At 72.2% G+C, this 57,153-nt stretch carries 52 protein-coding genes and 1 riboswitch (1 of these 53 only partly in view); of the genes, 18 read left to right on the forward strand and 34 right to left on the reverse strand.

The window, feature by feature from the left end:
• Positions 1-6: 6 nt before the first annotated feature.
• Together ACZ3KP_RS26975 and ACZ3KP_RS26980 are read left to right on the forward strand one after the other, a co-directional pair.
• Entirely contained in the window at positions 7-342 is a 336-nt protein-coding gene (locus tag ACZ3KP_RS26975; RefSeq protein ID WP_358975724.1) for a hypothetical protein, read from the forward strand.
• Positions 343-453: 111 nt separating this feature from the next.
• Positions 454-2,136, forward strand: a complete 1,683-nt coding sequence (locus ACZ3KP_RS26980) for an alkaline phosphatase D family protein (protein ID WP_467502311.1) — start codon at positions 454-456, stop codon at positions 2,134-2,136.
• Positions 2,137-2,143: 7 nt separating this feature from the next.
• Here ACZ3KP_RS26980 and ACZ3KP_RS26985 read toward each other — a convergent pair whose 3' ends face one another.
• Positions 2,144-2,713, reverse strand: a complete 570-nt coding sequence (locus tag ACZ3KP_RS26985; protein WP_467502313.1) for a dienelactone hydrolase family protein — start codon at positions 2,711-2,713, stop codon at positions 2,144-2,146.
• 132 nt (positions 2,714-2,845) lie between these two features.
• Between ACZ3KP_RS26985 and ACZ3KP_RS26990 the strand changes: the two genes are divergently transcribed.
• Complete coding sequence (locus tag ACZ3KP_RS26990; RefSeq protein WP_467502427.1) at positions 2,846-3,955, forward strand: mechanosensitive ion channel family protein; 1,110 nt, start codon at positions 2,846-2,848, stop codon at positions 3,953-3,955.
• A 23-nt stretch (positions 3,956-3,978) separates the two neighbouring features.
• On the opposite strand, the gene ACZ3KP_RS26995 is transcribed toward ACZ3KP_RS26990, so the two are convergent.
• From ACZ3KP_RS26995 to ACZ3KP_RS27020, 6 genes are all read right to left on the reverse strand, one after another.
• Positions 3,979-4,719: an SDR family NAD(P)-dependent oxidoreductase gene (locus tag ACZ3KP_RS26995; protein ID WP_467502315.1), complete on the reverse strand. Its 741-nt coding sequence runs from the start codon at positions 4,717-4,719 to the stop codon at positions 3,979-3,981.
• A gap of 127 nt (positions 4,720-4,846) precedes the next feature.
• Positions 4,847-6,433 (reverse strand): Na+/H+ antiporter, encoded by a 1,587-nt coding sequence (locus tag ACZ3KP_RS27000; protein WP_467502316.1) that lies wholly within the window; start codon positions 6,431-6,433, stop codon positions 4,847-4,849.
• Positions 6,434-6,503: 70 nt separating this feature from the next.
• A complete protein-coding gene (locus tag ACZ3KP_RS27005; protein WP_467502317.1) occupies positions 6,504-6,974 on the reverse strand; it encodes a GNAT family N-acetyltransferase in 471 nt (156 codons plus the stop codon).
• A complete protein-coding gene (locus tag ACZ3KP_RS27010) occupies positions 6,971-7,915 on the reverse strand; it encodes an RluA family pseudouridine synthase (protein WP_132886256.1) in 945 nt (314 codons plus the stop codon). The genes ACZ3KP_RS27005 and ACZ3KP_RS27010 overlap by 4 nt, the downstream gene beginning before the upstream one ends.
• Positions 7,916-7,982: 67 nt before the next feature.
• Complete coding sequence (gene lspA, locus ACZ3KP_RS27015; protein ID WP_467502318.1) at positions 7,983-8,591, reverse strand: signal peptidase II; 609 nt, start codon at positions 8,589-8,591, stop codon at positions 7,983-7,985.
• Between the two features lie 67 nt (positions 8,592-8,658).
• Complete coding sequence (locus ACZ3KP_RS27020) at positions 8,659-9,498, reverse strand: TraR/DksA family transcriptional regulator (RefSeq protein ID WP_467502320.1); 840 nt, start codon at positions 9,496-9,498, stop codon at positions 8,659-8,661.
• 614 nt (positions 9,499-10,112) lie between these two features.
• Here ACZ3KP_RS27020 and ileS point away from each other — a divergent pair.
• Complete coding sequence (gene ileS, locus ACZ3KP_RS27025) at positions 10,113-13,250, forward strand: isoleucine--tRNA ligase (RefSeq protein ID WP_358975746.1); 3,138 nt, start codon at positions 10,113-10,115, stop codon at positions 13,248-13,250.
• A 273-nt stretch (positions 13,251-13,523) separates the two neighbouring features.
• On the opposite strand, the gene ACZ3KP_RS27030 is transcribed toward ileS, so the two are convergent.
• From ACZ3KP_RS27030 to rsmH, 16 genes are all read right to left on the reverse strand, one after another.
• On the reverse strand, positions 13,524-14,804 hold the full coding sequence (locus tag ACZ3KP_RS27030) for a DivIVA domain-containing protein (protein WP_467502323.1): 1,281 nt from the start codon (positions 14,802-14,804) through the stop codon (positions 13,524-13,526).
• A gap of 56 nt (positions 14,805-14,860) precedes the next feature.
• Positions 14,861-15,145, reverse strand: coding sequence for a YggT family protein (locus ACZ3KP_RS27035; protein ID WP_467502325.1), 285 nt, complete (start codon positions 15,143-15,145; stop codon positions 14,861-14,863).
• Positions 15,146-15,195: 50 nt separating this feature from the next.
• Positions 15,196-15,837 (reverse strand): cell division protein SepF, encoded by a 642-nt coding sequence (locus ACZ3KP_RS27040; protein WP_467502327.1) that lies wholly within the window; start codon positions 15,835-15,837, stop codon positions 15,196-15,198.
• A 126-nt stretch (positions 15,838-15,963) separates the two neighbouring features.
• On the reverse strand, positions 15,964-16,683 hold the full coding sequence (locus ACZ3KP_RS27045) for a YggS family pyridoxal phosphate-dependent enzyme (protein ID WP_467502329.1): 720 nt from the start codon (positions 16,681-16,683) through the stop codon (positions 15,964-15,966).
• A gap of 6 nt (positions 16,684-16,689) precedes the next feature.
• Positions 16,690-17,418 carry a peptidoglycan editing factor PgeF gene (gene pgeF, locus ACZ3KP_RS27050; protein ID WP_358975753.1) on the reverse strand — a complete coding sequence of 243 codons (729 nt, stop codon included), beginning with the start codon at positions 17,416-17,418 and terminating at the stop codon, positions 16,690-16,692.
• Between the two features lie 10 nt (positions 17,419-17,428).
• Entirely contained in the window at positions 17,429-18,625 is a 1,197-nt protein-coding gene (ftsZ, locus tag ACZ3KP_RS27055; RefSeq protein ID WP_467502331.1) for a cell division protein FtsZ, read from the reverse strand.
• 279 nt (positions 18,626-18,904) lie between these two features.
• Positions 18,905-19,699: a cell division protein FtsQ/DivIB gene (locus ACZ3KP_RS27060; RefSeq protein WP_467502333.1), complete on the reverse strand. Its 795-nt coding sequence runs from the start codon at positions 19,697-19,699 to the stop codon at positions 18,905-18,907.
• Between the two features lie 29 nt (positions 19,700-19,728).
• A complete protein-coding gene (gene murG / locus ACZ3KP_RS27065; protein WP_132886266.1) occupies positions 19,729-20,817 on the reverse strand; it encodes an undecaprenyldiphospho-muramoylpentapeptide beta-N-acetylglucosaminyltransferase in 1,089 nt (362 codons plus the stop codon).
• A 6-nt stretch (positions 20,818-20,823) separates the two neighbouring features.
• Positions 20,824-22,179 (reverse strand): putative lipid II flippase FtsW, encoded by a 1,356-nt coding sequence (gene ftsW / locus ACZ3KP_RS27070; protein WP_467502335.1) that lies wholly within the window; start codon positions 22,177-22,179, stop codon positions 20,824-20,826.
• Between the two features lie 66 nt (positions 22,180-22,245).
• Complete coding sequence (gene murD, locus ACZ3KP_RS27075) at positions 22,246-23,679, reverse strand: UDP-N-acetylmuramoyl-L-alanine--D-glutamate ligase (protein WP_467502337.1); 1,434 nt, start codon at positions 23,677-23,679, stop codon at positions 22,246-22,248.
• On the reverse strand, positions 23,661-24,731 hold the full coding sequence (mraY, locus tag ACZ3KP_RS27080; protein ID WP_132886995.1) for a phospho-N-acetylmuramoyl-pentapeptide-transferase: 1,071 nt from the start codon (positions 24,729-24,731) through the stop codon (positions 23,661-23,663). The genes murD and mraY overlap by 19 nt, the downstream gene beginning before the upstream one ends.
• Positions 24,731-26,158: a UDP-N-acetylmuramoyl-tripeptide--D-alanyl-D-alanine ligase gene (locus tag ACZ3KP_RS27085; protein WP_358975765.1), complete on the reverse strand. Its 1,428-nt coding sequence runs from the start codon at positions 26,156-26,158 to the stop codon at positions 24,731-24,733. The genes mraY and ACZ3KP_RS27085 overlap by 1 nt, the downstream gene beginning before the upstream one ends.
• 28 nt (positions 26,159-26,186) lie before the next feature.
• Complete coding sequence (locus tag ACZ3KP_RS27090; RefSeq protein WP_358975767.1) at positions 26,187-27,716, reverse strand: UDP-N-acetylmuramoyl-L-alanyl-D-glutamate--2,6-diaminopimelate ligase; 1,530 nt, start codon at positions 27,714-27,716, stop codon at positions 26,187-26,189.
• A gap of 178 nt (positions 27,717-27,894) precedes the next feature.
• On the reverse strand, positions 27,895-29,874 hold the full coding sequence (locus ACZ3KP_RS27095; protein WP_467502340.1) for a peptidoglycan D,D-transpeptidase FtsI family protein: 1,980 nt from the start codon (positions 29,872-29,874) through the stop codon (positions 27,895-27,897).
• Positions 29,875-29,879: 5 nt separating this feature from the next.
• Positions 29,880-30,461: a cell division protein FtsL gene (gene ftsL / locus ACZ3KP_RS27100; protein ID WP_467502341.1), complete on the reverse strand. Its 582-nt coding sequence runs from the start codon at positions 30,459-30,461 to the stop codon at positions 29,880-29,882.
• Between the two features lie 42 nt (positions 30,462-30,503).
• A complete protein-coding gene (gene rsmH, locus ACZ3KP_RS27105) occupies positions 30,504-31,460 on the reverse strand; it encodes a 16S rRNA (cytosine(1402)-N(4))-methyltransferase RsmH (RefSeq protein ID WP_467502342.1) in 957 nt (318 codons plus the stop codon).
• A gap of 352 nt (positions 31,461-31,812) precedes the next feature.
• On the opposite strand from rsmH, the gene ACZ3KP_RS27110 reads away from it, so the two are divergent.
• From ACZ3KP_RS27110 to ACZ3KP_RS27125, 4 genes are all read left to right on the forward strand, one after another.
• Complete coding sequence (locus ACZ3KP_RS27110) at positions 31,813-32,361, forward strand: beta-class carbonic anhydrase (protein ID WP_467502344.1); 549 nt, start codon at positions 31,813-31,815, stop codon at positions 32,359-32,361.
• 319 nt (positions 32,362-32,680) lie between these two features.
• Entirely contained in the window at positions 32,681-33,721 is a 1,041-nt protein-coding gene (locus ACZ3KP_RS27115) for an AAA family ATPase (protein ID WP_467502346.1), read from the forward strand.
• Complete coding sequence (locus ACZ3KP_RS27120; RefSeq protein WP_358975781.1) at positions 33,721-35,064, forward strand: DUF58 domain-containing protein; 1,344 nt, start codon at positions 33,721-33,723, stop codon at positions 35,062-35,064. Before ACZ3KP_RS27115 ends, ACZ3KP_RS27120 begins: the two co-directional genes overlap by 1 nt.
• Positions 35,064-37,448: a transglutaminase TgpA family protein gene (locus ACZ3KP_RS27125; RefSeq protein WP_467502348.1), complete on the forward strand. Its 2,385-nt coding sequence runs from the start codon at positions 35,064-35,066 to the stop codon at positions 37,446-37,448. Before ACZ3KP_RS27120 ends, ACZ3KP_RS27125 begins: the two co-directional genes overlap by 1 nt.
• 83 nt (positions 37,449-37,531) lie before the next feature.
• Here ACZ3KP_RS27125 and ACZ3KP_RS27130 read toward each other — a convergent pair whose 3' ends face one another.
• The 3 genes from ACZ3KP_RS27130 to ACZ3KP_RS27140 form a co-directional block, all read right to left on the reverse strand.
• A complete protein-coding gene (locus tag ACZ3KP_RS27130) occupies positions 37,532-37,921 on the reverse strand; it encodes a DUF3040 domain-containing protein (protein WP_467502350.1) in 390 nt (129 codons plus the stop codon).
• 277 nt (positions 37,922-38,198) lie between these two features.
• Positions 38,199-38,969 carry a methyltransferase gene (locus ACZ3KP_RS27135; protein WP_467502352.1) on the reverse strand — a complete coding sequence of 257 codons (771 nt, stop codon included), beginning with the start codon at positions 38,967-38,969 and terminating at the stop codon, positions 38,199-38,201.
• Between the two features lie 130 nt (positions 38,970-39,099).
• Positions 39,100-39,669: an SAV_6107 family HEPN domain-containing protein gene (locus ACZ3KP_RS27140; protein WP_467502353.1), complete on the reverse strand. Its 570-nt coding sequence runs from the start codon at positions 39,667-39,669 to the stop codon at positions 39,100-39,102.
• Positions 39,670-39,858: 189 nt separating this feature from the next.
• On the opposite strand from ACZ3KP_RS27140, the gene ACZ3KP_RS27145 reads away from it, so the two are divergent.
• From ACZ3KP_RS27145 to ACZ3KP_RS27165, 5 genes are all read left to right on the forward strand, one after another.
• A complete protein-coding gene (locus ACZ3KP_RS27145) occupies positions 39,859-40,638 on the forward strand; it encodes an ATP-binding cassette domain-containing protein (protein WP_467502355.1) in 780 nt (259 codons plus the stop codon).
• A complete protein-coding gene (locus ACZ3KP_RS27150) occupies positions 40,610-42,694 on the forward strand; it encodes a YhgE/Pip family protein (protein ID WP_467502357.1) in 2,085 nt (694 codons plus the stop codon). Before ACZ3KP_RS27145 ends, ACZ3KP_RS27150 begins: the two co-directional genes overlap by 29 nt.
• A gap of 62 nt (positions 42,695-42,756) precedes the next feature.
• Entirely contained in the window at positions 42,757-43,383 is a 627-nt protein-coding gene (locus tag ACZ3KP_RS27155; RefSeq protein ID WP_132886282.1) for a TetR/AcrR family transcriptional regulator, read from the forward strand.
• A 287-nt stretch (positions 43,384-43,670) separates the two neighbouring features.
• Positions 43,671-44,285, forward strand: a complete 615-nt coding sequence (locus tag ACZ3KP_RS27160; RefSeq protein WP_467502359.1) for a DUF4126 domain-containing protein — start codon at positions 43,671-43,673, stop codon at positions 44,283-44,285.
• A gap of 47 nt (positions 44,286-44,332) precedes the next feature.
• Positions 44,333-45,841, forward strand: coding sequence for a phytoene desaturase family protein (locus ACZ3KP_RS27165; RefSeq protein ID WP_467502361.1), 1,509 nt, complete (start codon positions 44,333-44,335; stop codon positions 45,839-45,841).
• Positions 45,842-45,865: 24 nt separating this feature from the next.
• Here ACZ3KP_RS27165 and ACZ3KP_RS27170 read toward each other — a convergent pair whose 3' ends face one another.
• The 5 genes from ACZ3KP_RS27170 to ACZ3KP_RS27190 form a co-directional block, all read right to left on the reverse strand.
• Complete coding sequence (locus tag ACZ3KP_RS27170) at positions 45,866-46,861, reverse strand: SCO2102 family sporulation regulator (protein WP_467502362.1); 996 nt, start codon at positions 46,859-46,861, stop codon at positions 45,866-45,868.
• Positions 46,862-46,917: 56 nt separating this feature from the next.
• A complete protein-coding gene (metF, locus tag ACZ3KP_RS27175; RefSeq protein ID WP_467502364.1) occupies positions 46,918-47,841 on the reverse strand; it encodes a methylenetetrahydrofolate reductase [NAD(P)H] in 924 nt (307 codons plus the stop codon).
• 129 nt (positions 47,842-47,970) lie between these two features.
• Positions 47,971-48,618, reverse strand: a complete 648-nt coding sequence (thiE, locus tag ACZ3KP_RS27180; RefSeq protein ID WP_132886286.1) for a thiamine phosphate synthase — start codon at positions 48,616-48,618, stop codon at positions 47,971-47,973.
• Between the two features lie 40 nt (positions 48,619-48,658).
• Positions 48,659-49,024 carry an Rv2175c family DNA-binding protein gene (locus ACZ3KP_RS27185; RefSeq protein WP_467502366.1) on the reverse strand — a complete coding sequence of 122 codons (366 nt, stop codon included), beginning with the start codon at positions 49,022-49,024 and terminating at the stop codon, positions 48,659-48,661.
• 131 nt (positions 49,025-49,155) lie between these two features.
• Positions 49,156-50,394 (reverse strand): NAD(P)/FAD-dependent oxidoreductase, encoded by a 1,239-nt coding sequence (locus ACZ3KP_RS27190; protein WP_467502368.1) that lies wholly within the window; start codon positions 50,392-50,394, stop codon positions 49,156-49,158.
• Positions 50,395-50,526: 132 nt separating this feature from the next.
• A riboswitch (TPP riboswitch) is annotated at positions 50,527-50,639 on the forward strand.
• On the opposite strand from ACZ3KP_RS27190, the gene thiO reads away from it, so the two are divergent.
• The 3 genes from thiO to ACZ3KP_RS27205 all read left to right on the forward strand — a co-directional run bounded on the left by thiO (position 50,637) and on the right by ACZ3KP_RS27205 (position 52,803).
• Complete coding sequence (gene thiO, locus ACZ3KP_RS27195; protein ID WP_358975810.1) at positions 50,637-51,806, forward strand: glycine oxidase ThiO; 1,170 nt, start codon at positions 50,637-50,639, stop codon at positions 51,804-51,806. Its footprint overlaps the riboswitch before it by 3 nt.
• The gene (gene thiS / locus ACZ3KP_RS27200) at positions 51,803-52,003 is read left to right on the forward strand and encodes a sulfur carrier protein ThiS (protein WP_467502370.1); all 201 of its coding nucleotides are present in this window, start codon (positions 51,803-51,805) and stop codon (positions 52,001-52,003) included. Before thiO ends, thiS begins: the two co-directional genes overlap by 4 nt.
• 5 nt (positions 52,004-52,008) lie before the next feature.
• On the forward strand, positions 52,009-52,803 hold the full coding sequence (locus ACZ3KP_RS27205; protein WP_467502372.1) for a thiazole synthase: 795 nt from the start codon (positions 52,009-52,011) through the stop codon (positions 52,801-52,803).
• A gap of 187 nt (positions 52,804-52,990) precedes the next feature.
• Here ACZ3KP_RS27205 and ACZ3KP_RS27210 read toward each other — a convergent pair whose 3' ends face one another.
• Positions 52,991-53,428 carry a MarR family winged helix-turn-helix transcriptional regulator gene (locus ACZ3KP_RS27210; protein WP_467502374.1) on the reverse strand — a complete coding sequence of 146 codons (438 nt, stop codon included), beginning with the start codon at positions 53,426-53,428 and terminating at the stop codon, positions 52,991-52,993.
• Positions 53,425-53,907 carry a MarR family winged helix-turn-helix transcriptional regulator gene (locus ACZ3KP_RS27215; protein WP_358975817.1) on the reverse strand — a complete coding sequence of 161 codons (483 nt, stop codon included), beginning with the start codon at positions 53,905-53,907 and terminating at the stop codon, positions 53,425-53,427. Before ACZ3KP_RS27215 ends, ACZ3KP_RS27210 begins: the two co-directional genes overlap by 4 nt.
• A gap of 132 nt (positions 53,908-54,039) precedes the next feature.
• On the opposite strand from ACZ3KP_RS27215, the gene pknB reads away from it, so the two are divergent.
• Positions 54,040-55,959, forward strand: coding sequence for a Stk1 family PASTA domain-containing Ser/Thr kinase (pknB, locus tag ACZ3KP_RS27220; protein ID WP_467502376.1), 1,920 nt, complete (start codon positions 54,040-54,042; stop codon positions 55,957-55,959).
• A 35-nt stretch (positions 55,960-55,994) separates the two neighbouring features.
• Entirely contained in the window at positions 55,995-56,897 is a 903-nt protein-coding gene (locus ACZ3KP_RS27225) for a deoxyribonuclease IV (RefSeq protein ID WP_467502377.1), read from the forward strand.
• A gap of 18 nt (positions 56,898-56,915) precedes the next feature.
• Here ACZ3KP_RS27225 and ACZ3KP_RS27230 read toward each other — a convergent pair whose 3' ends face one another.
• Positions 56,916-57,153 carry the end of a Pycsar system effector family protein gene (locus ACZ3KP_RS27230; RefSeq protein ID WP_467502379.1) on the reverse strand. Its footprint extends 266 nt past the window's final position, so 238 of the gene's 504 nt are visible here — the last part of the coding sequence; its start codon lies off the right edge, out of view — the gene reads right to left on this strand; the stop codon is at positions 56,916-56,918.

A 57,153-nucleotide genomic window follows, 5' to 3' on the forward strand; every position in this document is an offset into this window, starting at 1 on the left:
GCCCTCGTGACCGCTGCCGCCACCACTGCCGTACTGGGCGGCATCACCGTGGGCGGGGCGGCCCCGGCCAGCGCGGACACGACGTACGGATGCGGGAGCACCGGCCCCAACAATTCCAATGGCGAGCTCAAAGTAGTGGTGGGGCACCTTCGGAACGGACCGTTCGAGTCGTGTACGCAGACCCAGTCGGTGGCCCCGGGTACGGCTTTTCACGCCTGGTGCGGGGTCTACAACACGTCCGGGAATTTCTGGGTGTACGGGCGCGTGGGCAGCGGCCAGACCAAGGGCTGGATCTACTCCGGGAACCTTTCCTTGTCCTCCGGGTCGGTGAACATCTGCTGACCCCGTTCGCCGTGACGGGCGAGGTCGGCGCCTGACGTGCAGCCGAACATCGGGCGAACCTCTTTCCGGTTCGCCTGATCCCGGCGCTACTCGTCAGTAATCTGATCGCCCGTGACCAGTAGACACAGAGCATCCACGAGCGCCGGCACCCCGTCCGAGCGCCCCGGCGTCCTCGCCCCCCGCCGCCGTACGGTCGTCAAGGCCGCGGCGGCGACCGCTGTTCTGGCCGCCCCGTTCGCCGCCGCGCTGCCGGCCCGGGCCGCCTCGGACGCCCCCGCCTTCCTGCACGGCACCGCCTCCGGCGACCCGCTGCCCGACGGCATCCTGCTGTGGACCCGGGTGACCCCGACCGCCGACGCCCTGCCCGGCTCCGGGGTCGGCCCGGACACCGAGGTCAGCTGGGTCGTCGCCACCGACAGGGCGCTGACGAACGTCGTCTCCCGGGGCTCCGTCACCGCGACCGCGGCCTCCGACCACACGGTCAAGGCCGACATCCGCGGACTGACGCCGGCCACCGACTACTTCTTCCGCTTCTCGGCCGGTGGCACGGACTCGCCGGTCGCCCGCACCCGCACCGCGCCGGCGGCCGACGCCGCCGTCCCCGGCCTGCGGTTCGGCGTGGTCTCGTGCGCCAACTGGGAGGCCGGCTACTTCGCCGCCTACCGCCACCTGGCCGCCCGGGGCGACCTGGACGCCTGGCTGCACCTGGGCGACTACATCTACGAGTACGGCACCGGCGAATACGGCACCCGCGGCACCGTGGTGCGGCAGCACGCGCCCACCCACGAGATCATCACGCTCGCCGACTACCGCATACGGCACGGCATGTACAAGACCGACCCCGACCTGCAGGCCCTGCACGCCAAGGCGCCGGTGATCGCGATCTGGGACGACCACGAGTTCGCCAACGACTCCTGGTCCGGCGGTGCCCAGAACCACACCGAGGGCGCAGAGGGCACCTGGACGGCCCGGCAGGCCGCCGCCAAGCAGGCCTACTTCGAGTGGATGCCGGTCCGCCCGGCCATCGCAGGCACCACCTACCGCCGGCTGCGCTTCGGCAAGCTCGCCGACCTCTCCCTGCTCGACCTGCGCTCCTTCCGCTCCCAGCAGGTGTCCACGGGCAGCGGCTCGGTCGACGACCCGGACCGCACGATCACCGGCCGTGCCCAGCTCGACTGGCTGAAGGCCGGGCTGCAGGCCTCCGACACCACCTGGCGGCTGGTCGGCAACTCGGTGATGATCTCGCCGTTCGCCATCGGCTCGCTCTCCGCCGACCTGCTGAAGCCGCTCGCCAAGCTGCTGGGCCTGCCCCAGGACGGCCTCGCCCTCAACACCGACCAGTGGGACGGCTACACCGACGACCGCCGCGAGCTGCTGGCCCACCTGCGTTCCCACGCGATCGGCAACACGGTGTTCCTCACCGGCGACATCCACATGGCGTGGGCCAACGACGTGCCCGTCGACGCCGGGACCTACCCGCTGTCCGCCTCGGCCGCCACCGAGTTCGTGGTCACCTCGGTGACCTCCGACAACCTGGACGACATCCTCAAGGTCTCCCCCGGCGTCGTCTCCACCGTCGCCGCCCCGGTCATCCAGCTGGCCAACCGCCACGTGCACTGGGTCGACACCGACCGGCACGGCTACGGCGTCCTGGACATCACCGCCGACCGGGCGCAGATGGACTACTACGTCCTCTCCGACAAGACGAAGGCCGACGCCACCGCGTCCTGGGAGCGGTCGTACCGCACCCGCAGCGGCACCCAGAAGGTCGAGCGCACCTACGACCCGGTGTAACCGTCGGCTACAGCGTGTCGAGGAAGCCGAGGGCCACCCGCCAGGTGGCCTCGGCGGCCTCCTCGTCGTAGTCCGGCAGGCCGGGGTCGGTGTAGAGGTGCCCGGCGCCCGGGTACCGGTAGACCTCCACGTCGGCGCCCGCCCGGCCCATCTGCAGGTACCAGGCGCTCAGCCAGTCGTCGGTCTCGAAGGCGTCCGGCTCGGCCACGTGCAGCTGCACCGGCAGCTCGTCCACCGCGGCGTTCGGCGCGATGTCCGAGGTGCCGTGCAGGAGCAGCAGCCCCCGCGCCCGCTCGTCGCCCAGCCCCAGCGTCTGCGCGATCGACGCACCCAGCGAGAACCCCGCGTACACCAGCCCGCGCTCCGAGTACGGCGCCGCCGCCAGCACGGCCCGCTTCAGCAGCTCGTCCTTGCCGATCGACTCGTTGAACTCCATGCCGTCCTCGACCGTGTCGAAGGTGCGCCCCTCGAAGAGGTCGGGCGTCCACACCTCGTGCCCGGCGGCACGCAGCCGGTCCGCCGCCTCGCGCACGGCGGGCCTGAGGCCATAGGTCGAGTGAAAGAGCATGATGTTCATGCGCCCATGGTGCCAGCCGACGCGGGCAGCCCCGACCCGGTCCCACCGCGGCACCGGCCGGGCAGTGACGTCCTTCTCACCGTCCCGCATGTTCAGGACCCCGAGGATCCGGTTACGTTCGAAGCCATGGAGATGGAGAACGTACTCCGCCCGCTGATCGTGGTCGGCGGCGCCGTCGTCCTCACCCTGCTGATCGGCTGGGCGACCGACCTACTGCTGCGCAAGGCCGATGCACGGCACAGCGAGACGCCCCTGTGGGGGCTGCTGCGCCGCGGCCGTGTCCCCTACCAGCTGGTGCTGTGCTCGGCCATGCTCAGAGGCTCCTACGACCAGGCCGAGGTCCTCCTGGGTCACCGGGTGGCCGTGGGCCAGATGCTGTCGCTGGTGCTGATCGGGTCGACCGCCTGGCTGGTGGTGCGCATCGCGTCGGCGATCGTGCAGACCTCGTACTCGCGGTACGCCCGCGTCCACCACGACGCCGCCCGGGTCCGCCGGGTGCGCACCCAGGTCTCGCTGATCATGCGCGTGGTCACGGCGATCGTCGGTGTGGTGGCCGTGGCGGCGATGCTGCTGACCTTCCCCGCGATGCGTGCGGCCGGCGCCTCGCTGCTGGCCTCCGCGGGCATCGTCGGCATCGTCGCCGGTGTGGCCGCGCAGTCCACGCTGAGCAACATGTTCGCGGGGCTGCAGATCGCCTTCGGCGACATGGTGCGCCTGGGCGACACGGTCGTGGTCGACGGCGAGTGGGGCACGGTCGAGGAGATCACCCTGACCTTCCTGACGGTACGGACCTGGGACGAGCGCCGGATCACGATGCCGGTGTCGTACTTCACCTCCAAACCCTTCGAGAACTGGTCGCGGGGCACCCCGGAGATGACCGGGATCGTCTACTGGCACCTGGACCACTCGGCGCCGATCGAGGCGATGCGGGAGCGGCTGCGCGACATCCTGCGCGAGTGCCCGGCCTGGGACGGGCGGGCCTACGGCCTGGTGGTCACCGACTCCACGCCGAACACCATCCAGGTGCGAGCCCTCGTGACCGCCAAGGACTCGGACGACGTCTGGACGGCCCGGGTCACGGTCCGCGAGCAGATGATCACCTGGCTGGCCGCCGAGCACCCGTACGCGCTGCCCCGGGTGAACACGGCCGACGCGGTCCTTCCGCAGGGCGGGATCATCCCCTCCCAGGACGGCGTGGGCCAGGGCCACCGGCTGCACGGACCGCCGCGCACCGGCCACTGACCGCGCCCGCTCACGTGCCCCGGTCAGTGGCCGCGTTCGGCGCCTCCGTTGACCTGGACGATCTGGGAGGTGATGTGCCCGGCGGCCGGCGACGCCAGCCAGTGCAGGGTGGCGGCGACGTCACCCGGCGTCCCGGCCCGCCCCGTGGAGGTCTCGGCGACGAGCGTCGCCCGCCGGGCCTCCTCGATCGGGCCGCCGAAGAAGTCGGTGTCGTCGATGTATCCGGGCGCGACCACGTTCACGGTGACGCCGCGCGGTCCCAGCTCTCTGGCCAGGTCGTGGGCGTAGGGGTGCAGGGCTGCCTTGGCGGCGGCGTAGGAGCCGGTGCCCGAGCCCCGGAACGCCGCGATGGAGCTGAGGAACAGCACCCGCCCGCCGGGGTCGGCCAGCCGGTCCTTCAGGGCCTCGGTGAGCAGTACCGCGGTCAGCGTGTTCTGCCGGAAGTTGCCGCTCCACACGCGGGCGGCGACGTCGAGCGGATCACCGGACCCGGCGTCGGGTGCGAACGCCGCGTTCCCCCCGGCGCTGTGGACGAGCACGTCCACGGTCCCGAACTCCTCCGCGACGAATCTCGCCACGTCCCGCACGTCGGCCGTCTCGGTCAGGTCGGCGGCCCGCACGACGGCGCCCGGCACCCCCGCCTTCTCCAGCACCTCTCGGCGCCGCCCGAGCAGCAGCACCCGGTCCCCGTCGGCCGCGAACGCCCAGGCGGTCGCCAGTCCGATCCCTGTTCCTCCACCACTGATCACAATGTTCCGAGCCATGATCCGAGACTACGAGCGGGACGCCGCCGCTGCCTTCGGATGTCCACAACCGCCGTAAGTTCGTATGACTGCCGCCACACGCACCCCCCACCCGCAGACCTGCGGGACCGGGGGCGTGGGCGGGAACTCACCGAAGGCTGCGGACGTCCAGATGGCGCAGCACCCGGTCCACGATCTCCGGGTCCGCCCCCGGCTCGCTGCGGGCCGCCAGCACCTCGTGCCGCGCCGCGCTGAGCATCTCCGACTGGATCCGCCGGACCCTCTTCAGCCGCCGGACCCGTTTGTCGTGGCCCTCGCGCCGTTCGTCCTCCGCCACGTCGGGACTGATCCGGAACCCGATCTCGAAGGCGCGCCGCAGCATCTGCTCGGACAGTTCCTCGGGCAGCTCCTCGACCTGCTCGATCTCCCGCAGCCGGCGCCGGGCCGCCTTCGCCGCGCGCAGCGCCAGGTCCTTCTCGATCTCCTTCTCGTGCTCGGTGTCGGCCCGTACCCCCAGCCGCCGCACCAGCCACGGCAGCGTCAGCCCCTGGAGCACCAGCGTGGCCATGATCACGCCGAAGGCGATGAAGACGATCACGTCACGGTCCGGAAAGGGCGACCCGTCGTCGGTCTTCAGCGGAATGGCCAGCGCCAGCGCCACCGACGCCACCCCGCGCATTCCGGACCACCACATCACGACCGTCTCCCGCCAGCTGGTCGGGATCTCCTCGTCGTAGTCCCGGCGGGCGTGCAGCCGCTTGGTCAGCCAGGTCGCAGGCAGCAGCCACAGCAGCCGTACGACGACGACCACGCCCACCACCGCGGCCGCCCAGCCGAGCAGCTCGCCCCAGCGGCCGGACGCCGTGCGGATCGCGTTGTGCAGCTCCAGGCCGATCAGGCCGAACGCGACACCGGTGACGAGCGTGTCGACGATGTCCCAGAAGGTGTAGCCGGCGAGCCGGGTCATCACGTCGTCGGCGTCGGTTGCGTACTCGGCGATGAACAGCGCGGTGGTGAGCACCGCGAGCACCCCGGAGCCGTGCAGTTCCTCGGCGGCGACGTAGGAGACGTACGGGACGAGCAGGGTGAGGCCGATCTGGAGCGTCGGGTCGCCGAGCACGTCCATCAGCTTGTTCGCGCCCCAACCGAGCGCCAGCCCCACGGCGACCGCGACCACCGCGGAGAGCAGGAAGTCCAGCCCGGCCCGCCACGGCGAGAAGGTACCGCTGATCACCGCGGCGATCGCCACGTGGTACAGCACGATGGCCGTGACGTCGTTGAAGAGGCCTTCGCCCTCCAGGATCGACACCAGCCGCCGCGGCAGCCCGAGCTGTCCGGCCACGGCGGTCGCGGCGACCGGGTCGGGCGGGGCGACCAGGGCGCCCAGCGCGACCGCGGCGGCGATCGGCAGGCCGGGCACGATGGCGCTCGCGACGGCCGCCACGCACAGCGTGGTGACGAACACCAGGGCCACGGCGAGCAGGAAGATCGGCCGTTTGTTGGCCGTGAACTGCCGCCACGAGGTGCGCCGTACCGCCGCGTAGAGCAGCGGTGGCAGCAGGCCGGGCAGGATCAGCTCGGGCGGGATGTTCACGTTCGGCACGAAGTCGGCGACCGCGAGGACGATCCCGAACAGCGTCATCAGCACGGGCGCCGGCAGGCCGAGCCGGTCCCCGACCGGGACGCTCACCAGGGCCCCGAGCAACAGCACGAACAACAGGGCCAGCTGATCCACGGCTTGCGCTCCGGGAGTCGACGATCACACAGCAGGTCTCAAGCGTGCCACGTCACCCCGGGAACCCCGTCTACAGCACGCGGCGCATCCCCTGGTGCGGGATGCCCGCCTCCGCGTACCGCGGGCCGTACGGCTCGTATCCCAGCCGTTCGTAGAAGCCCAGCGCGTGCGTCTGCGCGTGCAGGTCGACCACGGTCAGGCCACGCGCGCGTGCGGCCTCTTCGATGGCCCGGACCAGGGCCACCCCGATGCCGAGGCCGCGGGCCTCCTCGGCCACCGCGAGCCGGCCCAGGGAGCCCAGGGACGGGTCGCCGCCGGTCTTCGCCGCGGCCGCCGCGCCGTACAGCAGCCGGCCGGTGCCGAGCGCGACGCCGTCCGCGCGGACGGCCAGCACGTGCAGGGCCGTGGCGTCGTACTCGTCGTACTCCAGGTCCTCGGGGACGCCCTGTTCGACGACGAAGACCTGCTTGCGCAGGCGGAAACAGGCCTCCAGGTCGGCGGGGTCCTCCGCGACGCGCACCTCGTACGCGCGCGTGCTCATCCGTACGTCTCCTCGCGGACCTGGTCCAGCGCCTTCTGCAGGTCGGCCGGGTAGTCGCTCTCGAACTCGACCCACTCGCCGTCCCCGGGGTGCTCGAAGCCGAGCCGGACCGCGTGCAGCCACTGGCGGGTCAGGTGCAGCCGCTTGGCGAGGGTCGGGTCGGCGCCGTAGGTGAGGTCACCGACGCAGGGGTGGCGGTGGGCCGACATGTGGACGCGGATCTGGTGGGTGCGGCCGGTCTCCAGCTTCACGTCCAGCAGGGAGGCCGCGCGGAACGCCTCGATGAGGTCGTAGTGGGTCACGGAGGGCTTGCCGTCGGCCGTGACCGCCCACTTGTAGTCGTGCTGGGGGTGGCGGCCGATGGGGGCGTCGATGGTGCCGCTGGTCGGGTCCGGGTGACCCTGGACGAGCGTGTGGTAGCGCTTGTCGACCGTGCGCTCCTTGAACTGGCGCTTCAGCGACGTGTACGCGCGCTCCGACTTGGCGACCGCCATCAGGCCGGAGGTGCCCACGTCGAGGCGGTGCACGATGCCCTGGCGCTCGGCGGCGCCGGAGGTGGAGATGCGGTAGCCGGCCGCCGCGAGGCCGCCGATCACGGTGGGGCCCGTCCAGCCCGGCGAGGGGTGTGCGGCCACTCCGACCGGCTTGACGATCACGACCACGTCCTCGTCGTCGTGCACGATCTCCATGCCCTCGACGGGCTCCGCGACGATCTGCACGGGCGCGGGCGCCCCCGGCATCTCGACCTCCAGCCAGGCCCCGCCGCGCACCCGCTCGGACTTGCCGACCACCGAGCCGTCGACCTGGACCTTGCCCGCCGCGGCCAGCTCGGCCGCCTTGGTGCGGGAGAAGCCGAACATGCGGGAGATGGCGGCGTCGACGCGCTCGCCCTCCAGGCCGTCGGGCACGGGCAGGGTACGGATCTCGGGAAGGGTGCTCACCCGTCGAGTATGCCGGACCGCACGGACAGCCCCGTACGCACGTCCGTACGCCCCGCTCCGGCCCCGGTCAGTCCTTGTGGACGGTGCCGTCCGGGTCGAGGCCCCGGAAGGAGAGCAGCACGATCAGGACGCCGCCGCAGACGATCGCCGAGTCGGCCAGGTTGAACACCGCGAAGCCCTTCGGCGCGATGAAGTCCACGACCTGCCCCTCGAAGACCCCCGGCGAGCGGAAGACCCGGTCGGTGAGGTTGCCGAGCGCGCCGCCCAGCAGCAGGCCCAGGGCGATCGCCCAGGGGAAGCTGTAGAGCTTGCGCGCCAGGCGGAAGATGACGACGATCACGGCCGCCGCGATCAGCGTGAAGATGATCGTGAAGGCGCCGCCGAACCCGAAGGCCGCTCCCGGGTTGCGGATCGCGTGGAACTCCAGCCAGTCGCCGATCACCTCGATCGGCGCGTGGTGCTCCAGCTTGGCGACCACGATCATCTTGCTGACCAGGTCGAGGGTGTACGCGAAGGCGGCCACCGCGAACAGCACGGCGATGCGGCGCCCGCGCCCGGGTCGCCGTCCGGCCGTGGCCGGCTGCTGATCCGCACCGGCCGCGTCGGGCGTCGCCGTCCGCTCGCCGCCGTCGTCCGGGGTGTCCGGCGTACCGATGATGCGCTCCGCCTCTGCCACGTGAGTCCCTCAACCTAGGTGCCTGCCTCGGGACGAGACTACGGCACGCCCCACGCGACCCCGGTGCTCAGTAGCGGCGTTCCTGCTTCTGCTTGCACTCGACGCACAGGGTGGCCCTCGGGAAGGCCTGCATGCGGGCCTTGCCGATGGGGTTGCCGCAGTTCTCGCAGAGCCCGTAGGTACCGGCGTCCAGCTTCTGCAGGGCCCGTTCGGTCTGTTCGAGCATCTCGCGCGCGTTGGCGGCCAGCGCCAGTTCGTGCTCGCGCGTGATGTTCTTGGTGCCGGTGTCGGCCTCGTCGTCGCCCGCGCCGTCCCCGGAGTCCCGCATCAGGCCGGCCAGGGCGTTCTCGGAGGCCTCGATCTCGGTGCGCAGCCGCACCGCCTCGGTGGTCAGCTCCGTGCGCGCCTCGGCGACCTCCTCGGGCGTCCACGGGTCCTCGCCCGGACGCACCGCGAGCTCGTCCGGGGCCGCCGTGGCGACCCGGGCCTTGGGAACGGCGGTCTCCGCCGCCGCAGCGGCCGTGCCAGGGGTCTTCTTCGCAACCACCGTCGTGGCTCCCGTCTGCTTCGCGGTCCGCGCCGCGCCCGCCTTCTTGCCCGTGCTCTTCTTGGCCGTGCTCTTCGACGCCGCGGCCTTGGACGCGTCCTTGGCCGCCTTGTCCACGACGTGCTCCGCCGCCGCGCTCGCCGTCTTCCCCGTCGCCGCCTTCCCGGTCGCCGCATTCCCGGTCGTCGCCTTCCCGGTCGTCGTCTTCCCGGTCGTGGCCTTCTTCACCGGTGGCTTCTTCGCCGGTGCCTTCGGTGCGGCCGTCTTCTTGGCGGTGCGCTTCGCACCCGAGTCGGAGGCGGCCGCGCCCCTGGACCGGCCGGACGCCGACTGCTGTACGGCGGTCTTCTTCGCCACCATGGCCGCGGCCCCTTCACATATTGTGATCTTGCACGCGAATCGTGCTGGGACGATAAATCGACTCGAGTCCCGCGGCAACGGGGCACGCCGCCCGATCCGCCTGCCCCACACCCCCCTCGCAGCAGGTATGCATGCGTTGTGCCCAGCTCCCCGCGGGGTAATCCGCCGAGCCGGACATCCCAGGATGCGAGCGCGTGTACCTCGCCATTCGGGTCATCCCGGCCCCCTGACCGCCCCGCGCCGTCCGGGCCCGGGAGGGCTCCCGGAAATCGGGTCGGCCGCTGTCCGCGCGGCGCCGTACACTGGGCGGAGCGAGAAGCGTGGATGGGGACGAGTAGCGGCGTACGCAGCCCAGAGCGACCCGGGGACGGTGGAAGCCCGGGGGCGAGCGCGACGCGAAGATCACCCCGGAGCCGCCGGAAGAAAGCCGCAGCCGGCAAGCAGCGGCGAGTAGAACCGGTTTCGCGACCCCAATGAGGGGGCTCACCGGCGTGCACGGCGTCCGGCGGGCCAAGGAGGGTGGTACCGCGGGAGCGCGCCGCACACGGCGTACGGAAGACACGGCTCTCGTCCCTCCGACGGAAGGCAGCAAGTCCGTTGGAGGAAGCTCGCAGATGACAGCGCCGACGTACCGCCAGGTGCCCGCCCAGGTCGACCTGCCCGCCCTCGAGCACGCCGTGCTCGACTTCTGGCGTGAGCAGAAGATCTTCGCCAAGACCCTGGAGCAGTCCGAGGGCCGCCCCGAGTGGGTGTTCTACGAGGGCCCGCCCACCGCCAACGGCATGCCCGGCGCCCACCACATCGAGGCGCGCGTCTTCAAGGACGTCTTCCCCCGCTTCCGCACCATGCGTGGCTACCACGTGGCCCGCAAGGCCGGCTGGGACTGCCACGGCCTGCCCGTGGAGCTGGCGGTCGAGAAGGAGCTCGGCTTCAGCGGCAAGCAGGACATCGAGGCCTACGGCATCGCCGAGTTCAACGCCAAGTGCCGCGAGTCGGTGACCCGCCACACCGACGCCTTCGAGGCGCTGACGACCCGCATGGGGTACTGGACCGACCTCGACGACGCCTACCGGACGATGGACCCCGAGTACGTCGAGTCGGTCTGGTGGTCGCTGAAGACGATCTTCGACAAGGGTCTGCTGGTCCAGGACCACCGCGTCGCCCCGTGGTGCCCGCGCTGCGGCACCGGACTGTCCGACCACGAGCTGGCGCAGGGCTACGAGACGGTCGTCGACCCCTCCGTGTACGTCCGTTTCCCGCTCACCTCCGGTCCGCTCGCCGGCCAGGCCGCGCTCCTGGTGTGGACGACCACCCCGTGGACCCTGGTGTCCAACACGGCGGTCGCCGCGCACCCCGAGGTCACCTACGTCGTGGCCACCGACGGCACCGAGAAGCTCGTCGTGGCCGAGCCGCTCGTCGCCAAGGCGCTCGGCGAGGGCTGGGAGACCACGGGCCAGACCTTCACCGGCGCCGAAATGGAGCGCTGGACGTACCAACGTCCGTTCGAGCTCGTCGAGTTCCCGGCACCGGCGCACTACGTCGTGAACGCGGAATACGTCACCACCGAGGACGGTACGGGTCTGGTCCACCAGTCCCCCGCCTTCGGTGAGGACGACCTCAAGGTCTGCCGCGCCTACGGCCTGCCGGTGGTGAACCCGGTCCGTCCGGACGGCACCTTCGAGGAGGACGTCCCGCTGGTCGGCGGCGTCTTCTTCAAGAAGGCCGACGAGAAGCTCACCGAGGACCTGGCGCAGCGCGGCCTCCTCTTCAAGCACCTGCCGTACGAACACAGCTACCCGCACTGCTGGCGTTGTCACACCGCGCTGCTCTACTACGCGCAGCCGTCCTGGTACATCCGCACCACGGCCGTCAAGGACCGGCTGCTGCAGGAGAACGAGAACACCAACTGGTTCCCGGACACCGTCAAGCACGGCCGGTACGGCGACTGGCTGGACAACAACATCGACTGGGCGCTGTCCCGCAACCGCTACTGGGGCACCCCGCTGCCGATCTGGCGCTGCGAGGACGGCCACCTCACCTGTGTCGGCTCCCGCGCGGAGCTCACCGAGCTGACCGGCACCGACCAGTCGGAGCTGGACCCGCACCGCCCGTTCATCGACGACGTCACCTTCGCCTGCCCCCAGTGCGCGAAGACGGCCACGCGCGTGCCGGAGGTCATCGACGCCTGGTACGACTCGGGTTCGATGCCGTTCGCGCAGTGGGGCTACCCGCACAAGAACAAGGAGCTGTTCGAGAGCCGTTACCCGGCGCAGTTCATCTCCGAGGCCATCGACCAGACCCGCGGCTGGTTCTACACGCTGATGGCGGTCGGCACGCTGGTCTTCGACAAGTCCAGCTACGAGAACGTGGTCTGCCTCGGCCACATCCTCGCCGAGGACGGCCGCAAGATGTCCAAGCACCTGGGCAACACCCTGGAGCCGATCCCGCTGATGGACCGGCACGGGGCGGACGCGGTGCGGTGGTTCATGGCGGCCGGCGGCTCGCCGTGGGCGGCCCGCCGGGTGGGCCACGGCACCATCCAGGAGGTCGTCCGCAAGACCCTGCTGACGTACTGGAACACGGTCGCCTTCCAGGCGCTGTACGCCCGCACGTCGAACTGGGCGCCGTCCGCGGCGGACCCGGCCCCGGCCGACCGCCCGCTCCTGGACCGCTGGCTGCTGTCCGAACTGCACGCCCTGACCGACCAGGTGACGCAGGCGCTGGAGGCGTACGACACCCAGCGGGCCGGCAAGCTGCTGTCCGCGTTCGTCGACGACCTGTCGAACTGGTACGTCCGCCGGTCGCGCCGCCGCTTCTGGCAGGGCGACAAGGCCGCGCTGCGCACACTGCACGAGGTCGTGGAGACCGTCACCAAGCTGATGGCCCCGCTGACCCCGTTCATCACCGAGCGGGTGTGGCAGGACCTGGTGGTGCCGGTCACCCCGGGCGCGCCGGAGTCGGTGCACCTGGCGTCCTGGCCGGAGGCGGACCTGTCCGCGATCGACCCGGAGCTGTCGAAGCAGATGGTTCTGGTACGACGGCTCGTGGAGCTCGGCCGGGCCACGCGCGCGGAGTCGGGCGTGAAGACCCGGCAGCCGCTGTCCCGGGCGCTGGTCGCGGCGGTCGGCTTCGACGCGCTCGACAAGGAACTGCACGCGCAGATCACCGACGAGCTGAACGTGTCGTCGCTGGCGTCGCTGTCCGATGTGGGCGGCTCGCTGGTGGACACCACGGCCAAGGCCAACTTCCGGGCGCTGGGCAAGCGGTTCGGCAAGCGGGTTCAGGAGGTCGCCAAGGCGGTCGCCGCGGCGGACGCGGCCGCGCTGTCGCTGGCGCTGCGCGAGGGCACGGCGTCGGTGGAGGTCGAGGGCGAGACCGTGACGCTCGCCCCGGACGAGGTTATCATCACGGAGACGCCGCGTGAGGGCTGGTCGGTGGCGTCGGACTCCGGTGCGACCGTCGCGCTCGACCTGGAGATCACGGAGGAGCTGCGGCAGGCGGGCCTCGCGAGGGACGCGATCCGGCTGATCCAGGAGGCGCGCAAGAACAGCGGGCTGGACGTGGCCGACCGGATCGCGCTCAGGTGGGTGTCGACCGATCCGGCGGTGATCGCGGCGCTGGCGGAACACGCTCCGCTGATCGCCGACGAGGTGCTGGCGACGGACTTCGCGCAGGGCGAGGGGGACGAGGGGTACGGTGCCCCCTTCACCGACGAAGGGCTGTCACTGACGTTCCGTCTGCGCAAGGCGTAGGCGGCGCCGGCCTGACCAGAACGGCCCGGTCTCCACGGAGGCCGGGCCCTTCTCGTACGTGCGGGCCGGAGCCCTGAGCGTGCGCGGTTCCCCGCGCCCCTTCAATCCGTGCGCCCACGCGGCGGAGCCGCCTGTCGGTACAGCCCCGCGCCCCTTCAGACACCCGACCGCGGCGGGGTGGGACGCAACCCGCGTAAAAAGGGCGGGGCCCCGGATCGGAATCCGGGGCCCCGCCCTGTGAACGCTGCCGACGCCTACGGCGTTACGCCGCCGTCAGTTGTCGTCCTCGTCGATGAGGAAGCCGCGCATCGGGGACGGCGCCTGGCCCATCGGGGAGGGGCCCTGCGGGCGTACCGGTGCCATCGGCTGGGTCATCGCCGGCGTCATCTGCTGCTGGCCGCCGTAGGACGGGGCAGCGGGGGACGGGGCGCCGCCCATCGACGGGTTGCCGCCGTAGGACGGGGCGCTCGCGCCGGCCGGGGCCATGGAGGGCGCCGGGGACGGCGGGAGGGAGGCCGTGGCCGGGGTGCGCGGCGGCGCCAGGCTGTCGTCGGCCTGGGTCTCCAGCTGACGCAGCTGCGACTCCAGGTACGACTTCAGACGCGTGCGGTACTCGCGCTCGAAGCCGCGCAGGTCCTCGACCTTGCGCTCCAGCGTGGCGCGCGCGGACTCCAGGGAGCCCATGGCGACACGGTGCTTCTCCTGCGCGTCCCGCTCCAGCGCGTCGGCCTTGGCACGGGCGTCACGCTCCAGACCCTCGGCGCGGCTGCGGGCCTCGCCGACGATCTTGTTGGCCTCGGAACGGGCCTCGGCGATCGCCTGGTCGGCGGTCTGCTGGGCCAGCGAGAGGACTCGGGCGGCGCTGTCGCCACCGGGGCCCTGACCGGGACCGCCCATGGGACCACCCATGGGGCCGCCCATCGGACCACCCATCTGCTGCTGCATGGGGGGCTGACCGCCCATCGGACCCGGGCCCATGCCCTGACCCATCGGACCCTGACCCATGCCCTGGCCCATCGGGCCCTGACCCATGCCGCCCTGGCCCATGCCCGGACCCTGGCCCATCGGACCCTGGCCCATGGGGCCCTGGCCCATCGGGCCGGGACCCTGCGGACCGCCCTGGCCACTGGGACCGGCCGGCAGCTGCGGGGCACCGCTCGGCAGCTGCGGGGGGCCGCCCATGGGGCCACCCATCTGCTGCTGCGGCGGACCCGATATTCCGGCGGGTACCGGAGCGCCGGGACCTCGCATGCCCTGCTGCGGCATGCCGCCCTGCTGGGGCATCCCGCCCTGCTGCGGCATTCCACCCTGCTGGGGCATGCCGCCCTGCTGGTCCTGCGGCTCCGGGGGCTTGCGCATGTTCTGCTGGTTCTGGGCGGCGGCACGGGTGGCCGCGGCCAGTTTGGCGCGCAGGTCCTCGTTCTCGCGGAGCAGACGGGTCAGCTCGGCTTCGACCTCGTCGAGGAAGGCATCGACCTCGTCCTCGTCATAGCCTTCTCGGAGGCGGACGGTCGTGAACTGCTTGTTCCGCACGTCCTCGGGGGTCAACGGCATCTCTTCACCTCAACGTAGTCGTCGGCGTTCGGCAAGACGGTAAGTCACATCGCTCATCACAGCGGACCAACGATCGCGATCAGGATGTAGACGATGATCATCAGTACGAAGAAGGACAGGTCGAGCGCCACGCCCCCGAGACGCAGCGGCGGGATGAACCGCCGCAGAAGCTTGAGCGGTGGATCGGTGACAGTGTAGGTGGCCTCAAGTACGACCACCATCGCCTTGCCGGGTTGCCATGAGCGGGCGAACTGGAACACGTAGTCCATGACCAACCGGAAGATGAGCACGATGAGGAAGCACATCAGCGCGATGTAGATCACATCCAGGAACACGCTCATGATCCGTGCTTCCCTCTCCCCTGTTCCGTGCCTCGTACCGGTGTTGCGTCTCAGCTCTGGTTGAAGAACCCGCCCTCTGCGATGCGGGCCTTGTCCTCCGCCGTGACATCGACGTTAGCAGGCGACAACAGGAACACCTTCTGCGTCACCCGCTCGATGCTGCCGTGAAGACCAAACACCAAACCGGCCGCAAAGTCGACAAGTCGCTTCGCGTCTGTGTCGTCCATCTCAGTCAGATTCATGATCACCGGGGTGCCCTCACGGAAGTGTTCCCCGATGGTACGGGCCTCGTTGTAGGTCCGGGGGTGAAGCGTGGTGATCCGGTAAGGCTCTCGTTCCGACACGACCTTGGGCATGATCACCGGTGCGTTCTTCTCCAGACTCGCGCGTTCTTGTGTGATGGACACCACGGGCCCGATGCGCGCCGGGCGGCCCGAATCCGCGGACAGGGAAGCGGAATGCGACACCGGTTCGCGCGGTGGCGACGGCTGCACCACTCGTACCGAATCGTCCCTTTGGGGCTGATGTGCACTGTGGGACTGGTGCGACGGCTCGTGCCGCCGATGGTCCCGCTCGGGCTCCGGGTCCAGTTCGGGCTCGAAGTCGTCGTCAGGGTCGAATCCGCGGCCGTCGTAACCATCGTCCTCCACGAGGCCGAGGTAGACCGCCATCTTGCGCATCGCGCCGGCCATGCTCTGAGTCCTCCGCTCTGTGGTGGATCGGTGACGACTGCCAAGTCCCGCGATCCACGAGGCCGTTGCGCCCACTTTGGGCGACATTGACCATATTTTCTGCTGTGGTCCGACTTCCTGGCGACGTTACCCGAGCCTGAGGCGGACTCCGAGTACCGCGGTGCCGACGCGTACATGTGTCGCTCCGGCCGCCACGGCGTCCTCAAGGTCCGCACTCATCCCTGCGGACACCATGTTCGCAGCCGGATGGGCCCGGCGCAGGTCAGTCGACAAATCCATCAACCGCTCGAACGCCGCCCGTTGTCGCCCCGCGTACTCCCCGGTCAGCGGCGCGACGGTCATCAGCCCGGCGAGCCGCAGTCCCGGCGAGGCGGCGACCAGGTCGGCCAACTCTTCGATTCCGCCCGGCGCCACGCCACCGCGCTCCCCCCTGCCGCTCGCACCCGCGTCGAGCGCGACCTGGAGCAGGCACCCCACCTCGCGCCCGGCCCGCACCGCCTCCTTGGACAGCGCGTCCACGAGCCTGGCACGATCCACGGACTGCACGAGATCCGCGTAACCCACCACGGATCGCACCTTGTTGGTCTGGAGTTGACCGACGAAGTGCCACTTCAGGGGCAGATCCGCGCACTGGGCGGCCTTGGGGGCCGCGTCCTGGTCGCGGTTCTCGGCGACGTGGCGCACCCCGAGCTCCGACAGGATCCGCACATCGCTCGCGGGGTAGGTCTTGGTGACCACGATCAGGGTCACCTCCTCCCGCTTGCGCCCGGCCGCCGCACAGGCGGCGGCGATGCGCTCCTCCACTTTCGCCAGGTTTCCGGCGAGTTCACGCCTACGGTCCGTCATGCCCCATCAGTCCAGCCACACATAGCCCGCGAGCCGCCCGGTGGTGCGGTCGCGGCGGTACGAGAAGTGATCCACCGACTCCAGCGTGCACACCGGCGACTGCACTCGGTCGCGCACCCCGGCGCGCGCCAGCTGTGCGTGCACACCGGCGCTCACGTCGACCGCGGGAGTGCCCCAACTGGTCTCGGCGTGCGCCGCCGGCTCGACGGCGGCCACCTCGGCGCGCATGGTCTCCGGTACCTCGTAGCACCGGCCGCAGACGGCCGGGCCGGTGCGGGCGACGATGCGGGCAGGGTCGGCGCCGAGTTCGGCCATCGCGCGGACGGCGGCGGGCACGACCCCGGCGACCATCCCGGGCCGGCCCGCGTGGGCGGCGGCCGCGATCCCCGCCACCGGGTCGGCGAGCAGCACCGGCGTGCAGTCGGCGGTGAGGACGGCGAGGGCGAGCCCCCGGCGCGCGGTGACGATCGCGTCGACCTCGGGCACCGGCCGGTCTCCCCACGGCTCGTCCACGACGGCCACGTCGTTCCCGTGGACCTGGTTCATCCAGACCACCTGGCCGGGGTCCAGGCCGAGCGACTTGGCGGCGGTCTCCCGGTTGGTCCGTACCGCCTCCGGGTCGTCGCCGACCGCCCCGCCCAGGTTGAGCTCCTCGTACGGAGCGGCGCTCACCCCGCCCCACCTGTCGGTGAAGGCGAAGTGCGCGCCGCTCACGGTCTCACGCTGTCCTGTCACGTCGTAAGGATCACTTGAGGAAGTCCGGTACGTCCAGTTCCTCGGCCGCGCTGTCCGTGTAGGAGCGCGACGGCGGGACCGGCGGGGCGACCGGGATCTCGGCCACCGGCTCGGGCGCCGGCTCCGGCTCCTCCTTGGGGGTCACGCTGCCGAGCGAGCCGAAGGAGGGGCGCTCGGGCTCCCGGCGGGCCGGCGCGGGCTCCTCGCGGCGGGCGGAGGCCGAGGACGAGCCGAGGACGTTGTCCCGGCGGGCCGGTGGCTGGCCGCCGTCGAAGCCGGCCGCGATCACGGTGACGCGGACCTCGTCGCCGAGGGCGTCGTCGATGACCGCGCCGAAGATGATGTTGGCCTCGGGGTGCGCGGCCTCGCTGACCAGCTGGGCGGCCTCGTTGATCTCGAACAGGCCGAGGTCGGAGCCGCCGGAGATGGAGAGCAGCACGCCCCGGGCGCCGTCGATGGAGGCTTCCAGGAGCGGCGAGGAGATCGCCATCTCGGCGGCGGCCACCGCGCGGTCGTCGCCGCGGGCGGAGCCGATGCCCATGAGGGCCGAACCGGCCTCGGACATGACCGACTTGACGTCGGCGAAGTCGAGGTTGATCAGGCCGGGGGTGGTGATGAGGTCGGTGATGCCCTGGACACCGGAGAGCAGGACCTGGTCGGCCGACTTGAAGGCGTCGAGCACCGAGACCTGGCGGTCCGAGATGGACAGCAGCCGGTCGTTCGGGATGACGATGAGGGTGTCGACCTCTTCGCGGAGTTCGGCGATGCCGTCCTCGGCCTGGTTGGCGCGGCGCCGGCCCTCGAAGGTGAACGGGCGGGTGACCACGCCGATGGTGAGGGCGCCGAGCGAACGCGCGATGTTGGCCACGACGGGCGCGCCGCCGGTGCCGGTGCCGCCGCCTTCACCGGCCGTCACGAAGACCATGTCGGCCCCCTTGAGGACCTCCTCGATCTCCTCGCGGTGGTCCTCCGCCGCCTTGCGCCCGACGGCCGGGTTGGCGCCGGCGCCGAGTCCGCGGGTGAGTTCACGGCCGACGTCGAGCTTGACGTCGGCGTCGCTCATCAACAGCGCCTGTGCGTCGGTGTTGATGGCGATGAACTCGACGCCCTTGAGGCCGACCTCGATCATCCGGTTGATGGCATTGACACCACCGCCGCCGACACCGATGACCTTGATGACTGCGAGGTAGTTCTGCGGTGCTGCCACGTCGAAGGCCTCTCGCCTCGAATTAACGTTGCCGTCTCCGTGCGGTCTCCCGCGCGGGACGGCGGATGCCGAATGGGACGGTCCGTAGCGCCGACCCGAACCCTAACCCTGAAGTTTAGGGTTACCAGTGTGTCTGTTCCCTGGAGTCTTCTGAACAGGACACTAAGTCGACAAGTGGCGCCCGTTCAACGAACACGCCGAACCTCCCGTTTTTCTTTTCACCCTATGTGATCAGCCGTAGCAGTGCCCAACCAGGGTGCTGGCCTGCGCTGATGTGCGTCAACTCACTGATGACGCAGGGGCGGTGGGGACGCTCACGTCGAAGTGCCGTGCGCCGGAAGCTGCTTTCATGAGTGCGGTGAGCGTGCGCGCCTTCGCGGCACCGTTCTCGGCGCTGCCCCACCGCACGGTCCGGCCACCGGTCAGCAGCAGCGAGATGTCGTCGTAGGAACGGACCTTGAGGGTCTGGGTGTTCCTGCGGACGGCGGCCGGGATGTCACCCGCGATCGCGACCGCCTCCCGCACCAGCCGGTCGGTGCCGAACCGGCGCAGGCTCGCGGTGGCCGAGCCCGACCGGGCAGGACTCAGCTCCAGCGCCGGGGCGCCTTCCGGCGCCTGTGACACCGTGGCGAAACGGACGCCCTTCTTGTCCACTTCCGTGAACATCCCGCCCTTTGCGATGAGCAGCACCGGAATTCGCTCCGTCACTTTCAGCCCGATGCCGTGCGGCCAGGAACGGACGACGTCGACCTCGTCGATCCGGGGCAGCCTTCGGCGCAGCCGGGCCTCGATGGCGTCCGTGTCGACGGAGACCATCGGCGCCCCGACGGGGACGGCGGCGGCCTCGCGGACCTGCTCCGGCGTCAGAACGGCCGTACCGGAGACGGAAACGTGCCGGACCCGTAGCCACGAGGAGCCGTAGAACAGCCAGAGGGAGCCGCCACCGAGGAGCAACAGGAGCGCGGCCAGGATGACGATCGTACGAAGGCGGCGCTTTCGCAGCAGCCGGGCGGGCGGCGGGCCGGACGACTCCTGCTGGCGTTCACCGCGCTCGGCGGTGGTCGATCCGGCCACGCTGCTCACTCACCTTTCGTCATACGGTCCTATCGGCTTGAGGCAATCGCCTCGTACACCATGCCGACGAGCAGGTCGTCGGCGTCCCGCCGGCCGAACTCGCTTGCCGCGCGGGACATCTCGTAGAGCCGGTGCGGGTCGGCGAGGACGGGCAGCACGTTCTGCTGCACCCACTCCGGGGTGAGTTCCGCGTCGTCGACCAGCAGACCGCCGCCCGCCTTGACCACCGGCTGGGCGTTCAGCCGCTGTTCGCCGTTGCCGATGGGCAGCGGGACGTACGCGGCCGGGAGCCCGACGGCGGAGAGTTCGGCGACGGTCATCGCGCCCGCGCGGCAGAGCATCATGTCGGCCGCGGCGTACGCGAGGTCCATCCGGTCCAGGTAACTTACCGGGATGTACGGGGGCATTCCCGGCATCTGGTGCACCTGTGGCAGTTCGTTCTTCGGGCCGACCGCGTGCAGGATCTGGATGCCCGCCTGCTGGAGCCACGGCGCGACCTGCTGGGTGACCTCGTTGAGGCGGCGGGCGCCCTGGGAGCCGCCGGAGACGAGCAGCGTGGGCAGGTTGGGGTCGAGGCCGAAGCGGTGGCGGGCCTCGGGGCGGGCGGCGGCGCGGTCCAGCACGGAGATGGAGCGGCGCAGCGGGATGCCGATGTAGCGGGCGTCACGCAGCTTGCTGTCCGGCGTGGAGACGGCGACCCTGGCGGCGTACCGGGAGCCGATCTTGTTGGCGAGGCCGGGGCGGGCGTTGGCCTCGTGGATCACGATCGGCACCCCGAGGCGCTTGGCGGCGAGATAGCCGGGCAGGGCGACGTACCCGCCGAAGCCGACCACGCAGTCCGCCTTGGTGCGCTCCAGGATCTGCTCGGCGGCCTTGATGGTGCCGCGCAGCCGGCCGGGGACGGTGATCAGTTCGGGGGTGGGCTTGCGGGGCAGCGGCACCGCCGGGATCAGGGCGAGCTCGTAGCCGCGCTCCGGGACGAGCCTGGTCTCCAGGCCGCGTTCCGTGCCCAGGGCCGTGATCCCCACGGTGGGGTCCTGCCTGCGCAGGGCGTCCGCGAGGGCGAGCGCGGGCTCGATGTGGCCGGCGGTCCCCCCACCAGCGAGTACGACATGCACCGAAATTCACCGCTCTCCGGACGAGCGCGCCGCCGAGGCGCGCCGTCGCATCGTGTTCCATCTCCGAGGTCCGCGAGGACCCCCGGCCCCCCGCTTTCTACCAAAGCGAGGTTGCCGCATCGCAAGCGCCGCCCGCGCAGCGGGCTCGTCGCGCGCGAAGGCGATCAGCAGCCCGATGGCGAACATGGTCGGCAGCAGGGCGGAGCCTCCGTAGGAGAACAGCGGGAGCGGGACGCCGGCGATCGGCAGCAGGCCGAGCACCGCACCGATGTTGACCACCGCCTGGGCGATGATCCATGTGGTCACGCCTCCCGCGGCATACCTCACGAAGGGGTCCTCCGTGCGTCCGGCCACGCGGATACCCGCATAGCCTAGAGCCGCGAAGAGGGCCAGTACCGACAGCGTCCCCGCCAGACCCAGTTCCTCACCGGTGACGGCGAAGATGAAGTCCGTGTGGGCTTCTGGCAGTTGTCCCCATTTTTCCACACTCGCGCCGAGTCCGGAGCCGAAGAGCCCGCCGCTGGCCAGGGCGTAGATGCCGTGCACCGCCTGCCAGCAGTCGGCGACCCCGGTCTTCGGCTCGGTGGCGCCGATGCAGGCCAGCCGGGCCATCCGGTTGGGGCTGGTCTTGATGAGGATCACGCCGAGCACGCCCGCGATCGACAGCACCCCCGCGAACAGCCGGGTCGGCGCCCCCGCCAGCCACAACACGCCGAACAGGATGGCGGTCAGGATGATCGCGGTGCCCATGTCGCCGCCGAGCATGATCAGCCCGAGCAGCAGGAAGGTGACCGGGACCAGCGGCACCAGCATGTGCTTCCACTGGCTCAGCAGCCGCTTCTCCTGTTTGCGCGCCATCAGGTCGGCGCCCCACAGCACCAGGGCGAGCTTGCCGAACTCACTGGGCTGGATCTGGAAGGAGCCGCCCAGCGAGATCCAGTTCTGGTTGCCGTTGACCGACATCCCTATCCCCGGCACCTGCACCAGCGCCATCATGAAGACGGCACCGGCGAGGATCGGGTAGGCGAGCGCCCGGTGCAGCTTCACCGGCATCCGGGACGCGACGAGCAGCAGCACACCGCCGATGCAGGCGGCCAGGAACTGTTTGCGGAAGAAGAACGAACCCGGCAGGGACATCTGCAACGCGGTGACCTGGGAGGCCGAGTAGACCATCACGAGACCCAGCACGATGATCAGCAGGCTGCCGCCGAGGATCAGGTAGTACGCGGTCAGCGGCCGGTCCCAGGCGCGGTGGGCACGGGTGTGGAACCGCCGCAGCGGGTTCTCGCGGGCCGTCCGGGGCGCGGCGGGCCCGCGTGCCGCTCGCTGCACGGGCGGCCGGCCGGTGCGGCTACCGGGCATCAACGCCTCCGCTGAACGTCGAGCGTCGCACGCGTCCCTCCCAAGGTCGCCCGGCAGGCGGCCGGGTCAGGCGCCGAGTTCGCGAACGGCCTGTGCGAACGCGTCACCGCGCTGGTTGTAGTTGGCGAACATGTCCATGGAGGCACAGGCGGGGGCGAGGAGCACCGTGTCACCCTCGACCGCCAGCCGCCGGGCCTCCTGGACCGCCGCGAGCATCGCCCCAGTGTCGGTCCGGTCGAGGTCGACGACGGGTACTTCCGGCGCGTGTCGCGCGAGGGCGTCCCGGATGAGGGCGCGGTCGGCGCCGATGAGCACCACGCCGCGAAGTCGCTTTGCCGACTTGGCGACCAGTTCGTCGAAGGTCGCGCCCTTCGCCAGACCGCCCGCAATCCATACGATCGACTCATATGACGCCAACGAGGCTTCTGCCGCGTGGGTGTTGGTGGCCTTCGAGTCGTCGATGTACGCGACCCCGTCCACGTCGGCGACGTGCGCGATGCGGTGGGCGTCCGGGGTGAAGCTCCGCAGACCGTCGCGGACGGCCGTGGCGGGCACCCCGAAGGCGCGCGCGAGGGCCGCCGCGGCAAGGGCGTTGGCGATGTTGTGCGGGGCCGGCGGGTTGACGTCGGAGACCTCGGCCAGCTCCTGGGCGTTCTTGTGCCGGTTCTCGACGAAGGCGCGGTCGACCAGGATGCCGTCCACGACGCCGAGTTGGGACGGCCCCGGGGTGCCGAGGGTGAAGCCGATCGCCCGGCAGCCCTCCTCGACGTCGGCCTGGCGGACCAGGTCCTCGGTGAGCTTGTCCGCGACGTTGTAGACGCAGGCGACCCGGTTGCCCTCGTAGATGCGGCCCTTGTCGGCGGCGTAGGCCTCCATGGAGCCGTGCCAGTCGAGGTGGTCGGGCGCGAGGTTCAGCACGGCCGCCGAATGGGCGCGCAGGGAGGGCGCCCAGTGCAGCTGATAGCTCGACAGCTCCACGGCCAGGACGTCGTAGCGCTCGTCCCCGAGGACCGCGTCGAGCAGCGAGACGCCGATGTTGCCGACGGCGGCCGTGCGCAGGCCCGCGGCCTTCAGGATCGACGCCAGCATCTGGACGGTGGTGGTCTTGCCGTTGGTGCCGGTGACGGCCAGCCAGGGGGCCGCGTCGGGCCCCCGCAGCCGCCAGGCCAGCTCGACGTCGCCCCAGACGGGGACCCCCGCCTCGGCGGCCGCCAGGAACAGCGGCTTGTCGGGCTTCCAGCCGGGTGCGGTGACGATCAGTTCGGTGCCCGCCGGCAGGGTCGCCCCGTCACCGAGCCGTACCGTGACGCCCAGCGCCTCCAGTTCGGCGGCCTGCTCGCGGGCGCGGGCGTCGTCGCCGTCGTTCACGACCGTGACGAGCGCCCCGCGCGCGTGCAGCACCTTGGCCGCGGGGACACCGGAGACGCCGAGTCCGGCGACGGTGACGTGCTTGCCCTGGAATTCCGGGGACACCGAGGAGGTCACTTGGCCGCTGCCCATCCCGCGTAGAAGAGACCGAGTCCGACGATCACACAAACACCTTGAATGATCCAGAAGCGGACCACCACGAGTACCTCGGACCAGCCCTTGAGTTCGAAGTGGTGCTGGAGTGGCGCCATCCTGAAGACGCGCTTTCCGGTGAGCCGGAAGGAGCCGACCTGGATGACGACCGACATGGTGATGAGGACGAACAGGCCGCCCATGATGGCGACGAGGAGTTCCGTGCGGGACAGGATCGCCAGGCCCGTGAGGACACCGCCGAGCGCGAGCGAGCCGGTGTCACCCATGAAGATCTTGGCCGGCGAGGTGTTCCACCACAGGAAGCCGAGGCAGGAACCCATCAGCGCGGAGGCGATGACCGCGAGGTCCAGCGGATCGCGGACCGTGTAGCAGGCGCTGGGGTTGGTCAGGGTCATCGCGTTGGCGCACGACTCCTGGAACTGCCAGACGCCGATGAACGTGTAGGCGCCGAAGACGAGCACGGAGGCGCCGGTGGCGAGACCGTCCAGACCGTCCGTCAGGTTCACGCCGTTGGACATCGCGAGGATCATGAACAGCGCCCAGACCACGAACAGCACCGGACCGATGGTCCAGCCGAAGTCCGTGATGAAGGACAGCTTGGTGGAGGCCGGGGTGTTGCCGATGGCGTCCGGGAACTGCAGCGAGAGCACCGCGAAGGAGATGCCGACGATCAGCTGGCCTGCCATCTTCGCCTTGGCCCGCAGACCCAGCGAACGCCGCTTGACGATCTTGATGTAGTCGTCCAGGAAGCCGACCAGGCCCATCCCGCACATCAGGCCGAGCACCAGCAGACCCGAGTAGCTCGGGGAGTAGCCGGTGATCACCTTGGACAGGAAGTAGGCGGCGACCGTCGACAGGATGAAGGCGATGCCACCCATCGTCGGCGTACCGCGCTTGCTGGCGTGCTCGCGCGGGCCGTCGTCACGGATGTACTGGCCGTAGCCCTTGCGCGCGAGGAGCTTGATCAGCAGTGGCGTACCGATCAGCGTCAGGAAGAGACCGATGACACCCGAGAAGAGGATCTGCTTCATCATCGGGCATCAACACCCTCGGCACCGGACTCCAGGAGCGCCTGGGCAACGCTCTCCAGGCCCACCGAACGCGACGCCTTCACGAGTACGACGTCCCCCGGGCGCAACTCGCTGCGCAACAGGTCGACAGCCGCCTGTGCGTCGGACACGTGCACCGACTCCTCACCCCACGAACCCTCGTTGTATGCGCCCAGTTGCAGCCAGGAGGCTTCCACTCCCCCGACGGCGACGAGCTTGCCGACATTGAGCCGGACGGCGAGCCGTCCGACCGCGTCGTGCTCGGCGAGCGCCTCGTCCCCGAGCTCGGCCATCTTGCCGAGCACCGCCCACGTGCGTCCCCCCTTTGCCTGTGCGGCTGTGCCCATGGCCGCGAGCGCGCGCAGCGCGGCTCGCATGGACTCGGGGTTGGCGTTGTAGGCGTCGTTGACGATGGTCACGCCGTCCGGGCGCTCGGTGACCTCCATACGCCAGCGGGAGAGGGAGCCCGCCTCGGAGAGCGCGGTGGCGATCTCATCCACGGACATGCCCAGCTCATGGGCGACGGCGGCCGCGGCGAGCGCGTTCGACACGTGATGCTCACCGTACAGGCGCATGGTCACATCGCTTGCACCGGAGGGTGTGTGAAGGCTGAACGCGGGCTGTCCCGTGTCCGTGAGTCGTACGTTCTCGGCCCGTACGTCCGCTTCGGCCGACTCTCCGAAAAGGACCACCTTCGCCTTGGTACGGGAGGCCATGGCCCGGACCAACGGGTCGTCCGCGTTGAGGATCGCGACGCCGCCGTCGTCGGCCGGCGGGAGCGCCTCCACCAACTCGCCCTTGGCCTGGGCGATCTGCTCCCGGCCGCCGAACTCGCCGATGTGGGCGGTGCCGACGTTGAGGACCAGGCCGATCCGCGGCGGCGTCAGGTCCGTCAGGTAGCGGATGTGCCCGATGCCGCGGGCCCCCATCTCCAGTACCAGGAACCGGGTTTCCGCGGTGGCGGACAGGGCGGTCAGCGGCAGCCCGATCTCGTTGTTGAACGAGCCGGGCGTGAACACGGTCGGCGCCTTGGTGCGCAGCACCTGGGCGATGAGGTCCTTGGTGCTGGTCTTGCCGGCCGAGCCGGTGAGGGCCACGAGGGTCGCGCCGAGCCGTCGTACGACATGCCGGGCGAGGGCGCCGAGGGCCGTCGGGACGTCGTCCACGACGATCGCGGGCACGCCGACGGGACGCGACGCCAGCACGGCGACCGCGCCCTGCGCGACGACCTGCGCCGCGAAGTCGTGGCCGTCCACGCGCTCGCCCACGAAGGCGGCGAACAGGCTGCCCGGTCCGGCCTCCCGGGAGTCCCGGACGACCTCCCCGGTGACCTGGACGGACGGATCCGGTATGTCGTGCGTCTGCCCGCCGACGACTGCTGCGATCTCGGCGAGGGAGAGGGCGATCACAAGTTCATCCCCTGGGTCTTCTGGATTTTCATCCCTGGGTTTTCCGGATGGCTTCGCGCAGCACCTGGCGGTCGTCGAAGGGACGGATCACGCCGGCGATGTCCTGGCCCTGCTCATGGCCCTTGCCGGCGACGAGCACGGTGTCGCCGGGGTGCGCGCGGGCGACGGCGGCCTCGATCGCGGCGGCCCGCTCCTCGAAGAGCAGCACCTCGCCACGCTCGTGGGCGGGCACCGCGGCGGCGCCTTCGAGCATGGTCGCGAGGATGGCGAGGGGGTCCTCGGAGCGGGGGTTGTCGGAGGTGAGGACCGCCGTGTCGGCGAGCCGGGCCGCGGCGGCGCCCATCGGGGCCCGTTTGGTCCGGTCGCGGTCGCCGCCGCAGCCGAGGACGATGAGCAGCCGGCCCTTGGTGACCTTGCGCAGGGCCCGCAGGACGGACTCGACCGCGTCGGTCTTGTGGGCGTAGTCGACGACCGCGAGGTAGGGCTGTCCGGCGTCCACGCGCTCCAGTCTGCCCGGCACCCCCGGTACGGCGGCGACCCCGTCGGCGGCGGTCTGAGGTTCGAGTCCCGCGGCGGCGAGGGCGACGATCGCGGCGAGGGTGTTCGCCACGTTGAACGGGCCCGGCAGCGGAGACTTGGCGGCGATCCGGACGCCCTCGGGCCCGACGACCGTGAATGTGGAGTCCAGCGGCCCGATGTGGACGTCGGTGGCCCGCCAGTCGGCGTCCGGGTGCCCCTCGGCGGAGTAGGTGACCACCGGGACGGTGGCCTCCCGGGCGAGCCGGCGGCCGTACTCGTCGTCGACGTTGACCACACCCCGCCTGCTGCGTTGCGGGGTGAACAGCTGCGCCTTGGCCTGGAAGTAGTCCTCCATGCCGGAGTGGAACTCCATGTGTTCCGGGCTCAGGTTGGTGAAGACGGCGATGTCGAAGACGCAGCCGTCGACCCGGCCGAGGACCAGGGCGTGGCTGGAGACCTCCATGGCGACCGCCTCGACCCCGCGCTCGCGCATGACGGCGAACAGCGCCTGGAGGTCGGTGGCCTCGGGGGTGGTGCGCTCGGACTTGATGCGCTCGTCGCCGATGCGCATCTCGACGGTGCCGATGAGTCCGGTGGCGCGGGTCGACTTCAGGCCGCCCTCGACCAGGTAGGCCGTGGTGGTCTTGCCCGAGGTGCCGGTGATGCCGATCTGGAGCAGGTCGCGGCCCGGCCGGCCGTAGATGGTGGCCGCCAGTTCGCCCATCCGCGCGCGCGGGTCGTCGACCACCAGCACCGGCAGGCCGGTCGCGGCGGCCCGCTCGGCGCCCGTCGGGTCCACCAGGACGGCGACCGCGCCGAGGCCGGCGGCCTGGGTGACGAAGTCGGCGCCGTGCGCGCGGGCGCCCGGCAGGGCGGCGTACAGGTCGCCGGGGCGCACCGCGCGTGAGTCATGGGTGATGCCCGTGACCTCCACGGCGTCGTGAGCGGGATCCGGGACGGCGGCACCCAGCTGATCGGCGAGCTCCGCGAGGGGTGTGGCGGAGTTCTGAACCGGTCGTGGCGGCCCCGGATAGGTCACGGAAGCGCCCTTCTGGGTGGTTTGGGACTGATCAGCGTGTGGCACGGCGGTGAGCGTACCGGGCGCACCCGCTCCGGGGCGAAGTGAGGGGCGCGGGGCGCCGTGGTTGCCGGGATCGGGGGTGATCGTTGTCACGGGCTCGTTCCTGGTGGGTCTGTGCGCGGTGCTGCGGCGCCGGTCAGGGCTTGTAGTCGACGGGCAGGTTCGCCGCCCTGGCGCCGGTCGGCGGGATCTGGAGGGTCTTGAGGGCGAACTCCATCACCTGCTTGTAGATAGGGCCGCAGATCTGGCCGCCGAAGTAGCTGCCGGCGGTGGCGTTCTGGATGGCGCAGTAGACGGTGATCCGGGGCTTGTCCGCCGGGGCGAACCCGGCGAACGACGAGGTGTAGCCGCGGTACCTGCCGGTGGCCGGATCCACTCGGTTCGCGGTACCGGTCTTGCCGGCCACGTTGTAGCCGGGGATGGCCGCCTTGGCTCCGGTGCCCTGCTCGTCGTCGACGACCGACTCCAGCATCTCGGCCAGGGTGCGGGCGGTCTTCGCGCTGACCACCCGGGTCTTCCTGGGCTGCGCGGCCGGCGTGAAGCGGCCGTCGGCGCCCTTGGTGCCGCGGATCAGGGTCGGATCGACGCGGACCCCGCCGTTGGCGATCGTCGAGTACACGGAGGCCGCCTGCATGGCGTTGATGGAGAAGCCCTGGCCGAAAGGGATCGTGTACTGCTGGGACGTCGACCACTTGTCCGGGGCGACCAGGATGCCCTTGGTCTCGCCGGGGAAGCCGAGTCCGGAGTAGCTGCCGATGCCGAACTTGCGCAGGTACGAGTACAGGACCTGGTTGGCCTGTTCCTGGGTCCTGCCGAGCTGGCCGGCGGCGAGGATGGTGCCGATGTTGCTGGACTTGGCGAGCACGCCGTTGAGCGTGAGGTACCAGGTGTCGTGGTCGACGTCGTCCTTGAAGAGCCGGTCGCCGCGGTGCAGCCGGTTGGGCACCACCACGTGGGTGAGCGGGGTCGCGACGTTGCGCTCCAGGACGGCCGCCATCGACATGACCTTGGCGGTGGAGCCGGGCTCGTAGGCGTCCTGGAGGGCGGCGTTGCCCATCGCCTCCGCGTCGGCCGCGGACAGGTCGTTCGGGTCGAAGCCGGGCGAGTTCGCCATGGCCAGGATCTGGCCGGTCCGGGTGTCCTGGACGACCACGTAGCCGCGGTCCGCCTTGGACTTCTTGACCTGGTCGGTGATGGCGTTCTGCGCGGCCCACTGGATGTCGCGGTCGATGGTGAGCTCCACGTCGGTGCCGGGCACCGCGGGCGTCTCGGTGGAGGCCACGGTGGGCACCTCACGGCCGCCGGACTGGGCGTAGCGGATCTTGCCGTCCTTGCCGGACAGCTCCTTGTCGAGCTTCTGCTCGATACCGCCGCCGCCCTTGCCGTCGGCGTTGACCCAGCCCAGTATCCCGGCGGCCAGATCGCCGTTCGGGTACACCCGCTGGCTGCTGGGGTCGGCGAAGACACCGGCCAGCACGTTGACGGTGTTGTTGTCGGTCGCCGCCTTGGTGAGGAGCGCGGCCTTCAGGTCCTTGATCTGCTTCCAGACCTGCGGGGTCTGCCGGGTGGCCAGCCGTACGTAGCGCAGGTCCCTGTTCTGCGGCCGCAGCAGCTTGACGAGGGCGGCCTGGTTCTTGCCGAGGATGGGGGCGAGCAGCGCGGCGGCCTGCTCGGGGCCGTCGTCCACCTTGAGCTGCTTGCTGGTGAACATCGTGGGGTCGGCGGTGATGTCGTACGCGTCCTCGCTGATCGCCAGCGCCACGCCGTTGCGGTCGGTGATCCCGCCGCGCTCGGCGGCAAGGGTGTGCACGACGTACCGGTTCAGCTCGGCCTTGGCGGCGTAGGCGCTGGCGTCGACGGCCTGGACCTGGAGCAGGCGGCCGACGAAGACGAGCATGACCAGGGTCAGGGCGAGGCCGACCATGCGCAGCCGGGGGCGGGGGCTGCCGAGGCGCAGCGGGCGCTGGGCCGGGGAGCGGGCCGCGCTCGGGCGGCGTACCGGGCGGGCACCGGGGCCGGGCTGCCGCCGGACCGCGCCCCTGGGATCGCGGGGCTCCCGGGGGCGGGGCGGCTTGGCGGGGCCGGGCACACGGCGGCGCGGTTCCCTGTCGGACACTGCCGTCACCTGCCGGAGGTCGGGGTCGGGGTGGTCACGGGCGTGGGGGCCGGACCGGGCGTCACCGGCACGGAGGCGTCGGCGGCGGCCGTGGGCGGTACGGAGGCGTCGGTCGCGGCCGTGGAGGGCTGGGCCGGGCTCTGGCCGGGGCTGGCGGGGGTTCCCGTGCCGAGGGCCTCGGGGGCGGCCGGCGCGGGGGCGGCGTCGGGCCCCTGGAGCAGGGCGGCGGGGCTCGGCACTCCCTTCACCGTGCCGTCCGGGTCGAGGAAGACCGGGTCGCCGCCGGGCACCATGCCCAGCTCGCGGGCCCGGCGCTGGAGCGCGTCGGGGGCCGAGTAGGCGTCGATGTCCCGCTGCAGGGCCTGTTCCTCGTCGGTGAGGTTCTTGGTCTGCTTCTGCAGGTCGTCGAGTTTGAACGAGCCCTCGCTGAGCGCCGAGTTCAGCACCAGCAGGCCGATCAGACCACCGCCGAGCAGCAGGACGACGAGCAGCACGAACGGGGTGCGGGCGGCCCGGGGGCCCCGGCCGGCCGGAAAGAGCCGCGCGAGGCGGGCCGCCCGCCCCCTCAGCTCGGGTTTCCTACTCACGTGTCCTCCGGAGGGTCCGGGAACCCCGCTCGCTCACGCCGCTCATTCAATGGACTCCCTGATGCGCTGGGCGCCACGAAGACGCGCGGGCGCGGCCCGGCGGTTCTCGGCGACCTCTTCCTCGGTGGGAAGTTCGGCACCGCGCGTGAGCAGCTTGAGCCGGGGCTGGTACTGCTCGGGCACCACCGGAAGGCCGGGCGGCGCGGTGGAGGCGGCGCCGGCCGCGAACACCTGTTTGACCAGGCGGTCTTCGAGCGAGTGGTACGACAGCACGGCGATCCGCCCGCCGACCGCGAGGGCCTCGACGGCGGCCGGCACCGCCCGTTCCAGCACCGACAGTTCGCCGTTGACCTCGATGCGCAGCGCCTGGAAGGTGCGCTTGGCCGGGTTGCCGCCGGTGCGCTTGGCGGCCTGCGGCAACGCGTCCCGGATCAGCTCGACGAGCCGGGCGCTGTTGCTGAACGGCTCCTTCTCCCGCTCCCTGACGATCGCCGACACGATCCGCTTGGCCTGCTTCTCCTCGCCGTACTGGAAGAGGATGCGGACGAGGTCACCGGCCGGGTAGGTGTTCAGGACCTCGGCGGCGCTGATGCCGGTGGTCTGGTCCATCCGCATGTCCAGCGGGGCGTCCTGGGCGTAGGCGAAGCCGCGGCCGGCCTCGTCGAGCTGCATGGAGGAGACGCCGAGGTCGAAGAGGACGGCCTGCACGCGCGGGATGCGCAGCCGTTCGAGCACGTCGGGCAGCTCGTCGTAGACGGCGTGCACCAGGGTGGCGCGGTCACCGAAGGGGGCGAGCCGCTCGCCGGACAGGCGCAGCGCCTCCGGGTCGCGGTCCAGGGCGACCAGGCGGGCCTCGGGGAAGCGGGTCAGGAGCGCCTCGCTGTGCCCGCCGAGGCCGAGGGTGCAGTCGACGACCACGCTGCCCGGTGCCTCCAGGGCGGGTGCCAGCAGGTCCAGACACCGCTGGAGCATCACCGGGACGTGTCGACTCTGGCTCAAGAGGGCCTCTCAGTTCCGGCGCGGGGGACGCACCGCCGGGTCCCCGCCCGCTCGGTACGCGCGCCGCGCACGTGGGGAGACGGCCCGGACGTGCCGGGGTCTCCAGGGGATTTCACCAGCGGGGAGGGCCTCGCCTCCCGCTTCGCGTCACTTTAGTCCACCGTGTCGCCCGGTCAATCAACCGGCCTGCGCGGCGCGTACCGGCATGCCGGAGGGTCCGCGATTGGCACGGAATCACTCGTACGGATCCGGTTTGCCCTCCCTGTGGGTTAGCTCACAACAAGCCACGATGACGTTCTTTGTCCCCTCTCACAGGAGGCCGTGAACACGCGTGACCAGTAACGTCGTGACTATGACGACTTCCGCAGCAGTTCCCACTGGATCCGAAGGCGCCATAAGCACCGGCGACACCGTGACCGATCGCCTGGTCGACGCCAACCGGACCTATGCCGACGCCTTCACCGACCCCGGCATGGACGCCCGCCCCGTGCTGCACGTGGCCGTGGTGTCCTGTATGGACGCGCGCATCGACCTGCACAAGGCCCTCGGGCTGCAGCTCGGCGACTGTCACACCATCCGCAACGCCGGCGGTGTGGTCACCGACGACGTGATCCGCTCCCTCACCATCAGCCAGCGCAAGCTCGGCACCCGCAGCATCGTCCTCATCCACCACACCAACTGCGGCCTGGAGTCCCTCACCGAGGAGTTCCGCTCCGAGCTGGAGATGGAGGTCGGCCAGCGTCCGCCGTGGGCGGTGGAGTCCTTCCGGGACGTCGACCAGGACGTACGGCAGTCCATGCAGCGCGTGCGCACCTCGCCGTTCCTGCTGCACACGGACGACGTGCGCGGCTTCGTCTTCGACGTCCGCACAGGCCTGCTCCGCGAGGTAGACCCGGTCTGACCGCCGCGGCACGGCCGTGGTGAACCGCGCCCCTCCGGCGCGACGGAACCGCCCCCGGCCCCCGTCGCGCCGCCCGTCCACCCCGGAAACACCCCTCCGAAAGCTGTCGGCCCGCTGTCGAATAGACGGTCGAAAAGCCGTAAGACCGACATAGTGCGGGCAGTTGTCCACAGGCGAGTGACACGAATCGGTAACGGCAGCAAGAATGCGGTGTGGGACGCCGCGCGGAACCATTCACGCGTGGTGTCCGTGATTCGGGGTGGGCCGGAGATGCGAGACGAAGCACCGGCCCGGGCAAAAACGGGCCGAGGAGGGCCGGGTGACGACCTATGACGATCGAGCGAGCCTCACTGATCTGACCGCCACTGTGGAGCGCGTCCGCAGTTCGGTGGAGGGAGTGATCGAGGGCAAGCCCGAGGTCGTACGGCTTTCGCTGACCGTGCTGCTCGCCGAGGGGCATCTTCTGATCGAGGACGTCCCGGGCGTGGGCAAGACGATGCTGGCGAAGGCGCTGGCGCGGTCCATCGACTGCACGGTGCGGCGTATCCAGTTCACGCCCGACCTGCTGCCGTCGGACATCACCGGCGTGTCCATCTGGGACCAGCAGCGCCGGGACTTCGAGTTCAAACCGGGTGCGATCTTCGCCCAGATCGTGATCGGCGACGAGATCAACCGCGCCTCCCCGAAGACCCAGTCCGCGCTGCTGGAGTCGATGGAGGAGCGACAGGTCACCATCGACGGGCAGACCTATGAGCTGCCGAGCCCTTTCATGGTGGTCGCGACCCAGAACCCGGTCGAGATGGAGGGCACCTACCCGCTCCCCGAGGCCCAGCGCGACCGTTTCATGGCCCGCGTCTCGGTCGGCTACCCGAGCGCGGAGGCCGAGTTGCAGATGCTCGACGTGCACGGCGCGGTCAACCCGCTGGACGACCTCCAGCCGGTGGCGCACGCCCATGACGTCGTGAAGCTGATCGAGGCCGTGCGCGGGGTCCACGTCGCCGAACCGGTCCGCCGGTACGCGGTGGACCTGGTCGCCGCCACCCGCACCCACCCCGACCTCAGACTCGGCGCCTCCCCGCGCGCGACGCTGCACCTGCTGCGCGCCGCGAAGGCGTCCGCGGCCCTGAGCGGCCGGGAGTACGCGCTGCCGGACGACGTGCAGGCGCTCGCCGTCGCGGTCCTCGCGCACCGGCTGCTGCCCACCGCCCAGGCCCAGCTCAACCGGCGCACCTCGGAGCAGGTGGTCCAGGAGATCCTGCAGTCCACCCCGGTCCCGGCGGGGCCCCGGCAGCAGGCCGGCCTCGGCGGTCCGGGCCGTGGGGTGCCGGCGTATCCCCAGCAGCCCCCGCGGAGTCTGTGATGGGCGCCCCGGCGGAGGCCGACCGCGGGGAGCCGGGCGGGATCCGCACGGCCCTGGCCGGGCTGACCACCCGTGGCCGCTCCTTCCTCGCGGCCGGCATCGCGGCGGTGGTCTGCGCGTACATCCTCGGTCAGGCCGATCTGCGCCGGGTCGGGCTGCTGCTCGCCGTGCTGCCGCTGATCTGCGCGACGGTGCTCTACCGCACCCGCTACCGGGTGGCCGGCAGCCGCCGGCTCTCCCCCGCGCGGGTACCGGCCGGCAGCGAGGCCCGGGTCCACCTGCGGATGGACAACGTCTCCCGGCTGCCCACCGGCCTGCTGATGCTCCAGGACCGGGTGCCCTACGTGCTCGGTCCGCGTCCCCGCTTCGTACTGGACCGGGTGGAGCCGGGCGGCCGCCGCGAGGTCTCCTACCGGGTCCGCTCGGACCTGCGGGGCCGCTATCCGCTGGGCCCGCTCCAGCTGCGCCTGACCGACCCGTTCGGGATGTGCGAACTGACCCGCTCCTTCTCGACGTTCGACACCCTGACCGTCATCCCGAAGGTGGAGCCGCTGCCGCCGATCCGGCTCAGCGGCGAGGCCAAGGGGTACGGCGACGGACGGCAGCGCTCACTGGCCCTGGCCGGCGAGGACGACGTGATCCCGCGCGGCTACCGGTACGGCGACGACCTGCGCCGGGTGCACTGGCGTTCCACCGCCCGCTACGGCGAGCTGATGGTGCGCCGCGAGGAGCAGCCGCAGCGGGCCCGCTGCACGGTGCTCCTTGACACCCGCGGCCTCGCCTACGAAGGAGCGGGTCCGGACTCGGCGTTCGAGTGGGCGGTCTCCGGTGCCGCCTCCGTCCTGGTCCACATGCTCGAACGCGGCTTCTCGGTGCGGCTGTTGACGGACACCGGCAGCTCGGTGCCCGGCGAGGGCGCCGACGGTTTCGCGGGCTCCCAGGAGTCGGCGGACGCGGCCGGGCTGATGATGGACACCCTGGCCGTGGTCGACCACTCGGACGGCGCGGGCCTGTCCCGGGCCTACGACGTGCTGCGCGGCGGGAACGAGGGGCTGCTGATGGCCTTCCTGGGCGATCTCGACGAGGAACAGGCCGCGGTGGTCGCGAAGATGCGCCGGCGCAGCGGCGGCGCCGTCGCCTTCGTGCTGGACCCGGACACCTGGGTGCGGGAGCCCACCGACGTACCCCCGCCGGGGCACGCCCCCGAGCAGCGGCTGCGGATGCTGCGCGAGGCCGGCTGGACGGCCGTCGGGGTGCCGCGCGGCGCCCCGCTCGCCGAGCTGTGGCGGCAGGCCGACCGGGAGCGCTCCTCGATGGCCGCGGTGAGCGGGGAGGCACGGTGATGAGCGGACGGGCCCGGCTGGCCCTCACCGCGGCGGCGGCGACGCTGATGGCGTCCTGCGCCCTGCTGCCTCTGGTCTCCCCGAAGACCTGGCTGTTCCAGGCGGCGTTCCTGGTCGCGATCCAGACGGGCGTGGGCGCCGCCGCCCGGCGGGTGCCGCTGGCCCGGCCGCTGACGGTGGCCGCGCAGGCCCTGGCCGGTCTGCTGATGCTGACCCTGGTCTTCGCCCGGGGCCATGCGATCCTCGGGGTGGTCCCGGGCCCGGACACCTTCCGCCACTTCGCCGACCTGCTCCAGCAGGGCTCCGAGGACGTCAGCCGCTATGCGATACCCGCGCCGCTCTCCGACGGCATCCGGCTGATGGTGGTCGGCGGGGTGCTGGTCGTCGGGCTGGTCGTGGACACCCTGGCGGTGACCTACCGCAGCGCGGCCCCGGCCGGGCTGCCGCTGCTCGCGCTGTACTCGGTGGCGGCGGGCCTGTCGGACGGTCCGGGCGACTGGCTGTGGTTCCTGGTGGCGGCGGCCGGCTACCTGATGCTGCTGCTCGCCGAGGGCCGGGACCGGCTCTCCCAGTGGGGCCGGGTGTTCGGCGGGGTCTCCCGGGCCCCGGGCGGCCCGGAGAGCGGTGCGGTGGCCCCGGTGCGCACCGGGCGCCGGATCGGCTTCGCGGTGCTGGGTGTGGCCTTGTTCGTGCCGTTCGCGATGCCCTCGATCGAGGGCGGACTGCTGGCCGGCGCCGGCGCCGGGGTCGGCGTGGGCAACGGGAACGGCGGCACGATCTCCGCGGTCAACCCGCTGGTGTCGCTGCGCGACAGCCTCAACGTGGACGAGGACCGCCAGGTGCTGTCCGTCAGGACCACCAGCGACGACGTCTCCGACCTGTATCTGCGGATCGTCTCCCTGGACGACTTCGACGGCACCACCTGGAAGCCCGCCCAGCGGCACATCACCGGGGTGCCGGACACGTTCCCGACCCCGGCCGGCCTGAGCGGTGACGTCAAGCGCACGACGGTGCGGACCTCGATCTCGGCCGCCGACTGGTACGCGCAGGACTGGCTGCCGATGCCGTATCCGCCGAGCGGCGTGAAGGTGGCCGGCACCTGGCGCTACGAGCCGGTCGGCATGACCCTGGTCGGCGACCACGGGCAGAACACGCGCGGGGAGACCTACCAGGTGACCAGCCTGGACGTGCAGCCGACGGCGGAGCAGCTGGCGGCGGCCCCGCAGCCGCCGCCGGCGCTGAAGAAGGAGTACACCGAGGTCCCCTCGTCGCTGCCGTCGGTGGTGGCGCGGACGGCCAGGGAGATCACCGCCGGCTCGTCCAGCCACTACGAGGAGGCGGTCAAGCTCCAGGACTACTTCGCGGTGACCGGCGGCTTCCAGTACGACACCCAGGTGGCGGTCGGCCGGGGCGAGGGCGCGATCGCGAACTTCCTGCAGCAGAAGCGCGGCTTCTGCGTGCACTTCTCGTTCGCGATGGCCGCGATGGCCCGGACGCTGGGCATTCCGGCCCGGGTCGCGGTGGGCTTCGCGCCGGGCACCCCGCAGTCCGACGGCACGGTGTCGGTGGGGCTGAAGGACGCGCACGCCTGGCCCGAGCTGTACTTCGAGGGGGTGGGCTGGACCCGCTTCGAGCCGACCCCGACGCGGGGCACGACGCCGTCGTACACGGTGTCGGACACCCCGGGCTCGTCCGTGCCGAACGAGGCGCTGCCGTCCCAGGGTGCCTCCGCCGCGCCGTCCGCCTCGGCGTCGCAGAGCTCGGGCTGCACGCCCCAGCTGCGCAAGCAGGACGTCTGCGCGAGTCCGTCGGTGGCCGGCACGGTGCGGCAGAGCGACGGCGGGCCGCCGTGGTGGCAGCTGGCGCTGTGGGCACTGGCCGGGTTCGCCGTGCTGGTGGCGCCGCTGTCGCCGATGCTGTACCGGCGGCGGGTGCGGGCCCGGCGGCTGGGCGCCCATGACCGGACCCCCGCCGGGGTGGCGGCCCACACGCTGGCGGTCTGGCAGGAACTGACCGACACCGTCTGGGACTTCGGTATCACCCCGGACGACTCGCAGACCCCGCGCGGCACGGCCGCCCGGATCGTCGGGCTGGGTCGTCTCGACCCGGTCGCCGCGGAGTCGGTGCACCGGGTGGCGGAGGCGGTGGAGCAGGTGCTGTACGCGCCGCGGCCACGGCTGACGGCGGGTCTCGCGGACGACGTCCGCAGGGTGTCGGCCGCGTTCGACAGCACGGCCGGCGGCGCCGCGCGGCTGCGGGCGCTGCTCGCTCCGCGGTCGTCCGTGCGCCTGCTGTGGGCGGCGTCGGCCTGGTGGGCCGGACTGCGGGAGCGGGTGGCGGCCGCCCGTCCGGCGCTGCGGAAGCCGTCGGGGCAGCAGGGCTGACGGTGGGCGGGTGACGACTGAGGGGTGACCGCCCGTGGCGGTCACCCCTCAGTCACGCTCTGTGCGGCCTCCCGGCGAGTCCCTCACTGGCCCTGTTCGTCGCGGCGCCGCTGCCAGCGCTCCTCGATGCGGTCCATCACGGACCGCTTGGGCCGGACCTGGTGGCGCACCTGCGGCCCACCCGCGGGCTGCTCACCGGGCTTGGGAGCCTTGCGCCAGCCGGTGACGGCGAGCACCGCGCAGCCCAGCATGACGAGGAAGCCCACCACGCTGACCCAGATCTGCTGTGCGACCATGCCGGCCATGAGGAGCGCGATACCCACGAGGAAGCCGGCCACCGCCTGGTAGACCCGTCGCCGGGTGTACGTCCGCAGGCCGTTCCCCTCAAGCGCTGTCGCGAACTTGGGGTCTTCGGCGTACAGCGCTCGCTCCATCTGCTCAAGCATTCGCTGCTCGTGCTCCGAGAGCGGCACGGCGTCCTCCTCATCGTGCAGTCGCCGGGGCGACCCGGGGGGTCCCTTCAGGATAGGCAGGGAATCGCCCCCGTGAAACCCGCCCCTCTAGGCCAATTGGCCAACCGGAACCCGCCATGGCGGTCCCGGCTCGCTGAGGCTTCCATTCCCCAGCTACCGGCCCGTCATGCCGGGTGGTCTCCCTCGATCATACGGCGCAAACCCCTCGATCGGGCGGCCTGTGGCGTACTCCATCCGCCGCCGAGGCCCTGATCAGCGGGCGCGTCTCAGGAGATGCTCAGGTGCCGTCCGCACCCGGCGTCTCGCCGAGGACATGGAGCTGGGTGGCGAGGGCCTGGAAGGCGGGGAGCTCGGCGGCGGCCGCCTCCAGCCTGAGCAGGGCGTCGAGGGCACCGGGTTCGGTGTCCACCAGGACGCCGGGGACCAGGTCGGCGAAGACCCGCACGCCGTGCACGGCGGCCACGGCCAGGCCGGCGCCCTCGACCAGGCCGGTGAGCTGCTCGGCGGTGAAGCGGCGGGGCATGGGGTCGCCGCTGCCCCAGCGGCCGTCGGGGTCGTCGAGGGCCTGCTTGGCCTCGGTGAAGTGGCCGGCGAGGGCCCGGGCGACCACGGCCCCGCCGAGCCCGGCGGCGAGCAGGCTGAGGGCACCCTCGGAGCGCAGCGCGGCCACCGTGTTGCGCACGCCCTCGGCCGGGTCGTCGACGTGCTCCAGGACGCCGTGGCAGAGCACCACGTCGTGACCGCCGCGCTCGACCACGTCGAACAGGCCGAGGACGTCGCCCTGGACGCCTCTGACGCGGTCGGCGACTCCGGCCTCGGCGACGCGGCGCTCCAGGGCGAACAGCGCGTTGGGGCTGGGGTCGACGACGGTGACGCGGTGCCCGAGGCGGGCGAGGGGGACGGCGAAGTTGCCGCTGCCGCCGCCGGTGTCGAGGACGTCCAGGGTGTCCCGGCCGGTGGCCTTGACCCGGCGGTCGAGGGCCTCCTGGAGGACCTCCCAGACCACGGCGGTACGGAGAGAAGCGCGGGGTCGTGTGGGGTCCGGCACGGCAGTTGACTCCTCGGCGCGGCACCGCCTGCTGCCCGGCGGCGCGAACTCGGTGCCTCCCCGGCCCGGGCGCGGGCGGAGGGAAGGCTTCAGGCTCTCTCCACCCTATTGCCTTCGCCGCCTCGCCTGGTCATCCCGCGTCGGGCAGCTCCCTTCCCGGCCTCGCCGTGCCGCCGTCCGGCCGCTCGTCCTCCTGGCGGCGCGGCTGGGGCAGCACCGGCTGCAACACGAGCATCCGCTCGACGATGCGGACGAACATCCCGACGTCACGTATCAGGTCGTCGGCGTCGCGGCGGCCGGCCGCGCCCTGGATGCCGGCCTCGGCGCGGGCGCGGCGGGCGGCGCCGGAGGCGAACAGGGCGCTCCACTCGGTGAGCTCGGGGGCGACCTCGGGCAGCACCTCCCAGGCGCTGCGGATGCGGGCCCGGCGCCGGGGCGAGGTCTCCGGCCGGGCGCGGGCGGCGAGCACGGCGGCCGCGGTGCGCAGGGCGGCCAGGTGGGCCGTCGCGTAGCGCTCGTTGGGGGTGTCGAGCAGTTCGGCCTCGTCGAGGGCGGCGCGGGCCTGGGCGAGCAGGTCGAGGGCGGCGGGCGGGGCCGTGGCCCGGCGGAGCACGGGGTGCACGTCGCTCGCCGGGCCGGTCAGTGAGGGGGCAGGGCCGGTGGCGCGGCGCCGGTGGGCGGCGGCTGACGAGTTGGCCATGACGAACCTCCTGTCGTCTGGGTGACGGCTCCCTCACACGGGGTGCCGTATGTGCCCATCGTGCGGTATGCCACTGACAATCCGTTCCGACCTGGGCTTTTGCTTCGCTCGTAGGTTCGGGGTAGTTTTTGCACTGACCAGTCAGTTCAAAAGACGAGCGCTACGGAAGACACGGAGGAGGGGGTACCCGTGCACGGCGTGTCAGTCACAGCCGACGGCCTCGGGGTGAGAGGCCCGCGGGGCTGGGCGTTCCAGGGAGTCACCGTGGACGCCGGGCCCGGGGCGCTGATCGCGGTGGAGGGCCCGTCCGGTTCCGGCCGGACCTGTCTGCTGCTGACGCTCACCGGCCGGATGAAGGCCACCGAGGGCACCGCGACCGTCGGCGAGGCCCGGCTCCCCAAGCAGCTCGCGGCCGTCCGCCGGATCAGCGCGGTGGCCAACGTCGCCGGGGTGACGGACCTGGAACCGGCCCTGACCGTCGGCGAACACCTGCGCGAACGGGCCCTGCTGCAGCGCAGGTTCGGCGACTCCCTGCGCGATCTGCTGCGGCCGGGCGCGGAGCGGGCGGCACGCGCGGGGCAGCGGATCGACGACGCCCTGACCGCCGCCGGGCTCGACCTGGAGGCACTGCCCAAGGGCGCCAGGACCGCCGTACGCGACCTGGAGCGGATCGAGGCGCTGCGGCTGTCCGTGGCGCTGGCGCTGATCGCGAAGCCCCGGCTGCTCGCCGTGGACGACGCGGACCTGAAGCTGTCGCAGGCCGAACGGGCCGAGGTGCGGGCGCTGTTGGCGTCGATCGCCGAGTCCGGGACGACGGTCCTGGCGGTGTGCACGGAGGCGCTGACGGGTGCCGTCGTCGTCCGCACCGGGGCCGCGCGGGAACAGGGGACCGAGGGGACCCAGGCACCGGAAGGCGCCGGAACCGGGGAGGAGGCCGATGATGCGTTCGCCGCGACTGGCCGCGCTTGAGCTCAGGCGCTTCGGGCGGGGGCGGCTGCCGCGCGCGGCCCTGGTGGCCCTGCTGGTGCTGCCGCTGCTGTACGGGGGGCTGTACCTGTGGTCGTTCTGGGATCCGTACGGGCACCTGGACCGCATCCCGGTGGCGCTCGTCAACGACGACAAGGGAGCGACGGCCGACGGCCGGAGGATCAGCGCGGGTGACGACATCGTGGCCGGGCTGCGGGACAGCGACACCTTCGACTGGCACGAGGTGAACGCCGCCGACGCCCGCCGGGGTGTCGAGGACGGCACGTACTACCTGTCGCTGACCATGCCGTCCGACTTCAGCGCGCGGGTCGCCTCCAGCGCGGGGAACGCCCCGGAGACCGGCGCCCTCCAGGTGCGCACGAACGACGCCGACAACTACATCGTCGGGCAGATCTCCCGCACGGTCTTCAACGAGGTGCGCTCGGCCGCGTCCGCCAAGGCGTCCCGGTCCTTCCTGGACCGGATCTTCATCTCGTTCGCCGACATCCACGGGCAGACCGAGAAGGCCGCCGAGGGCGCCGACACGCTCACCGGGGGCATCGGGAAGGCCGAGAAGGGCTCGAAGGACCTCGCGGACGGCCTGAAGGACGCGAAGAAGGGCAGCGGGAAGCTCGTCGGCGGCATCGAGAAGCTGGACGCGGGCGCCGGCAAGCTGGAGACGGGCTCGCGGCAGGTCGCGAACGGCACCCAGCAGCTCGCGGACCGGGTCGACGGGGTCTACGCCCAGGTCGGCCCGTACCTGAGGGACAACGAGAAGACCATCGGCGACACCGCCCGGCTGGTCGCCGACTCCGCCGGGGCCGTCCGCGACAACCTGGGCGTCCTGGTGCGGACCGCGCCCGCGGCCGACCGGACGGCGCACGCCGCCGCCGACACCCTGGACCAGGTCTACCGGGCCCGCTGCTCCGCACAGCCGCTCACCGACCCGGCCTGCCCCGACCTGAAGAAGGCCAGGGACGCGGCCCACGACGTGGCCGACGTCGCCGACGACCTCGACACCCTGATCGCCGACCAGCACGGCGACCTGAAGACGCTCGACAAGAACCTCGGCACGCTGCAGACGCAGGCGCGGGCACTGGCCGACCGCGCGCCGCACCTCTCCGAGGACGTCGCCGACGCCGTCAAGAAGATCGACAAGCTGAACGAGGGCGCCGCCCAGGTGGCCGCGGGCGCCGCGAAACTGCACACCGGCCTCGGCACCGCCACCACCGGCGCCACCGGGCTGGACGCGGGCATCGGCAGGCTGGAGACCGGTGCCGACGACCTGAGCGGCGGGATGTACAAGCTCGTCGACGGCTCCGGCAAGCTGGCCGGCGGACTGCACGACGGCGCGGACAAGATCCCCGACTACGACAAGAAGGACCGCGACCGGCGCACCGGGGTCATGGCCGACCCGGTCCAGCTCGCCTCCCACGACCTGCACAAGGCGCCCAACTACGGCACCGGGTTCGCCCCGTACTTCATCCCGCTGTCCCTGTGGGTCGGCGCGATGGTCGCCTACATGCTGATCCCGCCCCTCAACCGGCGGGCCCTGGCGGCCGGTTCGGCGGCCTGGCGGATCGCGCTGGCGGGTTGGCTGCCGGTGGTCGCGATCGGGGTGCTGCAGACGGCCGCCCTGATGGCCGTACTGCACTGGGCGATCGGACTCCAGATGGTCCGCGCGGCCGGCACGGTCGGGTTCCTGTTCCTGGTGGCGGCCTGTTTCGCGGCGATCGTGCAGTGGCTCAACGCGCGCTTCGGGGCGGCCGGACGGATCCTCGTCCTCGCCCTGCTGATGGTCCAGCTGACGTCCGCGGGCGGCACGTACCCCGTGCAGACCAGCCCCGGTTTCTTCAACGCCGTCCATCCGTTCCTGCCGATGAGCTATGTCGTGGCGGCGCTGCGCAGGCTGATCACGGGCGGCGGGCTCGGGCCGGTGTGGCAGGCCTGCGCGGTCCTCGCGGCGTTCACCGCCGGGGCGCTCGCGTTCACCGCCCTCTCGGCGCGGCGCCGCCAGGTGTGGACGCTGGACCGGCTGCATCCCGAACTGAGTCTGTGAGGACCTTCATGACCTCCTCCTCCGTACCCGCCGGGGCCGGCGTTCCTGTGAGAATCGGGAGCATGGAAAGCAGCAGCACCACGGGCGGCGGCACGCGCCGTGAGGCCACCCGGCAGAAGCTCTACGAGGCCGCCGTCACACTCATCGCCGAGCAGGGCTTCTCCGCCACCACGGTGGACGAGATCGCCGAGCGGGCCGGGGTGGCGAAGGGCACGGTGTACTACAACTTCGCGAGCAAGTCGGTCCTCTTCGAGGAGCTGCTGCGGCACGGCGTGGGCCTCCTGACCGCCTCCTTGCGGGAGGCCGCCGAGCGGACCGCGCGGGAGGGCGGCAGCCGGGTCGACGCCCTGGACGCGATGGTCCGCGCGGGCCTCGTCTTCATCGACCGCTACCCCGCCTTCACCCAGCTCTACGTGGCCGAGCTGTGGCGCACCAACCGGGCCTGGCAGTCCACCCTGATGGTGGTCAGGCAGCAGGCCGTCGCGGTCGTCGAGGGGGTGCTGCGCGAGGGGGTGGAGAACGGCGAGTTCAGCGACGAGATCGACGTCCAGCTGACGGCGGCGGCGCTGGTCGGGATGGTGCTGGTGGCGGCCCTCGACTGGAAGTCCTTCCAGCCCGAGCGTTCCCTGGACGACGTCCACGCGGCGCTGTCCCGGCTGCTCCAGGGACGGGTCAGCGGGAAGGGCTGAGCCCTTCCCGCCTCCCGTGCGCCCCCGTCGTCCCCCGGGTCTCCTCTCCCCCGTGTCTCGCTTCCGCCGACGCGAATCGGCGGAAGGAGCGGTCGGGGGCGCCGGCCGTTCCGCCGCCCCGTGTCGGCGGTGCCGGACCCGCGCCCCTTCTCCGTGCCTCAACTCTCCCGTCGGCACAGGTCGCGGCCCATCCGCGCGGGTACTCAACTCGCCGCCTGAGTACGCGTACTCAGCGGTGCGTACCCGGACCCGGGACGGGCGGCCGCGCACTGGTTACGATCGCGTCCGTGTCGGTACTCCCCTTGGTCTTCACCAGCGGCTGGGCCAGCGGCATCAACGCGTACGCGGTGGTGCTGCTGCTCGGCGTCTTCGGCGCGACGGGCCTGAGCGACGACGTCCCCGGGACGCTGCAGCGCCCCGAGGTGCTGATCGTCGCGGCCGTGCTGTTCCTGTGCGAGGCGGTCGCCGACAAGATCCCGTACGTGGACTCGGCGTGGGACTCCGTGCACACGGTGGTCCGGCCGGTGGCGGGCGCCTGGGTCGGGGCGCTGCTCGCCGGGCACAGCGGCTCGCTCGGCGACGTGGTGGCCGGGCTGGTCGGCGGTTCGACGGCGCTGGCCAGCCACACCGTCAAGGCCGGGACGCGGATGGCGGTCAACGCCTCCCCCGAGCCGTTCAGCAACATCGTGCTGAGCCTGGCGGAGGATCTCGGGGTCGGCGCGATCGTGGCGTTCGCGATGTTCCACCCGCTGGCGGCGGCGATCGTCGCGGCGGTGCTGCTGGCCACCGGCCTGACCGTGCTGGTGTTCCTGGTCTCCCGGATCCGGCGGTTCCGGCGGCGCCGCGCCGAGCGCCGGGCGCAACGGCGGCTCGCCGCGCAGGAGGCCCCGCCACCCGGCTGACGGCCCGCCGGACCGGACTGTCGGTGGCGGTCGATAAAGTCGCGGGCATGGGACGGATTGCGGTGATCGGCGCCGGCATGGGCGCCATGGCGGCGGCCGCCCGGCTGGCCGTCGCGGGCCACCGGGTGACGGTGTACGAGCGCACGGAGACGTACGGCGGTGCGGTGCGCCGGTTCGAGCGCGACGGGTTCGCCTTCGACACGGGCCCCGCGCTGCTGCCGCTGCCCGCCGTGTACCGCGACCTGTTCGTCAAGACCGGCAAGGAGCCGCTGGAGGACTGCGTCGAGCTGGTCCAGGTCGACCCGTCGGCCCGGCACGTCTTCGCGGACGGCACGGTGGTGTCCCTGCCGAACGCGTCCCGCGCGGGGGTCGTCGGCGCCCTCGACGAGGCCCTGGGGTCCGGCGCCGGGCAGCGCTGGGGCGACTTCCTGGTGCGGGCCCGGGAGGCCTGGGACCGCACCCGGCGCCCGCTCCTGGAGGAGCCGCTGTGGCCGAACTGGCAGGTGCTGGCCGAACGCGAGCCGTACCCGTCGGTCCCGCACAAGAAGCTGCTGCGCACCCGCCGGGCGGCCACGCTCGCCGAGATCGGCGCCTGGGAGCTGCGCGACGAACGGCTGGCGGCCCTCCTGGACAGTCACGCCCTCGCGTACGGCCTGGACCCGCGCAGCACTCCGGCGAGCGCCGCCGTGCTGCCGTACCTGGAGCACGCCTTCGGTACCTGGTATGTGCGCGGCGGCATGAGGGAGTTGGCGCGTGCGGTGTACGAGCGGTGCCTGAAGCGGCGGGTCGAGTTCGTCTTCGGCGCCGAGGTCACCGCGGTGCCGGTGAAGGACGGCCGCGCGGCGGGGGTGGAGCTGGCGGACGGACGGGTGGCCGACGCCGACCATGTGGTCGCCGGGGTGGACCCGGCCGGGCTGGCCGCCCTCACCGGGTCGGCGCCGGGCCCTCTCGACGCCGACGCGGACGTGCGCGCCGACGTCGGCACGGTACGCCCGGTCCGCTTCAGCGTGCTGCTCGCGCTCCGGGGCGGGCGCGAGGCCGGCGCCGCCCACCGCACCGTCGTGCACGCACCGGACGACCAGACCGAGTTGGACCTGCTGGTCGCCCCCGGCGGGGACCGGCCGGTGCGTCCGACCGTGACCGTGCTGCGGCCCGGCGACCCGGCACTCGCACCGGACGGCGACCACGAGTCCGTGGTGCTGTCGGCGGTGCTGTCGGGCGAGGCGGGCTGGGAGCGGGAGAGCACGGCCCGGACCTACACGGACCTCCTCCTCGAAGCCGCCGAGGCCGCCGTGCCGGACCTGCGGGAGCGTCTGCTCTGGCAGGAGACCCGGGCGCCGGAGCCGGGCGCCCCGGGCTCCGGCGGGATCTCCGCGCCCGCCCTCGCGGCGGGCCGGGGCCGCTTCCTGCATCCGGCCAACACCACCCGGCTGCCGGGCCTGTACCGGGTGGGCGAGTGGGCGCATCCTGGCGGCGGGCTGCCGCACGCCGGCATGTCGGGGGCGCTGGTGGCCGGGCTGATCGTGGAGGGACCGGAGTTCCGCGGCTCCCAGTGAGGGAAGCGTGCCGGGGCCGGGGGCTCAGAAACGGTACTGCTCGTCGTACCCGGTGCCGGGCCGGGCCTGCTGCTGCGCCTGGCCGTCGCCCTGGTAGGGGTACTGCTGCTCCTGCGGGAGTTCCCCGCCGAAGGTCTCGTCGGCCCGCTGCTGCGGGACCCAGACACCGCCCGCCGGGGTCTCGCCGTAGCCGCCGGTCCCGTACTGGCCCTGGGCGTAGCCCTGCTGGTCGTACTGCTGGGTGCCGTACGACGGGTCGTACCCGGCGCCGCCGTAGGTCTGGTTGCCGATGTACGGGTCGGAGTAGTTGGCGTACTGCTGCTGGCCGTTCGCGTCGTAGCCGTACTGCTGCTGGCCGTAGCCCGAGTAGTCGTAGGCGTAGTTCTGGTCGGTGCCCTCGGCGGCGTAGCCCTGGTCCTGGCCCGCGGTCGCGTAGGCGGCCTGCTGGTCGCCGGTCGCGGCGTAGCCGGAGTCGCGGTACACGCCGTAGGAGCCGGTGTCGTCGGGCATCGGCTGCGGCTCGTACACCGCCGTGGACTCGGCGGCGGTCGGCTCGGTGGAGCGGGGCCCCGGGGTGAAGACGTCGTCGTAGTCGTCGTCGCGGTAGGCGGGGGTGGCGCCGGTGGCGTGGCCGGCCTGCTGCTCGGCGTAGGCGGCGTCGGCGGCGTCCGGGTCGGTGGCCTCCAGGCCCGGGTTCTCGTCCGGTTCGCCGCGGCGGCGCTTGGTCAGGCCGAGGGTGAGGCCCCCGCCGTCACCGTCCGTGTCGGGGCGCTTGACCGCCCAGCCGGCCTCGAAGCCGCGGCGGAACGACAGCGTGACATAGGTCTGGCCGACCGCGAAGGCGATCGCGCCCACGCCGATGACGATCACGGACGGGATCAGGACCCCGAGGACGACGCCGAGGAAGCCCGCGAAGGCGAGCAGCCGCCAGCGCAGCCGCGCCTTGTACTGCAGCAGTACCTCGCCGAGCAACCACAGTGCGACGATGCCGAACGCTACGTAGAGGACCGTCCAGCCCATGTACGCCCCTCTCCCAGTGCCCGCTACGCAGTGTGTCGTACACCGGTGCGGCCGGTCTAGGCCTGCGGGGGATGGTGCAGGCCCAGGTTCTCGTAGATCTCCAGGGTGGCCGTGGAGTTGTTGAGCGTGATGAAGTGCAGTCCGGGCACTCCCTCGGCGAGCAGCCGAGCGCAGAACTCCGTGGCGAATTCGATGCCAATGGAGCGTACCGCCGCCGGATCGTCTTTCGCTGTGAGGATCCGCTCTTTCAGGACGTCCGGGAAGACAGCGTTGCTCAGTTTGGGCAACCGTTCCAGCATCTTCACACTGGTGACGGGCAGGATTTCCGGAATCACCGGGGTCCGGCAGCCGGCCGCTTCGACCCGGTCGCGGAGCCGGAGGTACGACTCGGGCTGGAAGAACATCTGCGTGATGGCGTAGTCGGCGCCCGCGCGGCACTTGTCGACGAAGTGCCGGACGTCGGTGTCCCAGTCGTCGGAGCGCGGGTGCATCTCGGGGAAGGCGGCGACGCCCACGCAGAAGTCACCCGACTCCTTGATGAGCCGGACGAGTTCGGCCGCGTAGGTCAGCCCCTGCGGGTGCGCCACCCACTGCCCCATCGGGTCGCCGGGCGGGTCGCCGCGCACGGCGAGCATGTTGCGGATCCCGGCGTCCGCGTACTGGCCGATGATGTTGCGCAGCTCGGCGAGCGAGTGGTCGACCGCCGTGAGGTGGGCGACCGGGGTCAGGGTGGTGTCGGCGACGATCTGCTGGGTCTCCTTGACGGTGCCCGCGCGGGTGGACCCGCCGGCGCCGTAGGTCACGGAGACGAAGTCGGGGGCGACCGCCTCGACCCGCCGGAGCGCGCTCCACAGGTTCCGCTCGCCCTTGGGGGTCTTCGGCGCCGAGAACTCGAAGGAGTACGTGGTCTTGCCGCTGGCGAGCATGTCGCGCACGGTGCGTGCGCGGTCAGTCCTGGTGGACGCGGTTCCTAGGGCCATACCCGCAGGTTAGTCAGGGGCGGACGGACACCCAACCAGACTCGGGATATTTGCCCGAATTGCCGTCCCTCCGTCCGGATAGTGGACAGGTTTTCGGACATCACGCCCCGGCGGGGCTCCCGGAGCCGGTCACGCCGAGCGGAGGCGCTTGGCGAACTCGGCCGCCGCCGCGCCCGGGTCGTCGGCCGCGGTGAGCGCGCGGACGACCACCACGCGGCGGGCGCCCGCCTCCAGCACCTGGTCGAGGTTGCCCAGGTCGATGCCGCCGATGGCGAACCAGGGGCGCTCGGTGCCCAGGGCCGCGGTGTACCGCACCAGGTCGAGCCCCGGGGCGGGCCGGCCGGGCTTGGTGGGGGTCGGCCAGCAGGGGCCGGTGCAGAAGTAGTCCACGCCGTCCTGGACGGCCGCCGCGGCGGCCTCCGCCTCGGTGTGCGTGGAGCGGCCGACGAGGACGTCCGGGCCGAGGATCGCGCGGGCGGCCGCGACCGGCAGGTCGCCCTGGCCGAGGTGGAGCACGTCGGCGTCGGCGGCGTGGGCCACGTCGGCGCGGTCGTTGACCGCGAGCAGCTTGCCGTGCCGGGCGCAGGCCTCGGCCAGGACGGCGAGGTGCGCCAGCTCCTCGGCGGCCTCCATGCCCTTGTCCCGCAGCTGCACGACGTCGACACCGCCCGCCAGCACCGCGTCCAGGAACTCGGCGAGGTCGCCCTGCTCCTTCCGGGCGTCCGTGCACAGGTACAGCCGGGCGTCGGCCAGCCGGGCGCGGGCGGTGTCGGTCATCGTCGGGTCCCCCGTGGTGTCGTTGCCGGTTGCCGGTCGCTCAGACGGCGAGCGCCTGGGCGCGACGCTTCACCTCCGTGCCGCGATTCTCGCTCAGCGCCTGCGCGGGGGTGCCGGGCAGGGTCTCGTCGGGGGTGAAGAGCCACTCCAGCATCTCTTCGTCGTTGAAGCCGTCGTCCCGCAGCAGCGTCAGGGTGCCGGCCAGGCCCTTGACGACCTTGTTCCCGTCGATGAAGGCGGCGGGGACGTGCAGTGCCTTGTTCTCACCGCGGCGGACGGCGATGAGCTGGCCCTCCTTGACCAGCTGCCGCACGCGGGTCACCTCGACGTCGAGCATCTCCGCGATGTCGGGGAGGGTGAGCCAGGCGGGGACGAGAGCATCGATGTTTGCGTCAATCTCGGTCACGGGTCCAGGGTAGGCGCTCCGCCGGGTGGGCCGCGATGGGTGGGGCCGGGTACGTGGGCTGGTCGGGTGCGAGTGCGTGGGGGCTGGGCGCGCCCACGCGGCGGAGCCGCAGATGTCACAGCCCCGCGCCCCTAACGGGGCGCTGCAGTTGCGTCTTTCAAGGGGCGAGCGGGATCTGACAGGGCCTCCGGGGCCATTCGGGTGTTCGCGTCGATCAGCCGTCGCCCTTGCGCGAGGTCTCGGGGGCGGCCTACCGCGAGGAGGGCTGCCAGGCGGTCGTCGCGGAGCCAGCAGACGCTCCAGGCCGGGCCCGTCGGGTCGCCGCGCCAGATCATCCGGTCGGCGGACGCGTGGTGGCCCGCGTACTGGACGAAGCGGCCGAACTGTTCGGACCAGAAGTACGGCACCGGGTCGTAGACGGCGTCGGACTCGCCGAGGATATTGGCGGCGACCGTGCGCGGGCCCTGGAGGGCGTTGTCCCAGTGGTGGATCAGCAGGCGTTCGCCGTAGCGGCCGGACGGGAAGGACGCGCAGTCGCCGACGGCGTAGACGTCCGGCGCGCCGGTGCGCAGGCGGTCGTCGGCGACCACGTCGCCGTGGGCGCCCAGCTCGATGCCGGAGCCGGCCAGCCAGCCGGTGGCGGGGCGGGCGCCGATGCCGACCACGACGGCGCCCGCGGGGATCCGCGCGCCGTCGTCGAGGATCACCGCGCCGGGTTCGACGCGCGCCACGCGCGCGTGCGTGCGCAGTTCGGTGCCACTCTCGGCGTACCAGGCGGTCATCGGCGCGGCGACGTCGGCGGGGAGGGCTCCCGCGAGCGGCAGGCCGGCGGCCTCCACGACGGTCACCGCGCAGCCGGCGGCACGCGCGGCGGTGGCGAACTCGGCGCCGATCCAGCCCGCGCCGACCACGACGATGTCGTGCTGCCGGGCGAGCACCGGCCGCAGCCGCTCGGCGTCGTCCAGGGTGCGCAGCAGGTGGACGCCGGGCACCCCCTCGGTGCCGGGCAGCCTGATCGGCTCGGCGCCGGTCGCGAGCACCAGGACGTCGTACGGCACCGGTCCCGCCTCGGTGTCCAGCTCGTGGTCGGCGGTGCGCACGCCGACCGCCTCACGGCCCAGCGCCAGCTCGATGCCGAGCGCCTCGAAGTCGACCTCGAAGGCCGAGCCCTCCGCCTTGCCGAGCAGCACGGCCTTGGAGAGCGGCGGCCGGTCGTACGGCTGGTGCGGCTCGGCGCCGATCAGCGTGACCGTGCCGGTGAAACCCCGCTCGCGCAGGGCGACGGCGGTCTGCACCCCGGCCATGCCCGCGCCCACGACGACCACGCGCCGCTCCTGTGACGTGCCCTGTCGCTGCGTCTGCCCGCTCACCTGATCACCATGGACAAGAACGATAGACAACTGACAAAGAGTCAGTCAGGGGGCGTGCCGCGTGACCTGTTGCACAGCGTCCGGCGAGGGCGTCCTTACCGCGCCGGACGACTCGGGCTAGGGTGGCGGACGTACAAGCACACGCGGGAGCCCGGACGGACCGGGCTGAGAGGGAGGCTGGCGGCCTCCGACCGTACGAACCTGATCCGGGTCATGCCGGCGAAGGGAGGGGCTGGACGCCCATGTCCTCACGTACGTCCGACGTCCTCGTCATCGGGGGCGGGATCATCGGCCTGGTCACGGCCTGGCGGGCGGCTCAGCGCGGGCTCGCCACCACCGTGGTCGACCCGGCGCCCGGCGGCGGGGCCGCGCAGGTCGCGGCGGGGATGCTGGCCGCCGTCACCGAGCTGCACCACGGCGAGCAGACCCTGCTGGGGCTCAACCTGGCCTCCGCCCGCCGTTATCCCGGCTTCGCCGCCGAGCTGACCGAGCTGACCGGCCAGGACCTCGGCTACCGGCGCTGCGGCACGCTCGCGGTCGCCCTGGACGCCGACGACCGCGCCCACCTGCGGGAACTGCACGCCCTGCAGCGGCAGTCGGGGCTGGACTCGGAGTGGCTGTCCGGGCGGGAGTGCCGGCGCCTGGAGCCGATGCTGGCGCCCGGGGTGCGCGGCGGGCTGCGGGTCGACGGCGACCACCAGATCGACCCGCGGCGGCTGGCGGCCGCCCTGGTCACGGCGTGCGAGCGGGCCGGGGTGGCCTTCCACCGCGACTGGGCCGAGCGGCTGGACGTCGTACGGGAGCGGGCGGCCGGCGTCGTCACGCGCGCGGGACGGATGCTGGGCGCCGGGCAGGTGGTGCTGGCGGGCGGGAGCCTGAGCGGGCGGCTGGCCGGGGTGCCCGACGACGTGCTGCCGCCGGTGCGGCCCGTGAAGGGGCAGGTGCTGCGGCTGACGGTGCCCCCGCGCCACGCGCCGTTCCTCAGCCGGACCGTGCGGGCCGTGGTGCGCGGCGGCAGCGTCTACCTGGTGCCCAGGGAGAACGGCGAGCTGGTCGTCGGCGCGACCAGCGAGGAGCTGGGCTGGGACACGACCGTCACGGCGGGCGGTGTCTACGAGCTGCTGCGGGACGCGCACGAGCTGGTTCCCGGCATCACCGAACTGCCGCTGACCGAGACCCGGGCCGGGCTGCGCCCCGGTTCCCCCGACAACGCGCCGCTGCTCGGTCCGACCCGCCTCGACGGGCTGCTGCTGGCCACCGGGCACTACCGCAACGGGGTGCTGCTCACACCGGTCACCGGGGACGTGATGGCGGAGCTGCTGGCCGGCGGCGAGCCGCCCGCGGAGGCCCGTCCGTTCACGCCGCGGCGCTTCGGCCCCGTTCTCGACGTACTCGTGGAGCAGACCGCATGAACATCTCCGTCAACGGGGAGCGCCGGGAGATCGCCCCGGGCACCGCTCTCGACACGCTCGTGAAGTCCCTGACGGCCGCGCCCTCCGGGGTGGCCGCGGCCGTCAACGAGACCGTCGTACCGCGTGCGCAGTGGCCGGTGACGGGTCTCGCCGAGGGCGACCGGGTGGAAGTCCTGACCGCCGTGCAGGGAGGCTGAGCGCCGTGGCCGACGATCCTTTCGTGCTCGGGGGTACGACCTTCTCCTCCCGGTTGATCATGGGTACCGGGGGTGCGCCCAGCCTGGAGGTGCTGGAGCGGGCGCTCGTCGCGTCCGGGACGGAGCTGACCACGGTCGCGATGCGGCGGGTGGACCCGGGGGTACGGGGTTCCGTGCTGTCGGTGCTCGAACGGCTGGGGGTCCGGGTGCTGCCGAACACGGCGGGGTGCTTCACCGCCGGGGAGGCGGTGCTGACCGCCCGGCTGGCGCGGGAGGCGCTGGGGACCTCGCTGGTGAAACTGGAGGTCATCGCCGACGAGCGGACGCTGCTGCCGGACCCGGTGGAGTTGCTGGACGCGGCGGAGACGCTGGTGGACGACGGGTTCACGGTGCTGCCGTACACCAACGACGATCCGGTGCTGGCGCGGAGGCTGGAGGACGTGGGGTGCGCGGCGGTGATGCCGCTGGGGTCGCCGATCGGATCGGGGCTCGGGATCCGCAACCCGCACAACTTCCAGCTGATCGTGGAGCACGCGCGCGTGCCGGTGATCCTGGACGCGGGGGCCGGTACGGCGTCGGACGTGGCGCTCGCGATGGAGCTGGGGTGCGCGGGGGTGATGCTGGCGTCGGCCGTGACGCGGGCGCGGGATCCCGAGCGGATGGCGCTGGCCATGCGGGCCGGGGTGGAGGCGGGGCGGCTGGCCCGGCTGGCGGGGCGCATTCCCCGGCGCTACTTCGCCGAGGCGTCCTCTCCTGCGCAGGGCCTGGCGGTGCTCGACCCGGAGCGCCCGGCGTTCTGACCCCGGCCCGCTCCCGCCCCCGCTCTCCCGCCCACGCACCACCCGAAACCGTTCACCGAAGAGGTGAACCCCTCCCGCGGGGGGCGAAGCACCATCGGCGGCCGCGGGTAGCGGGAGATCGAGGCGGCAGCGCCGCCTCAGGACGGGAGCGTCCCCAGGCGGGAGCGTCCCGGGGCGGCAGGGTGGGTCAGGGGTTGGTCAGTTCGGTGTCGGCGCGGTCCGTGATCAGGGTCAGCACGCGGCCCGCCGTCGCCAAGTCCTCCTCCGGGATGCCGGCGTACAGGCGGGCGGCGATCTTCGCGCTCTCGGCGGCGGTGCGCTCGTACAGCTCCCGGCCGGTGTCGGTGACGCGGAGCCGGGACGCGTCCGCCGCCAGCAGCCCCGCGGCCGTCAGCTCCTCGATCACGCCGTGCACGGTCGCCGCGTCGGTCTTCAGCGCGCCGGTGACCTGGGCGACGAGGTCGTCACGGCCGACGGAGCCACCGGCGACCACGGCCGCCCGGAGCGTGACGCTCTGGTGGAAGGTGATGCCGTAGCGGGTCAGGACGCCCTCCAGGAGGGCGCGCGGGGCGTGGTGGGCCAGGGCTATGACGCGGGCGTCGAGGGTGGGGGCGGTGGTGGTCATGGCTGCTCCTTCTCGTTCTCGGTGTGCGGATCAAGAGGTGCGTCGAGCAGGGTCACGAGGTCGTGGGTGAGCTGCCGGGCGCGCGGGCCGTGCTGTCCCCCGAGCGGCTCCAGCATCTGGTCCAGCAGGCCCTGGACCACCGTGATCGCCCGCCGCGTGACAGCGCGCCCCTGCTCGGTGAGCGTCAGCTGCATGGCCCGCGGGTCGCCGGGATCGCGGGTGCGGGCGAGGAGTCCGGCGGCCTCCAGGGCGCGGGCGAGCTTCGAGACGTACAGCGGTTCCAGGCCGGTGTGATCGGCGAGGCGGCGCTGGCTGGGCCGCTCCCCGGTACGGCCCATGCCGTACAGGGACGCCAGCACCGCGTACTGGGCGTGGGTCAGGCCCAGCGGCGCGACCGCCCGGTCGACGGCCACCCGCCACTTCATCGACAGGCGCCAGACCAGGAATCCGGCCGTGGCGCCCTCGGCTGTCTCACTCATGAGAAATACAGTACATGGCTACTATGTCCATGGCTACTGTTTTCGGTGGCGAGCGTCACAGCTCCGCTGCAGTCCGCCGGGGAAAGCGGTCTCACCAGTGGGGCGATCGGTGCGGGCTCGTACACTCGCGGGGTGGATACGACCCTTCAGGACCCCCTTGTCGGGCAAGTGCTCGACGGCCGCTATCGCGTCGACGCGCGGATCGCCGTCGGCGGGATGGCCACGGTCTACCGGGCCCTGGACGTCCGGCTGGACCGCGTGCTCGCGCTGAAAGTGATGCACCCGGCCCTCGCCGCCGACGGGTCGTTCGTGGAGCGGTTCATCCGGGAGGCCAAGTCGGTCGCCCGGCTGGCCCACCCGAACGTGGTCCAGGTCTTCGACCAGGGCACCGACGGCACGTACGTGTACCTCGCGATGGAGTACATCGCCGGCTGCACCCTGCGGGACGTGCTGCGCGAGCGCGGCGCCCTGCAGCCGCGGGCCGCGCTGGACATCCTGGAGCCGGTGCTCGCCGCGCTGGGCGCCGCGCACCGGGCCGGCTTCGTGCACCGGGACATGAAGCCCGAGAACGTGCTGATAGGGGACGACGGCCGGGTCAAGGTCGCCGACTTCGGACTGGTCCGCTCCGTGGGCTCTGTCACCAGTACGACGGGCGCCGTCCTCGGGACCGTCGCCTACCTCGCGCCCGAGCAGGTCGAGCACGGGTCCGCCGATCCGCGCGTCGACGTGTACGCGTGCGGTGTGGTGCTCTACGAGATGCTCACCGGGGAGAAGCCGCACGACGGGGACTCGCCCGCGGTCGTCCTCTACAAGCACCTCCACGAGGACGTGCCGCCGCCGTCCGCCGCCGTACCGGGCCTCGCGCCCGAGCTGGACCAGCTGACCGCCCTCGGGACCGCCCGCGATCCCGGCGCCCGGCCGCACGACGCGGTCGCGCTGCTGGCGGTCGTGCTGGAGGCGCGGGCCGCGCTCACCGACGCGCAGCTGGACGCCGTGCCGCCGCAGGCGCTGGCGGCCGGACACGACATCGCCGAGGACCGGACCAGTGTCATACCCCGGTCGCTCACGGTACCCCGTCCGCTGCCGGTCAACGAGGACGACGGCGTGCTGCGGACCAGCCGGTTCGAGGCGGAGCCGGTGCCCGAGCGGCGGCGCGGCGGGCGTCGCCCACGGCGCGGGCCCCTCGCGCTGGTCGTCGCCGTCCTGCTCGTCCTCGGTGTCGGCACCGGCGTCTGGTACATCAACACCGGGCAGTTCACCAGGGTGCCGCCGCTGCTGTCGAAGACCGAGGCGCAGGCCACCGCCCGGCTGAAGGGGGCGGGGCTCGACGTCAAGGCGGTCGAGCACGCCTACAGCGACACGGTGCGGCGGGGCACGGTGATCAGCACCGACCCGGCGGCCGGTGAGCGGATCCGCAGCAACGACTCGGTGACGCTCACGATCTCCGACGGTCCCGAGACCGTGCACGTGCCGGACGTGCAGGGCCGGACGCTGGCCGGGGCCAGGGCGCTGCTGAAGGCCGACGGACTCGCGGCGGGCATGGTGACACGGGAGTTCAGCGACAGCGTGCCCAAGGGCTCGGTGATCAGCACGGACCCGGGGGCCGGGAGCAAGCGGCACGCCGGGGCGGCGATCGCGCTCGTCGTCAGCAAGGGCTCGCCGGTCGACGTGCCGGACGTCACGGGCGACGACCTGGACGAGGCCCGCCAGGAGCTCCAGCAGGCCGGGCTGAAGGTCACGGTCTCCGCGACCGAGGTCAACTCCGAGTACGACCAGGGGCAGGTCGCCCGGCAGACCCCGGCGGGTGACGCCCAGGTCGCGGAGGGCGACACGGTCACGCTGACGCTGTCCAAGGGCCCGGAGATGGTCGAGGTGCCGAACGTGGTCGGGGCCGGCGTGGACGACGCGGAGAAGCTGCTGGAGCAGTCCGGCTTCCAGGTCAAGGAGGACCGCGGGCTGCTCGGGCTGTTCGGGAACACGGTGAGGAAGCAGTCGGTGGCCGCCGGGCAGCAGGCGCCCAAGGGGTCGACGATCACGATCACCATCCGGTGACCGGGGGTCCGCGGCCGGCGTGACACCCTTGACGGGTGAACAGCCAGCAGTCCCGCCCCGCCGAGAACCCGTCGTCCGGCCCCGCCCGCAACCCCGTGGGCGGCCATGTGCCCGTCGCCGGCGGCCTGCACTCCGTGGGGCTGTCCTACGCCCGTGAGCTGCGGGCCGAGACCGTGCAGGTCTTCGTCGCCAACCCGCGCGGCTGGGCCACCCCGGCGGGCAGCCCCCGGCAGGACGAGGCGTTCCGCGCGGCCTGCGCCGAGGACTCGATCCCGGCGTACGTGCACGCCCCCTACCTGATCAACTTCGGTTCGGGCACCGAGGCGACCGTGGAGCGGTCGGTGGAGTCGCTGCGGCACTCGCTGCGGCGCGGCCGGGAGATCGGGGCGCTCGGGGTCGTCGTGCACACCGGCAGCGCGACCGAGGGGCGGACCCGGGAGGTGGCGCTGAAACAGGTGCGCACGCACCTGCTCCCGCTCCTCGACGAACTCACCGAGGACGACGACCCGTTCCTGCTCCTGGAGTCCACCGCCGGGCAGGGCGCGTCACTCTGTTCCCGGACCTGGGACTTCGGGCCGTACTTCGAGGCGCTGGACGCCCATCCCAAGCTGGGCGTCTGCCTGGACACCTGCCACGTCTTCGCCGCCGGGCACGACCTGACCGGGCCGAGCGGGATGCACCGGACGCTCGACCTGCTGGTGGACACCGTCGGCGAGGGGCGGCTGAAACTGATCCACGCCAACGACTCCAAGGACGTCGTCGGCGCGCACAAGGACCGGCACGAGAACATCGGCGCCGGGCACATCGGCGAGGAGCCGTTCCGCGCGCTGATGACCCACCCGGCGACCGCGGGCGTCCCGCTGATCATCGAGACGCCCGGTGGCAAGGAGGGGCACGCGGCCGACGTGGAACGCCTCAAGCGGCTCCGCGACGGCTGACGTCCCGCCGGCCGGGGTTCAGCCCGCCGCCAGCGGCACCGCCGCCAGCAGCAGGCCCGCGCCCAGCAGGGCCATCGAGCCGCGCAGCCAGCGGTACTTCGCCGAGAGGATCACGCTGACGTCCTGGAACTGGGTGAGCAGCCAGCCCACCGGGTCCGCCCCGGCCTCGGCGGCGGCGCAGCGCAACGTCTCCCGGTCGACGCCGCCCAGCGCGTCGGCGTAGAAGGTCGGGCCGGGTGCGGAGCGGACCGTGCGG

This window comes from Streptomyces sp. NPDC020958 (assembly GCF_055562175.1).

Bases quoted from the DNA above. Each gene is read 5' to 3' on its own strand.
- ACZ3KP_RS26985 (WP_467502313.1), bottom strand. From the start codon at position 2,713: ATGAACATCATGCTCTTTCACTCGACCTATGGCCTCAGGCCCGCCGTG.
- ACZ3KP_RS26990 (WP_467502427.1), top strand. From the start codon at position 2,846: ATGGAGAACGTACTCCGCCCGCTGATCGTGGTCGGCGGCGCCGTCGTC.
- ACZ3KP_RS26995 (WP_467502315.1), bottom strand. From the start codon at position 4,719: ATGGCTCGGAACATTGTGATCAGTGGTGGAGGAACAGGGATCGGACTG.
- ACZ3KP_RS27005 (WP_467502317.1), bottom strand. From the start codon at position 6,974: ATGAGCACGCGCGCGTACGAGGTGCGCGTCGCGGAGGACCCCGCCGAC.
- ACZ3KP_RS27020 (WP_467502320.1), bottom strand. From the start codon at position 9,498: ATGGTGGCGAAGAAGACCGCCGTACAGCAGTCGGCGTCCGGCCGGTCC.
- ileS (WP_358975746.1), top strand. From the start codon at position 10,113: ATGACAGCGCCGACGTACCGCCAGGTGCCCGCCCAGGTCGACCTGCCC.
- ACZ3KP_RS27030 (WP_467502323.1), bottom strand. From the start codon at position 14,804: ATGCCGTTGACCCCCGAGGACGTGCGGAACAAGCAGTTCACGACCGTC.
- ACZ3KP_RS27035 (WP_467502325.1), bottom strand. From the start codon at position 15,145: ATGAGCGTGTTCCTGGATGTGATCTACATCGCGCTGATGTGCTTCCTC.
- ACZ3KP_RS27040 (WP_467502327.1), bottom strand. From the start codon at position 15,837: ATGGCCGGCGCGATGCGCAAGATGGCGGTCTACCTCGGCCTCGTGGAG.
- ACZ3KP_RS27045 (WP_467502329.1), bottom strand. From the start codon at position 16,683: ATGACGGACCGTAGGCGTGAACTCGCCGGAAACCTGGCGAAAGTGGAG.
- ftsW (WP_467502335.1), bottom strand. From the start codon at position 22,179: ATGCCCGGTAGCCGCACCGGCCGGCCGCCCGTGCAGCGAGCGGCACGC.
- murD (WP_467502337.1), bottom strand. From the start codon at position 23,679: ATGGGCAGCGGCCAAGTGACCTCCTCGGTGTCCCCGGAATTCCAGGGC.
- mraY (WP_132886995.1), bottom strand. From the start codon at position 24,731: ATGAAGCAGATCCTCTTCTCGGGTGTCATCGGTCTCTTCCTGACGCTG.
- ACZ3KP_RS27110 (WP_467502344.1), top strand. From the start codon at position 31,813: ATGACGACTTCCGCAGCAGTTCCCACTGGATCCGAAGGCGCCATAAGC.
- ACZ3KP_RS27120 (WP_358975781.1), top strand. From the start codon at position 33,721: ATGGGCGCCCCGGCGGAGGCCGACCGCGGGGAGCCGGGCGGGATCCGC.
- ACZ3KP_RS27125 (WP_467502348.1), top strand. From the start codon at position 35,064: ATGAGCGGACGGGCCCGGCTGGCCCTCACCGCGGCGGCGGCGACGCTG.
- ACZ3KP_RS27140 (WP_467502353.1), bottom strand. From the start codon at position 39,669: ATGGCCAACTCGTCAGCCGCCGCCCACCGGCGCCGCGCCACCGGCCCT.
- ACZ3KP_RS27150 (WP_467502357.1), top strand. From the start codon at position 40,610: ATGCGTTCGCCGCGACTGGCCGCGCTTGAGCTCAGGCGCTTCGGGCGG.
- ACZ3KP_RS27155 (WP_132886282.1), top strand. From the start codon at position 42,757: ATGGAAAGCAGCAGCACCACGGGCGGCGGCACGCGCCGTGAGGCCACC.
- ACZ3KP_RS27165 (WP_467502361.1), top strand. From the start codon at position 44,333: ATGGGACGGATTGCGGTGATCGGCGCCGGCATGGGCGCCATGGCGGCG.
- ACZ3KP_RS27170 (WP_467502362.1), bottom strand. From the start codon at position 46,861: ATGGGCTGGACGGTCCTCTACGTAGCGTTCGGCATCGTCGCACTGTGG.
- metF (WP_467502364.1), bottom strand. From the start codon at position 47,841: ATGGCCCTAGGAACCGCGTCCACCAGGACTGACCGCGCACGCACCGTG.
- thiE (WP_132886286.1), bottom strand. From the start codon at position 48,618: ATGACCGACACCGCCCGCGCCCGGCTGGCCGACGCCCGGCTGTACCTG.
- thiO (WP_358975810.1), top strand. From the start codon at position 50,637: ATGTCCTCACGTACGTCCGACGTCCTCGTCATCGGGGGCGGGATCATC.
- thiS (WP_467502370.1), top strand. From the start codon at position 51,803: ATGAACATCTCCGTCAACGGGGAGCGCCGGGAGATCGCCCCGGGCACC.
- ACZ3KP_RS27210 (WP_467502374.1), bottom strand. From the start codon at position 53,428: ATGACCACCACCGCCCCCACCCTCGACGCCCGCGTCATAGCCCTGGCC.
- ACZ3KP_RS27215 (WP_358975817.1), bottom strand. From the start codon at position 53,907: ATGAGTGAGACAGCCGAGGGCGCCACGGCCGGATTCCTGGTCTGGCGC.